The sequence below is a fragment of the Microbacterium sp. NPDC080005 genome, from assembly GCF_040702445.1.
In the GTDB taxonomy this organism is placed as follows: domain Bacteria; phylum Actinomycetota; class Actinomycetes; order Actinomycetales; family Microbacteriaceae; genus Microbacterium; species Microbacterium oleivorans_D.
In genome coordinates, this window is record NZ_JBFBLD010000002.1 from 112066 (window position 1) to 169101 (window position 57036).

At 71.3% G+C, this 57036-nt stretch carries 50 protein-coding genes and 1 tRNA gene (1 of these 51 only partly in view); 24 read left to right on the plus strand and 27 right to left on the minus strand.

Going from position 1 to position 57036, the window contains the following annotated elements; all coding sequences use genetic code 11:
- Positions 1-339 carry the 5' portion of an XRE family transcriptional regulator gene (locus AB0259_RS07450; protein WP_366222557.1) on the minus strand. Its footprint begins 213 nt before the window's first position, so the window shows 339 of its 552 coding nt (coding positions 1-339); the start codon lies at positions 337-339; its stop codon lies off the left edge, out of view.
- Between the two features lie 67 nt (positions 340-406).
- Between AB0259_RS07450 and AB0259_RS07455 the strand changes: the two genes are divergently transcribed.
- The gene (locus AB0259_RS07455) at positions 407-1342 is read left to right on the plus strand and encodes an NAD(P)/FAD-dependent oxidoreductase (protein WP_366222555.1); all 936 of its coding nucleotides are present in this window, start codon (positions 407-409) and stop codon (positions 1340-1342) included.
- Here the strand turns inward: AB0259_RS07455 and AB0259_RS07460 are convergent.
- Together AB0259_RS07460 and AB0259_RS07465 are read right to left on the minus strand one after the other, a co-directional pair.
- The gene (locus AB0259_RS07460; protein ID WP_366222554.1) at positions 1325-1966 is read right to left on the minus strand and encodes a YdeI/OmpD-associated family protein; all 642 of its coding nucleotides are present in this window, start codon (positions 1964-1966) and stop codon (positions 1325-1327) included. The genes AB0259_RS07455 and AB0259_RS07460 overlap by 18 nt on opposite strands.
- Before the next feature lie 33 nt (positions 1967-1999).
- Positions 2000-2701 carry an NRDE family protein gene (locus AB0259_RS07465; protein ID WP_366222552.1) on the minus strand — a complete coding sequence of 234 codons (702 nt, stop codon included), beginning with the start codon at positions 2699-2701 and terminating at the stop codon, positions 2000-2002.
- A gap of 42 nt (positions 2702-2743) precedes the next feature.
- Between AB0259_RS07465 and coaBC the strand changes: the two genes are divergently transcribed.
- Positions 2744-3961, plus strand: coding sequence for a bifunctional phosphopantothenoylcysteine decarboxylase/phosphopantothenate--cysteine ligase CoaBC (coaBC, locus tag AB0259_RS07470; RefSeq protein ID WP_366222551.1), 1218 nt, complete (start codon positions 2744-2746; stop codon positions 3959-3961).
- Between the two features lie 539 nt (positions 3962-4500).
- On the opposite strand, the gene AB0259_RS07475 is transcribed toward coaBC, so the two are convergent.
- The 3 genes from AB0259_RS07475 to AB0259_RS07485 are packed head-to-tail and all read right to left on the minus strand — an operon-like array spanning position 4501 to position 8072.
- Complete coding sequence (locus AB0259_RS07475) at positions 4501-6585, minus strand: alpha/beta fold hydrolase (RefSeq protein WP_366222549.1); 2085 nt, start codon at positions 6583-6585, stop codon at positions 4501-4503.
- A gap of 44 nt (positions 6586-6629) precedes the next feature.
- Positions 6630-7202 carry a cysteine hydrolase family protein gene (locus tag AB0259_RS07480; protein ID WP_366222547.1) on the minus strand — a complete coding sequence of 191 codons (573 nt, stop codon included), beginning with the start codon at positions 7200-7202 and terminating at the stop codon, positions 6630-6632.
- A gap of 36 nt (positions 7203-7238) precedes the next feature.
- Entirely contained in the window at positions 7239-8072 is an 834-nt protein-coding gene (locus AB0259_RS07485; RefSeq protein ID WP_366222545.1) for a DUF72 domain-containing protein, read from the minus strand.
- Between the two features lie 95 nt (positions 8073-8167).
- Between AB0259_RS07485 and AB0259_RS07490 the strand changes: the two genes are divergently transcribed.
- Complete coding sequence (locus AB0259_RS07490; RefSeq protein ID WP_366222543.1) at positions 8168-9817, plus strand: RecQ family ATP-dependent DNA helicase; 1650 nt, start codon at positions 8168-8170, stop codon at positions 9815-9817.
- Between the two features lie 4 nt (positions 9818-9821).
- Here the strand turns inward: AB0259_RS07490 and AB0259_RS07495 are convergent, their stop codons facing one another.
- Positions 9822-10709, minus strand: a complete 888-nt coding sequence (locus AB0259_RS07495) for an aldo/keto reductase (RefSeq protein ID WP_366222542.1) — start codon at positions 10707-10709, stop codon at positions 9822-9824.
- A gap of 79 nt (positions 10710-10788) precedes the next feature.
- On the minus strand, positions 10789-12498 hold the full coding sequence (locus tag AB0259_RS07500) for a long-chain-fatty-acid--CoA ligase (protein WP_251578404.1): 1710 nt from the start codon (positions 12496-12498) through the stop codon (positions 10789-10791).
- Positions 12499-12591: 93 nt separating this feature from the next.
- Here AB0259_RS07500 and AB0259_RS07505 point away from each other — a divergent pair, with 93 nt between their 5' ends.
- From AB0259_RS07505 to AB0259_RS07520, 4 genes are all read left to right on the plus strand, one after another.
- On the plus strand, positions 12592-13116 hold the full coding sequence (locus tag AB0259_RS07505) for a DUF2087 domain-containing protein (protein WP_366222540.1): 525 nt from the start codon (positions 12592-12594) through the stop codon (positions 13114-13116).
- Positions 13117-13162: 46 nt separating this feature from the next.
- Complete coding sequence (locus AB0259_RS07510) at positions 13163-14230, plus strand: sodium:calcium antiporter (protein WP_251578400.1); 1068 nt, start codon at positions 13163-13165, stop codon at positions 14228-14230.
- Positions 14231-14309: 79 nt separating this feature from the next.
- On the plus strand, positions 14310-16373 hold the full coding sequence (locus tag AB0259_RS07515) for a PhoX family phosphatase (protein ID WP_366222538.1): 2064 nt from the start codon (positions 14310-14312) through the stop codon (positions 16371-16373).
- Between the two features lie 101 nt (positions 16374-16474).
- Entirely contained in the window at positions 16475-17233 is a 759-nt protein-coding gene (locus AB0259_RS07520; RefSeq protein ID WP_366222536.1) for a GNAT family N-acetyltransferase, read from the plus strand.
- A gap of 22 nt (positions 17234-17255) precedes the next feature.
- Here AB0259_RS07520 and AB0259_RS07525 read toward each other — a convergent pair whose 3' ends face one another.
- From AB0259_RS07525 to AB0259_RS07535, 3 genes are all read right to left on the minus strand, one after another.
- Positions 17256-17840 carry a TetR/AcrR family transcriptional regulator C-terminal domain-containing protein gene (locus AB0259_RS07525; protein ID WP_251578394.1) on the minus strand — a complete coding sequence of 195 codons (585 nt, stop codon included), beginning with the start codon at positions 17838-17840 and terminating at the stop codon, positions 17256-17258.
- Positions 17837-18577 (minus strand): SDR family oxidoreductase, encoded by a 741-nt coding sequence (locus tag AB0259_RS07530; RefSeq protein WP_251578392.1) that lies wholly within the window; start codon positions 18575-18577, stop codon positions 17837-17839. The genes AB0259_RS07525 and AB0259_RS07530 overlap by 4 nt, the downstream gene beginning before the upstream one ends.
- Positions 18578-18842: 265 nt before the next feature.
- Positions 18843-20648 (minus strand): phosphatase PAP2 family protein, encoded by a 1806-nt coding sequence (locus AB0259_RS07535; protein WP_366222533.1) that lies wholly within the window; start codon positions 20646-20648, stop codon positions 18843-18845.
- 191 nt (positions 20649-20839) lie between these two features.
- Here AB0259_RS07535 and AB0259_RS07540 point away from each other — a divergent pair, with 191 nt between their 5' ends.
- Positions 20840-21268, plus strand: coding sequence for a MarR family winged helix-turn-helix transcriptional regulator (locus tag AB0259_RS07540; RefSeq protein ID WP_251578387.1), 429 nt, complete (start codon positions 20840-20842; stop codon positions 21266-21268).
- 74 nt (positions 21269-21342) lie between these two features.
- On the opposite strand, the gene AB0259_RS07545 is transcribed toward AB0259_RS07540, so the two are convergent.
- Positions 21343-21792 (minus strand): Hsp20/alpha crystallin family protein, encoded by a 450-nt coding sequence (locus AB0259_RS07545; RefSeq protein ID WP_251578385.1) that lies wholly within the window; start codon positions 21790-21792, stop codon positions 21343-21345.
- A 138-nt stretch (positions 21793-21930) separates the two neighbouring features.
- Between AB0259_RS07545 and AB0259_RS07550 the strand changes: the two genes are divergently transcribed.
- Together AB0259_RS07550 and AB0259_RS07555 are read left to right on the plus strand one after the other, a co-directional pair.
- Complete coding sequence (locus AB0259_RS07550; protein ID WP_366222531.1) at positions 21931-23982, plus strand: prolyl oligopeptidase family serine peptidase; 2052 nt, start codon at positions 21931-21933, stop codon at positions 23980-23982.
- 45 nt (positions 23983-24027) lie between these two features.
- On the plus strand, positions 24028-25464 hold the full coding sequence (locus tag AB0259_RS07555) for a hypothetical protein (protein WP_366222529.1): 1437 nt from the start codon (positions 24028-24030) through the stop codon (positions 25462-25464).
- Positions 25465-25476: 12 nt separating this feature from the next.
- Here the strand turns inward: AB0259_RS07555 and AB0259_RS07560 are convergent, their stop codons facing one another.
- From AB0259_RS07560 to AB0259_RS07590, 7 genes are all read right to left on the minus strand, one after another.
- Entirely contained in the window at positions 25477-25899 is a 423-nt protein-coding gene (locus AB0259_RS07560) for an organic hydroperoxide resistance protein (RefSeq protein WP_251578378.1), read from the minus strand.
- A gap of 13 nt (positions 25900-25912) precedes the next feature.
- Positions 25913-26353 carry a MarR family transcriptional regulator gene (locus AB0259_RS07565; RefSeq protein ID WP_366222527.1) on the minus strand — a complete coding sequence of 147 codons (441 nt, stop codon included), beginning with the start codon at positions 26351-26353 and terminating at the stop codon, positions 25913-25915.
- Between the two features lie 106 nt (positions 26354-26459).
- A tRNA-Arg gene (locus tag AB0259_RS07570) sits at positions 26460-26532 on the minus strand.
- A 62-nt stretch (positions 26533-26594) separates the two neighbouring features.
- Positions 26595-27239: an asparagine synthase gene (locus AB0259_RS07575; RefSeq protein WP_366222526.1), complete on the minus strand. Its 645-nt coding sequence runs from the start codon at positions 27237-27239 to the stop codon at positions 26595-26597.
- Positions 27240-27278: 39 nt separating this feature from the next.
- Entirely contained in the window at positions 27279-28754 is a 1476-nt protein-coding gene (locus AB0259_RS07580; protein ID WP_366222524.1) for a serine hydrolase domain-containing protein, read from the minus strand.
- Between the two features lie 29 nt (positions 28755-28783).
- Positions 28784-29737 carry an aldose 1-epimerase family protein gene (locus AB0259_RS07585; RefSeq protein ID WP_366222522.1) on the minus strand — a complete coding sequence of 318 codons (954 nt, stop codon included), beginning with the start codon at positions 29735-29737 and terminating at the stop codon, positions 28784-28786.
- Positions 29734-30768: an alcohol dehydrogenase catalytic domain-containing protein gene (locus tag AB0259_RS07590; RefSeq protein WP_366222520.1), complete on the minus strand. Its 1035-nt coding sequence runs from the start codon at positions 30766-30768 to the stop codon at positions 29734-29736. The genes AB0259_RS07585 and AB0259_RS07590 overlap by 4 nt, the downstream gene beginning before the upstream one ends.
- 52 nt (positions 30769-30820) lie before the next feature.
- Between AB0259_RS07590 and AB0259_RS07595 the strand changes: the two genes are divergently transcribed.
- On the plus strand, positions 30821-32065 hold the full coding sequence (locus AB0259_RS07595) for an NAD(P)/FAD-dependent oxidoreductase (RefSeq protein WP_366222518.1): 1245 nt from the start codon (positions 30821-30823) through the stop codon (positions 32063-32065).
- 3 nt (positions 32066-32068) lie between these two features.
- On the opposite strand, the gene AB0259_RS07600 is transcribed toward AB0259_RS07595, so the two are convergent.
- Positions 32069-32911, minus strand: a complete 843-nt coding sequence (locus tag AB0259_RS07600) for a sulfurtransferase (protein ID WP_366222517.1) — start codon at positions 32909-32911, stop codon at positions 32069-32071.
- 180 nt (positions 32912-33091) lie between these two features.
- Positions 33092-33700 (minus strand): hypothetical protein, encoded by a 609-nt coding sequence (locus tag AB0259_RS07605; RefSeq protein WP_366222516.1) that lies wholly within the window; start codon positions 33698-33700, stop codon positions 33092-33094.
- Positions 33701-34186: 486 nt separating this feature from the next.
- Between AB0259_RS07605 and AB0259_RS07610 the strand changes: the two genes are divergently transcribed.
- Genes AB0259_RS07610 through AB0259_RS07640 form a run of 7 tightly spaced genes read left to right on the plus strand, consistent with a single transcriptional unit; the run spans position 34187 to position 41768 of the window.
- Positions 34187-35338 carry an ABC transporter ATP-binding protein gene (locus AB0259_RS07610; protein ID WP_366222720.1) on the plus strand — a complete coding sequence of 384 codons (1152 nt, stop codon included), beginning with the start codon at positions 34187-34189 and terminating at the stop codon, positions 35336-35338.
- 37 nt (positions 35339-35375) lie between these two features.
- Positions 35376-36563 carry a spermidine/putrescine ABC transporter substrate-binding protein gene (locus tag AB0259_RS07615; protein ID WP_366222515.1) on the plus strand — a complete coding sequence of 396 codons (1188 nt, stop codon included), beginning with the start codon at positions 35376-35378 and terminating at the stop codon, positions 36561-36563.
- Positions 36556-37440 carry an ABC transporter permease gene (locus AB0259_RS07620; protein ID WP_251578356.1) on the plus strand — a complete coding sequence of 295 codons (885 nt, stop codon included), beginning with the start codon at positions 36556-36558 and terminating at the stop codon, positions 37438-37440. Before AB0259_RS07615 ends, AB0259_RS07620 begins: the two co-directional genes overlap by 8 nt.
- Positions 37437-38348 (plus strand): ABC transporter permease, encoded by a 912-nt coding sequence (locus AB0259_RS07625; RefSeq protein WP_366222514.1) that lies wholly within the window; start codon positions 37437-37439, stop codon positions 38346-38348. The genes AB0259_RS07620 and AB0259_RS07625 overlap by 4 nt, the downstream gene beginning before the upstream one ends.
- A complete protein-coding gene (locus AB0259_RS07630) occupies positions 38345-40003 on the plus strand; it encodes an amidohydrolase family protein (RefSeq protein WP_366222513.1) in 1659 nt (552 codons plus the stop codon). Before AB0259_RS07625 ends, AB0259_RS07630 begins: the two co-directional genes overlap by 4 nt.
- Positions 40000-41436 (plus strand): FAD-dependent oxidoreductase, encoded by a 1437-nt coding sequence (locus AB0259_RS07635; RefSeq protein WP_366222512.1) that lies wholly within the window; start codon positions 40000-40002, stop codon positions 41434-41436. The genes AB0259_RS07630 and AB0259_RS07635 overlap by 4 nt, the downstream gene beginning before the upstream one ends.
- Entirely contained in the window at positions 41433-41768 is a 336-nt protein-coding gene (locus AB0259_RS07640) for a cupin domain-containing protein (protein WP_366222510.1), read from the plus strand. Before AB0259_RS07635 ends, AB0259_RS07640 begins: the two co-directional genes overlap by 4 nt.
- 7 nt (positions 41769-41775) lie before the next feature.
- Here AB0259_RS07640 and AB0259_RS07645 read toward each other — a convergent pair whose 3' ends face one another.
- Positions 41776-43359: a PucR family transcriptional regulator gene (locus tag AB0259_RS07645; RefSeq protein WP_366222508.1), complete on the minus strand. Its 1584-nt coding sequence runs from the start codon at positions 43357-43359 to the stop codon at positions 41776-41778.
- Positions 43360-43496: 137 nt separating this feature from the next.
- On the opposite strand from AB0259_RS07645, the gene AB0259_RS07650 reads away from it, so the two are divergent.
- Complete coding sequence (locus tag AB0259_RS07650) at positions 43497-44843, plus strand: FAD-dependent oxidoreductase (RefSeq protein WP_366222507.1); 1347 nt, start codon at positions 43497-43499, stop codon at positions 44841-44843.
- A gap of 77 nt (positions 44844-44920) precedes the next feature.
- On the opposite strand, the gene AB0259_RS07655 is transcribed toward AB0259_RS07650, so the two are convergent.
- On the minus strand, positions 44921-45544 hold the full coding sequence (locus tag AB0259_RS07655) for a TetR family transcriptional regulator C-terminal domain-containing protein (protein WP_366222505.1): 624 nt from the start codon (positions 45542-45544) through the stop codon (positions 44921-44923).
- A gap of 67 nt (positions 45545-45611) precedes the next feature.
- Here AB0259_RS07655 and AB0259_RS07660 point away from each other — a divergent pair, with 67 nt between their 5' ends.
- The 4 genes from AB0259_RS07660 (at position 45612) to AB0259_RS07675 (ending at position 51171) form a co-directional block, all read left to right on the plus strand.
- Complete coding sequence (locus AB0259_RS07660; protein ID WP_366222504.1) at positions 45612-46646, plus strand: agmatine deiminase family protein; 1035 nt, start codon at positions 45612-45614, stop codon at positions 46644-46646.
- Complete coding sequence (locus AB0259_RS07665) at positions 46643-48355, plus strand: amidase (RefSeq protein WP_366222503.1); 1713 nt, start codon at positions 46643-46645, stop codon at positions 48353-48355. Before AB0259_RS07660 ends, AB0259_RS07665 begins: the two co-directional genes overlap by 4 nt.
- Positions 48352-49713 (plus strand): aminotransferase class V-fold PLP-dependent enzyme, encoded by a 1362-nt coding sequence (locus AB0259_RS07670; protein WP_366222501.1) that lies wholly within the window; start codon positions 48352-48354, stop codon positions 49711-49713. Before AB0259_RS07665 ends, AB0259_RS07670 begins: the two co-directional genes overlap by 4 nt.
- Before the next feature lie 75 nt (positions 49714-49788).
- Complete coding sequence (locus tag AB0259_RS07675) at positions 49789-51171, plus strand: aspartate aminotransferase family protein (protein WP_366222499.1); 1383 nt, start codon at positions 49789-49791, stop codon at positions 51169-51171.
- A gap of 15 nt (positions 51172-51186) precedes the next feature.
- Here the strand turns inward: AB0259_RS07675 and AB0259_RS07680 are convergent, their stop codons facing one another.
- The 3 genes from AB0259_RS07680 to AB0259_RS07690 are packed head-to-tail and all read right to left on the minus strand — an operon-like array spanning position 51187 to position 55366.
- Positions 51187-54036: an ABC transporter permease gene (locus AB0259_RS07680; RefSeq protein ID WP_366222498.1), complete on the minus strand. Its 2850-nt coding sequence runs from the start codon at positions 54034-54036 to the stop codon at positions 51187-51189.
- Positions 54033-54752 carry an ABC transporter ATP-binding protein gene (locus AB0259_RS07685; RefSeq protein WP_366222497.1) on the minus strand — a complete coding sequence of 240 codons (720 nt, stop codon included), beginning with the start codon at positions 54750-54752 and terminating at the stop codon, positions 54033-54035. Before AB0259_RS07685 ends, AB0259_RS07680 begins: the two co-directional genes overlap by 4 nt.
- Entirely contained in the window at positions 54749-55366 is a 618-nt protein-coding gene (locus AB0259_RS07690) for a PadR family transcriptional regulator (RefSeq protein WP_366222495.1), read from the minus strand. Before AB0259_RS07690 ends, AB0259_RS07685 begins: the two co-directional genes overlap by 4 nt.
- Positions 55367-55459: 93 nt before the next feature.
- Between AB0259_RS07690 and AB0259_RS07695 the strand changes: the two genes are divergently transcribed.
- The gene (locus AB0259_RS07695; protein WP_366222494.1) at positions 55460-56041 is read left to right on the plus strand and encodes a DUF1992 domain-containing protein; all 582 of its coding nucleotides are present in this window, start codon (positions 55460-55462) and stop codon (positions 56039-56041) included.
- 3 nt (positions 56042-56044) lie between these two features.
- On the opposite strand, the gene AB0259_RS07700 is transcribed toward AB0259_RS07695, so the two are convergent.
- The gene (locus AB0259_RS07700) at positions 56045-57028 is read right to left on the minus strand and encodes a Gfo/Idh/MocA family oxidoreductase (RefSeq protein ID WP_366222492.1); all 984 of its coding nucleotides are present in this window, start codon (positions 57026-57028) and stop codon (positions 56045-56047) included.
- Positions 57029-57036: the final 8 nt, after the last annotated feature.

The following is a 57036-nucleotide window of genomic DNA, read 5'->3' on the forward strand; positions in this document are numbered from 1 at the left end:
CGCGGGCGCCTCGCCGGAGGCGGGGAACCGGATCTTGTAGGTCTGCACCGGCGAGTGCTCGAGAGTGAGCGGAGCGACGACCATGCCGTGCCGCCGCTCGGTCGCCCGCCGCACCCGCGGGTCGGCGGGCTCACCCCGCACGAGGTCGTCGAGGCGCAGCCCCAGCACCGACACGAGCGGGAGCAGCAGCTCGAGGGACGCCTGGCGCTGCCCGGACTCCAGGCGCGACAGCGTGCTCGTCGACATCCCGGCCTTCGTCGCCAGGTCGGCCAGCGTCCAGCCGCGTTGCTGCCGGGCGGCGCGCAACCGGGGGCCGACACGGGTGAGATCCATCGCCATGGGGTCCAGTTTGCCATTTCGGCAAGATCATTTGCCCCACACGTTCGCCTCGCCGCAGGGTGGAGGAATGACTGACACCCTCTACGACGCCGTCATCGTCGGCGGCGGCGCCGCCGGCCTCAGCGCCGCTCAGATGCTCGGCCGCGCCCGCCGACGCACGCTCGTCATCGACGCGGGGGCACCCCGCAACCGCTTCGCCGCACACATGCACGGCGTGCTCGGGCACGACGGCCGATCCCCCGCGCAGCTCGTCGAGATGGGCCGAGCCGAGGCCCGGGCCTATGGCGTCGAGTTCCTCGACGCGAGCGTCCTCTCCGTCGCGGACAGCGGCGACCGTCTCACCGTCGAACACGAGCCCGGCTCGGTCTCCGCCCGCGGGATCGTGATCACGACCGGTGTCGTCGACGACCTCCCCGACGTCCCAGGACTGCGCGAGCAGTGGGGTCGCGGGGTCTTCCACTGCCCCTACTGCCATGGGTACGAGGTCGCTGGTCGCCGCCTCGGTGTGCTCACCACGTCGCCGGCGAGCCTGCATCAGATCGAACTCATCCGGCAATGGAGCGACGACGTCACGGCATTCACGGCAGCGATGGGTGAGCTCGACGCGACGATCGCGGGACGACTCACGGCGCGCGGCATCCGCCTCGTCACCGCCCCGGTCTCCCGCCTGCGGATCGAGGAAGACGACATCGTCGCCGCGATCACCGAGGACGGCGCCGAGCACCCGATCGACGCGCTGCTCACCGCGCCGACACCCCGGCTCCACCTCGGCTTCGCCGAGAACCTGTCACTGGCCGTCTCGGACAACCCGGGCGAGGGACTCCGCGTCGACATGCGAGGCGCCACGAGCCACCCGCGCGTGTTCGCCGCGGGCAACATCGTCAGCCCCTTCGGCAACGTCCCCCTCTCGATGGGTCAGGGATCGATGGCAGGCGCAAGCCTCAACGCCGCACTCGTCACCGAGGACGCGGACCGCGCGGCCCGGTCACTCGCGCGCAGCTGACGCGGCGGCGGCGGCCGCACGCGCGAGCCACGCGGGCGGCTCACCGTACCGCTGGAACGGCACGAGCCGCCCGGCCGCGGAGTCCTCGACGAGGGTGGCGAGCCGATCGGCGCGCGTCTGCTCGCGCTTCGCGCTCTGCACCCAGTTCGCGACCGCTCGTCGGTAGGACGGCGTCGCCGCATCCCAGAACGCCTGCGCCGCGGGGTTCGCGGCGAGGGATGCCGCCTGCTCGGCCGTCAGCTCGTTGCGCTGCTCGTGCGAATAGACGCCGGTGCGGTCGGCCGTGCGCTTCTCGTAGGCGGCCAGTCCGGCCGGATGCATCCGCCCCTCGGCCTGCAGGCGTTCGACGTGCGCGATGTTGACGGCGCTCCACACCGAGCGCGGCCCTCGCGGCGTCCAGCGCTGGATCCGCGCGCCGTCGCCGATGCTGCGGTTCGCCGAGTCGATCCACCCGAAGCGCAACGCCTCGGGGACCGCGTCGGCCCACGTCAGACCCTGACGCGGATCGCCCTTCCGGTAGAACACCGTCCACACCTCAGCGGCGGTCGTGTGATTCGCCTCGAGCCAGTCGCCGAACTCCGCCGACGACGCGAAGAAGATCGGATCGGATGCCGGTTCCGCCATGCCCGCGAAGCTACCACCGCCATCCGACACGGGTCAGCGCAGCTGCAGACTGTTCCAGGCGCCCGGCTCGTCGAGCTCGCCGTAGACGACCTCGGCAGCGGTCTCGGAGACGGATGCCGCGCACACGAGCAGTGACAGGGTCGGGTATCCGTGCGGCCGGTTGTCGCGGATGATCGCGCGGTCGTCCGTCGGGGGCAGCGCCGTCGTGCGCTCGAGGGCGGCGAGCCACTCCGTCACCCAGTCCTCTCCCGACGGCGCGGCGAAGGCGTCGTGCCACGCGGCGATGCGGGCCGTCTTCGGGTCGTCGACGTCGTCGTGCGCGATCATGTGCACGCCCGGCGCCAGGTCGACGGTGCGGACGGCGTCGCCGTCCCACATCGAGACGCGGGCGCGTCCGGGCGTCACCGTCAGGAGATTGAACCCGTGCGTCGCCGGCGAGTCCGGCAGGTCCCGCCCGGAAGCCGCGTCGAGCACGATGTGCCCTCGAGACCCGGTCGCCCGCGAATCGTCGATGAGATCGGCCCGGTTGAGCACGACCGCCAGCCGAGCGCCCGCGGGGTCGGCCGCGAGCCACGCCCCGCCGGCGCGGGTGTCGCGCACACCGATGACCCCGGGCAGCTCGGGCCACCACGGCCCCAGCGGGTCCCACGCCCGCAGCGGATCCTCGTCGCGGACCGCGAGCACACGGATCGCCGCCGCGGGATCCTCGGGGACGTGGACGATGACGGTGCACATCGTTCCGGCCTTTCGCGTCCGGCCCCGTGGGAGGATCGGACCATGTTCGTCGTCGTGGGCGTCTCGGGCGGCATCGCCGCGTACAAGACGGTGCAGGTGGTGCGTGCGCTGGTGACCAACGGGCACGAGGTGCACGTTGTTCCCACCGAGGACTCGCTCCGCTTCGTGGGGACCGCCACCTGGGAGGCGATCAGCCGCCATCCTGTCACGACGAGTGTGCACGACGACGTCGCCGAGGTGCGCCACGTCGCGCTCGGCACCCAGGCCGACCTCGTGATCGTCGCGCCCGCCACCGCGAACACGCTGGCCAAGATGGCTGCCGGGATCTCGGACAACCTCCTCGGCGTCACGCTCCTCGCCACGACCGCGCCGGTCGTCGTCGCCCCCGCGATGCACACCGCCATGTGGGACCACGCCGCGACGCAGGCGAACATCACCACCCTCCGCGACCGCGGCGTGCACGTCGTCGGTCCCGCCGACGGACCGTTGACCGGCGGAGACAGCGGACCCGGCCGGATGGCGGAGCCGGACGAGATCGTCGCCGAGGCCCTGGCCCTCGTCGAGCGCGAGCCGGAGGCACCGGCGGGCGACCTCGCCGGTCTGACGGTCGTCGTGTCGACCGGCGGCACGCGCGAGCCGATCGACCCGGTCCGCTACATCGGCAATCGCTCGAGCGGCAAGCAGGGCGTCGCCGTCGCGCTCGCGGCCGCCGACCGCGGCGCGTACGTGCACCTCGTCGCCGCCCACGTCGACGGCAGCGTGCTCGACACCGCCCTGCACCACCCCAGGATCGCCGTCGAACGGGCTCTCACGGCGGCGGAGATGGATACCGCGATGCGCGCCGCGGCCGGCGGATCCGACGTCGTCGTCATGGCCGCCGCCGTCGCCGATTTCTCCGTGCCCGAGGTCTCAGACGTCAAGATCCGCAAAGAGGACGGCACCGTCACGCTCGACCTGATCGAGAACCCCGACATCCTCATCGGACTGGTGCGGGAGCGTGGCGCGGGACAGACGATCGTCGGCTTCGCGGCCGAGACCGCGGCGGACGAAGCGGAGCTGCAGGAGCGCGGCATCCGCAAACGTGCCCGGAAAGGCGTCGACCTGCTCGCTGTGAACCGCGTCGGCTGGCAGCAGGGCTTCGAGTCGGCTCGCAACGCCGTGCTGTTCGTCGACACGTCCGACCAGGTCACCGCTCGCGCGGAGGGCTCGAAGCGCGCCGTCGCCGACGCCCTGTGGGACGCGGTCCTGCGCCTGCGCTGAACCGTGCCAGGGCGCGGAGCCCGAGGCATCCGATCCGCTGACCGCTCCGAACCATCTGCGTGCCGCAGATACACACTCCCCTTCTCGCGCCCGCGGACGGGTACCGCAACGTCACCGACCTGCTCGTCCGGCGGGCGCAGCACGCCCCCGACCACGCCGCGTTCGACGTCCCCGTGGGCGACGGCTCGTGGCAGCAGGTCTCGACGGAACAGTTCCTCGCCGACGTCCGCCGGCTCGTCTGCCGGGGCGGTCGTCGTCCCCGTCTACGAGACGTCGTCGCCTGTCCACGACGCGGGCGTCCCGCTGGGAGTCGGCGGGACCGAGGCGCAGACGAAGCTGCTCACGGACGGGTTCGCCGAGACCGGTACCGGCCGACTCGGCGCCTACCCGAGTCCGCGAAGGCCGCCGCACGCTGACGCGGGGCCGTGAACAGACGACCGGGGCTCGGGCGCCCCGGGGGACGCCGCGCACGGGTGTGTGCGCCGTCGTCCGGAGAGCGGGTACGTGGGGGCGTGCCCGCTCTTCCGAGTAAGCCCGGGTCAGCCGAGCCCGGCGACCTTCGGTGCGGGTTCGCCGTGCACGTGCTCGCCGAGGAAGCCGAACACGGTCTCGTACCAGACGACCGCGTGCTGGGGCTTGAGCACCCAGTGGTTCTCGTCGGGGAAGTACAGGAACCGGTGGACGGTCGACCCGTCGTCCTCGCCGAAGTGCTCGTTCAGCTCCGACCACAGCCGCAGGCTCTCGCCGATCGGCACGCGGTAGTCGCGGTCGCCGTGGATGACCAGGAGCGGCGTCGAGATGTCCTCGACGTACCGGTGGGGCGAGTTCTCGATCATCGCCTCGGGCGTGAAGATCTCCTGCCAGTACGACGAGCTGTCGGTCGTCCCGGCGAACTGATCGAGCGACCACAGGCTCGCGTGCGTCACGATCGCGCGGAACCGGTCGGTGTGCCCGGCGACCCAGTTCGCCATGTATCCGCCGAACGAGCCGCCCATCGCGGCGGTCTTGGTCTCGTCGACGTCGGCGCGCGCGACGACCTCGTCGGTGATCGACATGAGGTCGGTGTAGGGCTTGCCGCCCCAGCTGTTCCAGCCGCGCGCGATGAAGTCGAGCCCGTACCCGGTCGACAGGGCCGGGTCGGGCAGCAGCACGGCGTAACCGCGGGCGAGGGCGAGCTGCGGGTTCCACCGCCAGCTCCAGGCGTTCCAGCTGTTCAGCGGCCCGCCGTGGATCCACAGGAGCAGGGGTGCGGGGGATGCCGCATCCGCCCCCTCGGGCAGGAGCAGCCAGCCGCGCACCCGCGCGCCGTCCTCGGCCGTCGTCTCGACCTCGGTCATCGTGCCCGCAGGCGTCGGCAGCGGAGCCGGGGTCACGAGGGGCGTCACGGCGCCGTCCGGGTCGATGCGGACCGGATGCGGCGGCACCATCCACGACGAGCGCAGCGCGACGAGCGCACCCGTCGCACGGTCGACGGACACGTTCGAGTAGGCGTGCTCGTCCGTCGTCAGCTGCTCCGGAGCGTCGCCGTCCAGGGGGACGCGGAACACCGGACCGCGGCCGTCCTGGTCGGCCGTCACGATGAGCGCGGTGTCGTCGTGGGCGAACGCGAGGCCGGTCGCCCAGCGGTCCCAGCCCTCGGCGAGACGGCGGGGTGAGGTTCCGTCGATCCCGGCGACCCACAGTTCCTGGTCGGCAGGTCCCGTCGGGTCGGAGAATGCCGCCCGGATGTAGGCGATGAGCGTGCCGTCGTGGCTGACGACGGGTGATTCGAAGTACGTCGAGCGCTCCTCGAAAAGGGTCGTCCGCTCCCCGGACGCGACGTCGATCGAGACGATCGCGAACCGCTCGGCACGCCCCTGTGGGAACCGCATCGCGGCGATGAGCGTGCGCCCGTCGGGCGTGAGGGCGGCGCCGGCGGCGTCGGCCGTGCGACCCGGCGCGGGTGTCAGGTCGCGCGGGCGCGGGAGGGACGCGGGATACGGCGTCGTGGCATCCGGTTCGTCCTCCGCCGCGTCGGAGGCGGCGAACGACCGGACCGAGTCGGAGAGGTCGCCGAGCTCGAGGGCCATCAGGTGCGGCTCGGCGGGGCCGAGGTCGTGGTCCCAGAACCGCACCGGGTAGGTGGTGTGCAGGATCGCCGACAGCTTGCGCTTCTTGCGCTCGGCGCGCAGCTTCGCGTCGGCCTCGACCGAGTCGGCAGAGGGCAGCAGGTCCGCTGAGAGGACGGCGACGGATGCCGCTTCCGCGACGGCGGCGAGGCCCGAGACTCCCCCGGCCAGACGTGTGATCGCCCGCGCCTCCCCACCGGCGGCCGGCAGCAGCCACAGCTGCGCCGCCTCGTCCTCGCCGTCGCCTTCCGCGTCGGGGCGCGCGCTCACGAAGAGCAGGTCGCCGTCGGCGGTGAATGCGGCACCCTGCTCGCCCTTCGCCGACCGGGTGAGGCGGCGAGCCGTCCCACCGCCGGTCGCCGGGACCTCCCACAGCGCGCGGTCGTAGCCGGTCTTGTCCGCGGTCAGGGTCGCGACGGTGAGCACCGCGCGGGTGCCGTCCGGCGAGAGGGCGACGGCGTCGATGCGGGGCAGGGCGATGTAGTCCTCGAGCGAGGCGAAGGGAGTCTGGGGCATCCCTCCACGCTAACCGCGGGCCCCGCCGCGGCGACAGGATCGGTTCAGCGGAGCAGGTCGGCGGTGGAGACGATGGTCGCGAACTCGCCGTCGAGGTTGGTGGCCGTGACCGCCGCCAGCGTCTCGGCGGGGACGACGGAGCCGTCGGGCGCGGTGCGGTCGAACGAGTGGGTCGCGTCGAGGGCGACGTACACGTCGTACCCGAGGTTGCCGCCGACGCGCGCGGTGGTCTCGCAGCAGTGGTTGGTCGAGATGCCGGTCACGACGAACTGCCGGACACCGCTCTCTCGCAACCACGCGTCGAGATCCGGCGCGCCGTGGAACGACGAGTTCACGCTCTTGGTGACGAGCAGGTCGGGGATGCCGGTGATCTCGGGCTTGAGGTCGTTGCCGGGCTGTCCCGGTCGCAAGGGCGACACCTCGGACGTCGAGTCGTGCCGGACGAACACGACCGGCCAGCCGCGCCCCCGCCACCGCTCGATGAGCGCGGCGATGTTCGCTTCGCAGGCGGGGTTGTCGCGTCGTCCCCAGTACGCGACGTCGTCGAAGCCCCGCTGCACGTCGACGACGAGAAGGGCGGCACGGTCGAGCGTGACCTCACGCGGCGGGATCTGCACGGTCCGAGCCTGACACGTCGCACGTCCCGGCGGCTGTCACGGAACGGAGGGATCCTGCCGAACCCGCTTCCCCAACGCGACGGCGTCGTGCGGCGCGAAGCCGCGCGCATCGTTGTCGAAGTAGACGAACACGTCGCGGGCGGGTTCGCCTCCCGCCCACTCGCGGATACGTTCCGCCCACGCGTCCAGCTGCTCCGGCGTGTACCCGCTCGCGTACAGATCCTCGGCGCCGTGCAGCCGGACGTAGGTGAAGGATGCCGTCTGCTCCCCGAACGCCGGGAACCGCCCGGCGGTGTCGGCGACCACCAGGGCCACGTCGTGTTCCCGCAGGATCGCGGCGGCATCCGGAGCCTCGTACGACGGCGAGCGCGGCTCGAGGGCGTAGCGGATCGGACGGTCGACGTCGATCTCCAGCCAGGCACGGCCGTCGACACGGGCGTCGTGCTGGCGCGCGAGGGCGAGGGCCTCTCCCGTCGTGCGCGGAAGCCCGCGCAGGAAGGCGTCGAGGGCCTCGGGGTCGAACGCGAGCCGCTCCGGCAGCTGCCAGAGCACCGGCCCGAGCTTCGCTCCGAGGGCGAGGACGCCCGACGCGAAGAAGTTCGCGAGCGCCGTCTCGACTCCTCGCAGTCGCAGCATGTGCGAGACGTAGCGCGATCCCTTGACCGCGAAGACGAAGTCGTCGGGGGTCTCATCGCGCCAGCGCGTATAGCTGGTGGGACGCTGCAGGGAGTAGAACGAGCCGTTGAGTTCGACCGTCGGCATCCGCTCGGCGACGTAGGCGAGCTCGCGCCGCTGAACGAGGCCGCGCGGGTAGAAGTCGCCGCGCCAGCGCGGGTAGCGCCACCCCGAGATCCCGACCCTCACCGTCATCGTCATCGCTCCTTCCCGTCCGCCCGACCCTGTGCCGCCGCGGGGTCGGTGTCAAGGGTGTCCGCGGATGCCGCTTCGTCGGCGACCGTGGAAGCATGCCAGGCCGCTCCACCTCTGCACCGTCCACCCCCGATCGCGCCGAGGTCGAGCGCGTCGCCGCCGAACGGTTCGGGCTGACGCAGCTGCGTCCCGCGCAGCTCGACGCGATCGAGGCGGCCGCCGCGGGGCGCGACGTGCTGGTGGTGTGGGCGACGGGATCCGGCAAATCGGCTGTCTACCAGGTCGCCGCGGCGCTGCGCCCGGGGGTCACCGTCGTGGTGTCGCCGCTCATCGCCCTGCAGGAGGACCAGCTCGCCGGTCTCGAGCACGCCCCCGACGCCCCGGTCGCGGTCGCACTGAACTCCGGCCGCGGCGAGCGCGCGCGGGACGAGGCGTGGCGCCGGCTTCGGGACGGCGAGGCGACCTACGTCCTGCTCGCACCGGAACAGCTCGCGAACGACGAGGTGGTGGCCGAGCTCGCGGAGCTCGACATCGCTCTTCTCGCTGTCGACGAGGCGCATTGCATCGCCTCGTGGGGGCACGACTTCCGCCCCGACTATCTGGGGCTCGGTGAGGTCGCTGCGCGGCTCGGGCGGCCCCCGATCCTCGCACTGACCGCGACGGCATCCACTCCCGTGCGCGAGGAGATCTCCGCCCGCCTCGGCCTCGACGACCCGTCCGTGCACATCGGCGATGTCGACCGTCCGTCGATCAGCCTCGGTGTACGTCGACACGGCGACGACCGCGAGAAGCGCGCCGCTGTCATCGACGAGGTCGCCTCCCTCCCCGTGCCGGGGCTGCTCTACACGTCCACGCGACGGTCGGCGGAGCTGTACGCGGAGGAGCTGATCGAACGCGGCCGACGGGCGCGGGCGTACCACGCGGGCCTCCCGGCGAAGGAGCGCGCCGAGGTGCACCGGCAGTTCCTCTGCGACGAGCTCGACGTTGTCGTGGCGACGAGCGCCTTCGGGATGGGGATCGACAAGGAGAACGTGCGGTTCGTCATCCACGCCGACGTCCCCGAGTCGATCGACGCCTACTTCCAAGAGCTCGGCCGGGCCGGCCGCGACGGCGAGGAGGCGCACGGCACCCTGCACTACCGCTCCGAGGACCTCGCCCTGCGGCGCTACTTCGCGACGAAGGACCCGGATGCCGCCGAGCTGCGCACCCTTATGCGCGCCATGTCGACACGGGCGCGCACGAAGTCCGCCCTCGCGAAGGATTCGGGGCTCTCACCTCGGCGCGTCACCGGCCTGCTCACCCTGCTCGTCGACACGGGGTCCGCCCGCACGTCGAAGTCGGGAGTCTCGCTGCGCCGGAACCTCGATGAGCGCGCCGCGGTGAAGGCCGCGCTCGAACGGGTCGAGGAACGCGAGCGCATCGAGCGCTCGCGCATCGAGACGATGCGCGAGTATGCCGAGACGCGGCGCTGCCGCCGTCAGGTGCTGCTCGGCTACTTCGGGCAGGAGCTCGACGAGCCGTGCGGCAACTGCGACACGTGCGCGAGCGGTTCGGCCGAGGCGGGCGCGCGAGCCGCGGCGTCGGCCCCCTTCGACGTCGACGAGAAGGTCTCGCACCGCGAGTGGGGCGCAGGCACGGTCGTCTCGATCGATGACGACCGCATGCGGGTGTTCTTCGAGAGCGAGGGTTACAAGGTGCTCTCGCTCGAGATCGTCGAGCGAGAGCACCTGCTGAAGGCGGGCTGACGCGTCAGATGTCGATGCCGACGGCGGCCGAGCAGCGGGCCAGCTCGTCGGCGGAGAGCTCGAGGTTCCGCGCCTGGAACGAGTCGGTGATGGATGCCGGGCGGCTCGCCCCCGGAATGGGGATGACGGTCTCGCCGAGCGACAGCTCCCACGCGAGGACGACCTGCTGCGGGCTGACGCCGTGGGCCTCGCCGATCTCGGCGAACGCCGTGAAGCGTTCCCCGACGGACCCGGCGCCGCCGATGCCGCCGAGCGGGCTCCACGGCAGGAAGGCGATGCCGTGCTCGACGCAGTGCTTCAGCTCGCCGTAGCTGCCGGGATGCCGCGGCGAGAACTCGTTCTGCACGCTCGTCAGGCCGCCCTCGCCGAGGACCTCCTGCGCGATCTGGATCTCCTCCACGCTCGCGTTCGAGATGCCGACGGTGCGCACGAGGCCCTCGTCCTGCAGGGTCTTCAGGTTCTGCATGATCTCGCCGTAGACCATCCAGCGGTCCGGGCGGTGGTACTGGTACAGGTCGATGACGTCGACCTTCAGGTTCTGCAGCGACTTCTGCACGGCGCTGCGGAGGTAGGCGAGCGACCCGTCGCGGCCGAAGTCCTTCTCCTCGCTGCGCGTGATGCCGCCCTTGGTCGCGACGACGATCGACGAGCGGTCGCCGTCCCACCCGCCGAGCGCGTCGGCGACGATCCGCTCGTTGTGGCCCATGGTGTCCCAGCTGGGTGCGTAGATGTCGGCGGTGTCGATGAGGGTGACGCCGGCGTCGAGCGCCGCGCGGACGGTCGCGACCGCGTCCTCGTGCGACGGGATGCCGTTGCTGTTCATGGACACCGGCATGGCGCCGAGTCCGATGGCCGAGACGGTGAACGGTCCGAGGGTGCGCTGCGACGACATGGGTCTCCTTCGACGGGGTGGTGGGGTCCGGCATCCACCCTGCCACCGGTCCAGCCCCGCGGCGACGACCCTTGACAGATCAGCGGGCGGTCAGCTGCTCCCGGACCTGTCGCCGCAGCACCTTGCCGATCTGCGAGCGCGGCAGGTCGTTGAGCTGCACGACCTTGCGCGGCACCTTGTACGGGGCGAGGTGCGAGCGGGCGAAGTCCTTGAGGGCGGATGCCTCGAACGCGGTCCCCGCCTTCATCACGACGGCCGCGACAACGTCCTCCCCGCCGGTCGGCCGCGGCACGCCCACGACCGCGGCGGACTCGACGTCGGGGTGCAGAGTCAGCACCTGCTCGACCTCGCTGGGACTGACGTTGAAGCCGCCCGTGATGATGAGCTCCTTCACGCGGTCGACCACCGTCACGAACCCGTCGTCCGAGACCGTCACGATGTCGCCGGTGCGCAGCCACCCGCCGTCGAGGAGGACGGCGGCGGTCTCCTCCGGCCGGCGCCAGTACCCCTGGAACACCTGCGGCCCGCGGATCAGCAGCTCGCCGGCCTCGCCGGCAGGTCGGTCGACGCTCGGGTCGTCGGGATCGACCACGCGGATCTCGGTGCTGGGGAACGGCACGCCGACCGTGCCAGGTCGTCGCGTCGGCCCGATGGGGTTGCCGAGCGCGACGGGCGAGGTCTCGGTCATGCCGTAGCCCTCGACGAGCAGGCCGCCGGTGGCCTCCTCCCAGCGCGTCACGGTCGGCACCGGCAGGCTCATGGCGCCGGAGATCGCGAACCGGATGGTCGAGAGGTCGACGCCCTTGCGGGTGCTCGCTCGCGACAGGGCGTCGTAGATCGGCGGGACACCCGGCAGGAACGTGGGCGGCGACTTCTTCAGCGCGCCGACGACGAGGTCGACGTCGAACTTCGGGAACAGCACGATCCGCGCGCCGATCGACACCGCGAACGTGAGGCAGAGGGTCAGCCCATAGGCATGGAACATCGGCAGGACGGCGTAGAAGGTCTCCTCGCCCTCGCGCAGCCCCGGCACCCACGCGCGCCCCTGCGCCGCGTTCGAGCGCAGATTGCGATGGGACAGGATGGCGGCCTTCGGCATCCCGGTCGTCCCGCTCGTCAGCTGCAGGAGCGCCGTGTCGTCGAGGCCGGGTGCGGGGTACTTGGCGCGCAGCCGCCGCGCTTTCACGAACTGGGACCAGCGGATGACGCCTCGGGCGGTCGGCTTCGAGGTCATCGCCTCGCGGCGTTCGCGCAGCGCGGGGACGGGCAGCCGCAGGGCGGCGCGCATCGCCCACGGCAGCGCGTCGGACATGTCGACCGCGACGATCGCGGCAGGGGCGACGTCGCTCGGGAACTCCGCGACGATGTCGGCGACCTTGTCCCAGACGATGGCCACGACCGCCTCGTGCACCTCGAACTGGTGGCGCAGCTCGCGCGCGGTGTAGGTGGGGTTGTGCTCGACGACGATCGCGCCGATCCGCAGCGCGGCGTAGAACGCGACGATGTGCTGGGGGCAGTTGGGCAGCACGAGCGCGACCCGGTCCCCCGCGCTCACGCCCAGCCTGCGCAGCGCGTTCGCCGCCCGGGAGACCTGCTCGCCGAGCTCGGCGTACGTCGTCTCGGAACCGAAGAACTCCGTCGCGACCTTGCTGCCATAGCGCTCGACGGCGTGATCGAGGAGGTCGACGAGCGTCTCGTCGACGGGATCGATGTCGGTCGGGACGCCGGGCGCGTAGGCGGCCAGCCAGGGGCGGTCGTGCAGGGCGGATGCCGGGGGTGTCGGGCTCATGGTGGGGGGTCCTCCTCGGTGTCCCGTCAGCGTAAGCGGGGTGGGTGATGCGTCCGCTGTGGGTTGACGTGGGCGACGAGTAGCGTTTCGGGGATGACGATCCGCACGAGCGAGCACTGGCGGCCGGTCATCGCCGCTCTGGCGAACGACCGGGCTCGCGAGGTCTTCGCGCGACTGACCGTCGGCGAGACGGTCGACGCCGCTCTGGAAGGGCTCTCGCCGTCGCGGCGGCGGCACGTCGTCGAGACCCTGCGCGCAGCGGGCCTGGTGACCGGCGACGTCGATGACCTGCGGGCGGACGGCGGCGTGTTCGCGCGCATCCTGGCCGCGGCGCCGGCTGCCCCGCGGCCGACCGGCCCCGAGCGGTTCCTCTCCCCCGACGGGCGCCTGCAGCGGTACCCGGCACAAGCCGGTGAGCGTCGGGCCCTGCTCGCACTCATCGCCGGCCGCATCCTCCAGCCCGGCGAGGTCGTCGACGAGCGTGCGATCAACGAACGCCTCGCCGCGGTGACCGACGACGTCGCGGTCCTGCGTCGCTACCTCGTCGACCACGGGCTCCTCGAGCGCACCCGCTCGGGCGGGGAGTACGCGCTCGTCCCCGACGCGCCGACGGCCTGACACGCACCTCCTTCCGCATCGGCCCGACAGGGTGTGCACTGGGGCGGTGACCTCTCTCCCGTTCTGGCTCGTCGTGGTGATCTTCGTCGCGGCCGCCGCCGTCGTCTGGATCGCCGGCATCCAGCTGTCGAAGACCACCGATGTGCTGGATGCGCGCTGGCACATCGGCAGCGCGTTCGGCGGGCTCATCATCCTCGCGGTCGCGACGAACCTCCCCGAGATCGCGATCACCGTCAGTGCCGCGGCCGCCGGCAACCTCGGCGTGGCCGTCGGCAACATCCTCGGCGGTATCGCGCTGCAGACCGTCGTGCTCGTCGTCCTCGATGCGTTCGGGCGACGCGGGCGCGGAGTGAAGCCGTTGACCTATCGGGCGGCATCCCTCGTCCTCGTGCTCGAGGGCATCGTGGTCGTCGCGGTGCTCGCCGCCGTCGTCGCCGGCAGCCAGTTGCCCGAGGGACTCGTGTTCGCCCGACTGACACCCGACGTCGTGCTGATCACGGCGCTCTGGATCGTGGGCCTGCTCCTGGTGCAGCGCGCCGGTCGCCACCTCCCCTGGCACCGCAACGGGTCGGCGGAGGACGCGTCGCCGCACACCCCCGGCCACCGCCGCGCGAAACCGCAGCATCCGCACAAGGCACGGCCGACGTGGGCGGTCGTGACGATCTTCCTGATCGCCGCCGGTGCGACGCTCGGCTCCGGCGTCGTGCTGGAACGCGCCGGAGACGCCATCGCCGAGGACATCGGACTGTCGGGTGTGCTCTTCGGCGCGACCTTCCTGGCACTCGCGACCGCGCTGCCCGAGATCTCGACCGGACTGCAGGCCATCCGACAGGGAGACGACAATCTCGCGATGAGCGACATCTTCGGGGGGAACGCCTTCCTTCCGGTGCTGTTCCTGATCGCGACAGTGATCTCGGGACAGGCGGTGCTGCCGCGGGCGGGCGCGACGGACGTCTACCTGACCGCCCTGGCGGCGCTCCTGACCCTCGTCTACGTCGTCGGGCTCGTGTTCCGCCCGTCGCGGCGTGTGCTCGGGATGGGTCTCGATTCGCTGACCGTGCTCGTGCTCTACGGCGTCGGGATCGCGGGCCTCTTCGCCGTCGCCTCGGGCTGACCTCGGGCACCCGTCGACGGTCACCCGGAGTTCATGCGCGGTTCACCCCGCCGCAGGAACGGCGACGGATGCTGGATCGGTGACGACCTTGGAACCCCCCACCACCCGTACGCCCCTCCCCCTCGCCGCGCACGCGGTCGGCAAGCGGTCGGCCGTGACCTGCCGGTTCAAGTGTGCGAACGCGTGCCTCGGCCCGGAGTGCAACGGATCCGACAACCCGACGTTCCGCAGCATCGCCGAACTCGCCCTCTCGCGCCGCACGCTGATCGGCGCAGCGGCGGCCGGTGCCGTCGTGGCGGCGACCGATGCGTTCGGTCTCGCGAACCCCGCATCAGCGTCCGCCACCCCGGGTGGACTGCTCGAGGCGACGCGCGGGCACGGCGGACACGGCCTGCCGTTCCAGCCGATCGCACCGGTCCCGGCATCCGTCGACGCGCTCACCGTGCCGAAGGGGTACACCTGGTCGCCGATCATCCGCTGGGGCGACCCGCTGTTCTCGGACGCGCCGACGTTCTCGCTCGAGGGGCAGAGCCGCGCCGCGCAGGAGCGGCAGTTCGGCTACAACAGCGACTACCTCGACATCCTCGCCGATCGCTCCGGCAAGACCGGCGTCCTCGTCAACAACCACGAATACGTGAACCCGAACATCATGTTTCCGCCGTCGACGGATGCCGCCGAACTCCGCCGTCGCGGTGAGGTGTTCAAGGCGGCCCAGGGCATGTCCGTCGTCGAGATCACGCGCCGCCGGCGCGGCACGCCGTGGCGCTACGTCGTCGACGGACGCCGCAACCGCCGCATCACCGTCGAGACGGTGTTCGAGCTGACCGGCCCCGCGGCCGGATCGGACCTCGTGACCACCGCCGCCGACCCCGAGGGCCGCTGGGTCAAAGGCACGCTCGGCAACTGCGCCGGCGGCACGACGCCGTGGGGCACCATCCTCTCGGGCGAGGAGAACTTCAACGGGTACTTCGCGTGGGCGGCCGACACGCCGGGGCAGAAGCGCTACCAGGCGAGCGCCTCGCGGACCACGTCGACCGGGTGGGAGAAGTACGACCCGCGGTTCGACGCCTTCGACGCCGGCTACGTCAACGAGCCCAACCGGTTCGGCTACATCGTCGAGATCGACCCGGAGGACCCGACCTCGACTCCCAAGAAGCACACCGCCATGGGACGCTTCAAGCACGAGGGGGCGAACGTCATCGTCGCCGAGGACCGCCGGGTCGTGGCCTACATGGGCGACGACGAGCGCAACGACTACCTCTACAAGTTCGTCTCGAAGAACCGCATCAGCGGGTCGCGCAAGAAGAACATGACGCTGCTTTCGGAGGGCGACCTGTTCGTCGCCCGGTTCCGCGGGGACTCCCCCGCCGGGCAGATCGACGGCTCGGGCGCACTGCCGGCGGACGGCACGTTCGACGGCACGGGTGAGTGGGTCGCGCTCACGCGGAACGGGAAGAGCGTCGTGCCGGGGATGACGACGGAAGAGGTGCTCGTCTACACGCGACTGGCCGCCGACAAGATGGGCGCGACGAAGATGGACCGCCCCGAGGACGTGCAGCCGAGCCCGCGCACCGGCAAGGTCTACGTCGCACTGACGAACAACTCCGACCGCGGCAAGACCTCGATGGTGGATGAGGCGAACCCCCGCACCGGCAACCGCTATGGTCACGTGATCGAGCTCACCGAGCGCCGTGGGCAGGCCGGGACGAGCTTCGGTTGGAACATCCTGCTCCAGTGCGGTGACCCGTCCGACCCGAGCACCTACTTCGCCGGGTACCCGAAGGAGAAGGTGTCGCCGATCTCCTGCCCCGACAACCTCGCGTTCGACGAGGACGGCACGCTGTGGATCTCCACCGACGGCGCTCCCAGCACGATCGGGTTCAACGACGGCCTGTTCCGGGTCCCTCTCACGGGCCGGGAGCGCGGGCACGTGCAGCAATTCCTCTCGGTGCCCCGCGAGGCCGAGACGTGCGGTCCCGTCATCCACGCCCGCGAGAAGCTCGTGTTCGTCGCGGTGCAGCACCCCGGTGAGAACGGCACGGTGGCCTCCCCGACCTCGCTGTTCCCTGATTACGGGTCGACGCGGCCGGGCGACGTCCCGAACGCTCCGCGACCGTCGGTCGTGCAGGTGTACCCGGCCTGAGCCGTCTCGTTCCTCGTCGAGGGTCCGCTCCCGCGGGACGGGCCCTCGACGACGTCGGGGGACGCTCGTAGGCTCCCGGTGACGTACACCGAGGAGGAACGATGTGGATCGAGTGCTTCACGGGCGACGAGCGCGTCGAGGGGGCGGATGCCGACGCCCTGGTCGAGGCGATGTTCGGGCACATCCGGGCCGCGCACGATGTCGAGCTGCCCGATGACGAGATCCGGCTGTGGGCCCGGAACTTCGCGGATGCCTCGGCGCGCGAGGACGGTCCGGTCGAACGGCTCGACACGATCGGGGCGATCGACGTCGTGCCGGTGACCGAGGATCGCATCGACGACTGGCTGACGTTCTTCGACCGTGATGCGTTCCCCGACAACCCCGACTGGGGATCCTGCTATTGCCTGCACCCTCACACCGGTGACGGACCCGAGCGCCCCTGGCGCGATCTGCGCGCCGACATGGTGGAGCGGCTCCGGGCGGGTGCCACCGTCGGGTACCTCGCCTACATCGACGGTCGCGTCGGCGGCTGGGTCAACGCGTCGCTGCGATCGACGTACCGCAAGTACGACGGGCTCGATCCGGAGGGTCCGGCACCCGACACCGTGGTGGGGGTGTCGTGCTTCGTCGTGGCACCGCCCTACCGCCGGCACGGGGTCTCGAACGCGCTCCTCGGGCGGGTCGTCGCCGACAGCGCCGGCCGCGGCGCTCGCTTCGTCGAGGGCTACCCGCGCAACGCCGCCGACGGCGGGGATGCGGACGCCTTCTGCGGCCCGCGGTCCCCCTTCGACGCGCACCGCTTCACCCCAGCCCGCGATGAAGGACGCTTCACCGTCATGCGTCGGGACGCGCGAGCCTGATCCGCGGTCGCCCCCTCGTCGCTCAGTGGACGCCGGGCCACCATTCCGGCATGAGGCGGAAGATGCGGGCCTCCGCGGCAGCGGCATCCGTGTCATCCTCGCGGATCCAGACGTCCATGACGCCGACGAGACCGCCGGCGATGAACGCGGCGGCCTCCTCGCGGTCACGCGCGGATCGCGGCGCGCCCGAGATGCCCGCCTCGGCGAGCTGCTGCAGAGCGATGTGGGCGCGTCGGCGCAGCACATCGCCCAGCGCGGAACGGAGCGCGCCCCGGGCCGAAGAGTCCAAGAGCGCGCGATACAGGTCGCGCTGACCGGCCAGCCACTCCAGCAGGCGTCGCGTCACGGCATGGTAGACGCGCGCCGCATCCGCCTCCGAGATCACGTCCGTGTCGATCGCGGCGATGGTGTCGATCTCCTCCGTCAACATGGCGACGGCGAACTCGTCCACGCCGGCGGCGTGTTTGTAGAAGGTGGTGCGGTGCACGCCCGCCTCGCGGCAGAGTTCCGCAACCGAGACCGCCGCGAGGGGACGATCAGCCAGCAGGCGCACCAGCGCCGCGCGCAGGGCGGCGCTGGTGCGAGCCTGCCGAGGGTCGATCGTCACGCCCCGTAGTGTGCCAGACCGGCCGTCTCGCCACCGTCGGCGACGAACTCGGCCCCGGTCGAGAAGCTCGATTCGTCGCTGGCCAGGAACAGCACGAGCCGCGACAACTCGACGGCTTCACCCATGCGGTGCAGGGCGACGTGGTTCTGCGAGGCGTCCAGGCCCTCGGTCATCGGGGTGCGGATCGCGCCCGGGTGCACCGAGTTGACACGGATGTTGTAGCGCCCGAGGTCGAGGGCGGCGTTCTTCGTGAGGCCGCGCACCCCGAACTTCGACGCGTTGTAGCCCGGGAGCGCCTCGTACCCCTGCAGTCCCGCCGTCGACGACACGTTGATGATGGAGCCGGCACCGCTGCGCTTGAGCGGCTCGATCGCCGCCTTGATGCCGTAGAAGACGCCCGTCAGGTTGATTGCGATGATCTGATCCCACTGCTCGAGGGAGTACTCCTCGATCGTCGCGAAGTTCGCGATCCCGGCGTTGTTCACGACGATGTCGAGCCGGCCGAACTCCTGCTCGGCCACGGCGACGGCCTTCTCCCAGTCCGCATATGCCGTCACATCCAGGTGCACATAACGGGCGGCGTCGCCCAGCTCGGCGGCGAGCGCTTCGCCCGCCTCGTCCAGAAGATCGCCGATGACGACCTTCGCGCCCTCCTGCACGAACAGCTTCGCGTGCTCGGCGCCCATGCCGCGCGCGCCTCCGCTGATGAGTGCGACCTTCCCGGTGATTCGTCCCATGGTGGAACTCCTTTCGATCCGCCTCTAATCTACACCTGTCGATTAGCGCCGGATCGGGTTCGCGTCGGCCTCAGCGCACCCCTCGATGGCGCATCACAAATTGATAACAAGAAACCCTTGCCACCGTTACCTCGCCGTTATACATTCATTGCACGGTAGATGTTTTGCTGTGGCAGCTACCGACATGTGATTGCAGGACACTCTTGGTGCAAAGGGACAAGGGCCGGCTGGATGCCTCTCCAGCCGGCCCTTACTGCGTGACGCGTCAGACGGTCGCGCTCAGGCGACGACGCACGATCAGCACCACGCCGAGACCGAGCAGCGCCGCCCCGGCACCGCCCGCGACCCACAGCGGGGCGGACTGACCACCCGTCGACGCGAGCTCGTCGTCGACAGCTGCGGGCTCACTGTTCCCGATCGTCACGGCGGCCCAGCCGACGAGTTCACCCGACTCGTCGACGACGGCGACACGGTGCGCACCCTCGTCGAGGTCGGCCGGCAGCGCGAAGCTCGCCGAGCCGGCGGCATCCGCGGTCGTCCCACCCAGCGCCGTCGGCGTCGAATAGATGAACCCGTAGTAGCGGTCACCGGCGGTCAGACCCGAGACCACGACACGGTCGCCGCGGACGGATGCCTGGATGCGGCCCTCCGCCGCCGCCGGCAGGTCGTCGCCGTTCGCGACGGGAGCGCTCGGCGAGCCGCCGGTCGAGGGCAGCGAGGGCTGCGGCGCCGGGGTCGCCTCGGGGCTGGGGGTCGGCTCCGGGGCCGGGGTGGGCTCAGGGGTGGGGGTCGGCTCGGGAGCCGGGGTCGGCTCGGGGGTCGGCGTCGGCTCCGGGGTGGGCTCGCCACCGGCATCCCCGATGACGATCGAGCCGTCGTCCTTCACGGTGACCTCCGCGGCCATCGCCGCAGCGAGGTTCATGCGCTGCCAGCTCTCCTGCTCACCCACGTCGAGCGGATGACCGGAATCCGCTGCCGTCAGGGCGAGCAGCTGCCGACGCTGTTCGGGCGTCAGGTCGGGCTGGGTCGAGACCAGCAGCTCCTCCGCACCCTCGGGCACGACGACGGGGGCACCCTTGGGTCCGACGTCGGGGAAGCCGTACCCGAGGCGCTCCTCGTAGTAGGCCAGGGCGTCTTCCGTGGACATGTAGGGGGCGTCCTCGGCGATGCAATTCTCGAGCGTGTCACCGCACCCGGCTTCGAGGACGTCGCGGATCTCCTGACCCGCCTCCTCGACGAGAGCGCGCATCTCGGGGTCGGCGAGGCGCAGCGCGATGATCTTCTGGCCCATCATCCGACCGCTGATGACGTCGAGCGCGTAGTGCGCCGCCATGACGATGCGGTTGTCGGACGCCTCGGCCGTGCGAGCGAGGATCTGCGGCGCGAGCTCGGGCAGCATCTCGGCCAGCGCCGTGCCCTGCCAGTAGGCCTGCGACGTGTGTCCCGACGGATACGATCCGCTCGTCGAGCCCCACGCGTCGCCGCCCTCCTTGTCGCGGTACTCGAGCTGTGTCGTCGTGTCGAGTCGCAGGTACGGGCGGTCGTAGTCGAAGTAGTTCTTCGGTGGGTTGCTCGACGAGGTCGAACCGAGCTTCCCGCTCTCCTTGCTCAGCAGCCACGTGGTCTTCGGCAGCTCTCCTGCCACAGCAGCCTCGGTGTAGATCGCGCCGAGCTTCTGGCCGAACGCGTCGGCCATGCTGATCGACATGTCCTCGTACTGGTCGACGATCGCCCGCTGCACCTGCTCGTCGGACGCGGTGAGGTTGATCCGGCTGGTGATCTCGTCGTTGTAGTCCATGACGGCGGCGTTGCCGCCCTCGCCGCGGTCGGTGCGCAGGTCGTCGAAGACGTCCATCATCCGCACCGACCAGTTGTCGGCACTGGGTGAGCTCGAGTCTCCCGTCGAGGCGGTCGCGTCCGACGTATACGTCGCGTTCTTCTGCTCCTCGGTGAAGCCGGTGGCGGCGAAGGCCGGTCCGGCGGTCAGGGTGCAGGCGACGAGGACACCGAGTCCGCTGATCGCCGCGCCGACGCGGACGCCGGTTCTGCCTGTGTGTTTCTTCACGCTCACGGGCGCGCCTCACTTCCGTTGGTTGCGGGGTTGGTCGCAGACTACCGAGGCACGCACGACTTGTCAGGACATAGCAACAAGGGCCTTCATGAGAATCCTCTCTTCGACGGGAGAACGGAGCGTGGCGGCGTGGTTGCCAGGGGGTGTCGAGCCGTCGGGGCGGCGTCGACGGCGACGCTACAGTTGACGCCATGACAGACCGCCGCCTCGCCATCGCCGCCTGGGAGAGTCTCTTCCGCGCGCAGCACGAGGTGCTGGCGGAGATCGGGCAGGACTTCGAAGGGCACGAGCTGTCGAGCGGCGAGTACGACGTGCTGCTCACGGTCACCCGCGGCGAGGACCACACCGCCCGACTGCGCGACGTGACGGCGAACATGCTCATCAGTCAGCCGAGCGTCTCGCGGCTGGTGGACCGGATGGTGACGCGCGGCCTGGTGTCCAAGTGTCCCGACCCTCAGGACGGGCGCGGCGCCCTCATCCGAGCCACGGAGAAGGGTGCGACGATGTTCCGCCGCCTCGCGACGACGCACGGGCGCACGATCGCCGAGCGGATGTCGGTGCTCACCGACGACGAACTGGCTCAGCTCGAGAAGCTGACCGCACGCCTGCGCGGCGTCTGACGAGACGAGAATCGCCCCGCACCCGAGACGGGGTGCGGGGCGATCGTCATCTCATCGCCCTGACGGCGGGTCGATCACTGGTCGATCGGCTGCGGCTCGCTCTCGCGCGCCGAGATGGTCGGAGCCGAACCGTCGGCGACCACCTCGACCTTGCGCGGCTTGGCCTTCTCGCTCACCGGGATGGTGACGGTCAGGACGCCGTTGTTGTAGGTCGCGGTGATGGCGTCGGTGTCGATGCCCTGCCCGAGGTTGAGCTGGCGGAGGAAGCTCGCGGTCTCACGCTCGCGCGTGATCCACTTGACCCCCTCGCCGGACGACAGCGTGCGCTCGGCGCGGATGGTCAGCAGCTGACCGTCGACGTCGATGTCGACCGAGCCCGGGTCGATGCCGGGAAGGTCGGCGTTCAGGACGTAGTGGTCGCCGTCGCGGTACAGGTCCATCGGCATCCGTCGCGGGCCGCGGCGCGTGTCGAAGAGCGTCGACGCCAGGCGGTCGATCTCACGGAACGGGTCGTAGGTCGCCATGATTCTCTCCTTTGTCGTGTGGTCTCAAAGTTGAGCCCCAGCGGCTCAAGTAGGTCTAGATTAGCACTCTCCCTACACGAGTGCCAATGGTTCTCCGACGGCGAACGAGCCTCGTCGAGGTCCCCGTAGGCTGACGTCATGAGCGCCGCCGAGACCGCCCCCGAGCCCGCCGACCCCTTCCTCTGGCTGGAGGAGATCGACGGCCCCGCGGCCCTCGCGTGGGCCTCGGCACGCACTGCGGAGACCGAGGCCGTCTATGCCGGCGCGGCGAGGGACGCGCTCGAGAGCCGGCTGACCGGCATCCTGCAGGACCCCGATCGACTCGTCGTGCCGAGCCGGCACGGCGATCTCATGTACGACCTGTGGCGGGATGCCGACAACCCGCGCGGCCTCTGGCGCCGGACATCCCTCGCCGACTTCGCGGCGGGCTCCCCCACGTGGGATGTGCTGCTCGACATCGACGCGCTCGGCCGCGAGGAGGGCGCGTCCTGGGCCTTCGCCGGCGCGACCCACGGCCCCGCCGGCAGCGGACGTGCGCTGGTCCGGCTCAGCCCCGACGGCGGTGACGCGGCCGTCGTCCGGGAGTTCGACCTCGAGTCCCGGCGATTCGTCGACGACGCCCCCTTCATCCTCGGCGCCGACAAGCACCGCGTCTCGTGGATCGATCGGGACACCCTGCTCGTCGCGACGGCGCTGCACGGCGGCGACACCACCGACTCGGGCTACCCGATCAGCGCACGCGCGTGGCGGCGCGGCGAAGGGCTCGATGACGCTCCCCCGATCGTCACCGGCGAGCCGTCGGACGTCGGCGTCTTCGTGCACGTCGACCGCACGGCGGGCACGGCGACACCGATGGTCGTCGTCGCGCACGACTTTTTCCACTCCGAGGCGTGGGTCTGGGACGGCGGCGAGCCGCGCCTGATCGCCGTGCCGCAGGATGCCCACGCCGATGTGCACGGCGACCTCGTCGCCGTGCGGACGACGACCCCGTGGCGCATCGGAGATACGACGCATCCGTCGGGCACCCTCCTCATCGGTCCCCTGGAGACCGTGACGAGCGGCGACGGATCCGACCTGCGCGTCGCCTTCATCCCGACGGACACCGCGGTGCTGGAGTCCTGGACCTGGACGAAGACCCGCCTCGTCCTGTCGGTCCTGGATCGGGTGCAGAGCAGGCTGGTGTCGCTCGACCCCGTGACGCTGACCGGTGACGACCTCGATCTGGGCCTCGGCGACGACGACCTCTTCAGCGCCAACGTCGCGACGGCGGACGCCGACGAGGACGACCAGCTCTGGATCGTGGCACGCGGATTCCTGACGCCGCCGACCCTGCTCGTACTCGACCCGGGAGCGGCGCCGCGAGTGGTCGACCGGAGTCGGGCGACCTTCGACACGACCGGGCTCGTCGCCGAGCAGCACTGGGCGACGTCGGCCGACGGCACCCGCGTGCCGTACTTCGAAGTCGGCCCGCGCGAGCGCCGCGGCGCCCTGCCCGTGCTGATGAACGGGTACGGCGGCTTCGAGCACGCCCTCACGCCCGAGTATCCGACGATCGTGGGACCGGCGTGGCTCGAACGGGGCCGCGTCTACGTCGTCGCGAACATCCGCGGCGGAGGCGAGTTCGGTCCGGAGTGGCATCTCGCCGCGCTTCGCGAGAACCGGCACCGCGCCTACGAGGACTTCGCCGCCGTCTCCCGTGACCTCGTCGCGCGCGGCGTGTCGACACCGGACCGCATCGCCTGCCACGGGCGCAGCAACGGCGGGCTGCTCGTCGGCAACATGCTGACGCAGTACCCCGACGATTTCGGCGCGATCGTCTGCGGGGTCCCCCTCCTCGACATGCGCCGGTACACGCGCCTCTCCGCCGGCGCCAGTTGGATCGCCGAGTACGGCGACCCCGACGATCCAAGCGACTGGGAGTTCGTGAAGACCTTCTCGCCGTACCACCTGATCGAGCCCGGGCGGCGGTACCCGGCATCCCTCATCTACGCCGCGGCCAGCGACGACCGGGTAGGGCCCGTGCAGGCGCGCAAGATGGCGGCCCGGTTGGCGGGCGAGACGGATGCCGAGGTGCACTACCTCGAGCCCGTCGAAGGCGGGCACGCGGGGACGATCGATGCCGCGGCGACGGCCGCCCTGCACGCGACGATCCACGCCTTCCTCGACAGCACGGTGGGCCGCGCCGACTGAGGGGCGGCGCGGCGCCCTCTACGCTGGGGGCGGGAGGTCCACCGCATGAGCACCCTGGGGGACGTCGAGGACGAACTCGCGGCCACGCTGGCCGCCGTCGCGCACCGCACGCGCGTCGACGATGCCGCAGCTGACCGCATCCGCCGGCATCTTCCCGATCTCCAGGCCGCCCTCACGCGCCGGTCCGAGGCGGCATCGACGCTGCTCACCGACCTCGCTACGGCGGCGGTCATCGCCGCCAACAGTCGCTCCCTCGACCTGAAGGTCCACGGCGAGCAGCGCGCAGCGCACGCGGCGAGCGCGCGGTCGCGCTTCGCGCTCGGAGCGGCGTGCTACGCCGACCGCTACGCGGGCAACCTCGCCGGGCTGCGCGAAGAGATCCCCCGGCTGCGCGATCTCGGCGTCAGCGTGCTCCACGTCCAGTCGCCGTTCGCGCGCCGCGAGGACGGCACGGTGGACCTGCGTCGCGGCGACCCCGGGCTCGGCTCCATCGACAGGCTGACGGATCTCGCCGCAGACCTGCGCCTGTCGGGAATCTCCCTCGCCGTCGATGTCGCCCCCGATGGCTCCGTGAGCACCTTCGTCGATGATCTGCTCTTCCTCGCCGGCCGCGGCGTCGAGGTCTTCCTCGTCGCCGACCGCGAGATCGCGGAGATCGCCGCCCCGGTCCTGGCGATCGGCGCGCCCGGCGTCGAGGTGCTGGCCGCCGCACCGGAATCGTCTGCCCTCTGGCAGGCGTTCGCCACCGGAGACGCCGCCCCGCTGCAGCGGGCGGTGGAGCAGCGCGACGGCAGGGGCGACGTCGTCGCCGTCCGCGACGCCGATGCGGTGAGATGGGAGACGGATGCCGCCGAGCTCACCGAACGCTACACCGACGGCCGCTCCTTCGCCCGGGGCCTCGAGACGGACAGCGGCGTCGCCGGGACGACCGCCTCGCTGGCCGGTGTCGAAGCGGGCGACCCGCTCGGCGAGGCCCGCGTTGCTCTCGCACACGCGATCCTCTTCAGCGTGCCGGGCCTGCCGATGCTGTGGCTCGGCGACGAGGTCGGCCAACTCAACGACCCGACGTTCCGCGACGATCCGGAGCGACGGGACGACCCGCGGTGGGCGCACCGGGGACAGAAGCCGCGGGATCGCTACGCGCAGATGACGGATGCCGCCACCTCGGCCGGCCGCATCCATCGCGACATCACGAAACTCATAGCCGTGCGTCACACGACGCCGGAGCTCGACGGCTCCCGGCTGATCGGCTTCGATGTGCCGGTGCCGTCCGTCGCGGGATATCAGCGACCGGGCGACCACGCCGTCGTGCTGGTGCTGGCGAACACCGCCACCGAGCCGGCGCACGTGCCCGCCGTCACCCTGTCGGGCTTCGCCGCGACGGCGCTCGACCTGATCGAAGGGATCGAGGTCGGAATCGACGAAGGGCTCACGCTGCCCGCCTGCGGTTTCCGCTGGCTGCGCGTGAGCCCTGTCGCCTGAGTCCGGCGGAGGTCAGTCCTCGACGACCGTGACGGTGACCTCGATGTTGCCCCGGGTGGCGTTCGAGTAGGGGCACACCTGGTGCGCGGCATCCGCGAGCGCCTGCGCCTCGTCGTGCGGCAGGTTCGGGATGACGACCTCGAGCTCGACGGCGAGCTGGAACCCGCCCTCGCCGTTGGAGCCGATGTGGACGCGCGAGCCGACGCTCGTGTCCTCGAGCGTCACCTTCTGGCTGCGCGCGACGGCCTGCAGCGCGCCGTGGAAGCACGCGGCGTAACCGGCCGCGAAGAGGAGCTCGGGGTTGGGGGCTCCGCCGGATCCGCCCATCTCCTTCGGCACGCGGACGTCGGTGTCGAGGATCCCGTCCACGGTGCGGACGTGGCCGTTGCGGCCGCCTCCGGTCGCGAGGGCCTCTGCGGTGTAGATGGCTTCCATGGGGGTCCTTTCGTCAGGAGGCGATCGCCTCGTCGGTGGTGCGCATGACGCGGTTCAGGTCGTGGACCACGTCGAGCAGCATCCGCGCCTTCTCCTCGGTCAGTCCGGTGCAGCGCGCGATCTCCGCACCGACGACGGACAGCTCCGAGCGAAGCGTGCGGCCGTCGTCCGTCAGCGCGACCTCGACGACGCGTTCGTCGTGCAGGTTGCGTGTGCGGGAGACGATGCCGCGCGCCTCGAGGCGGCGGATGAGCGGCGACAGCGTGCCCGAGTCGAGGAACAGTTCTTCACCCAGCTCCTTGACCGACCGGGGATCGTGGTCGCCGAGAGCGACGATGACGAGGTACTGCGGGTACGTCAGCTTCCACGGTGCGAGCACACGCCGATACGCCTGCCCGAACGCATGGCTGGCCGAGTACACCCCGAAGCACACCATCTGATCGATCGCTCTCATGTGATCATGGTTGCACGCAACTGAATTGTGCACAACTTATTCAGTCGACCGAAACACGAAAGGCCCCGCCGAAGCGGGGCCTTTCCTGGACTGTCTCAACACAGTGTGCGCCCGAAGGGACTCGAACCCCTAACCTTCTGATCCGTAGTCAGATGCTCTATCCATTGAGCTACGGGCGCATGGCCTGTTTCCGGGCCGAGGAACAGCATACGTCACGGCGGCCCGCATCCGAAATCGGGGCCTACTCGAGCTCGCCCGGATCGACGCCGGCGGGACCGGACTCGAGGATCGGTTCCGGTTCGGCGCCCTCTTCGCGCAGCGCCTGCTGCTTGGCGACGCTGCGGCGGTGGGCGCGGAGCTTGGGCAGATCGACCAGGCGCAGCGCCTGCATGCGAGCCACCCTCATCCGGTCGTAATCGGCGTCGAGGTCGGGGCGTGCCGCCGTGATGCGCAGCGACCGGTCGATGTTCTTCGACACCTCTGCCCAGGCCGCGTCCCGCGCGTCGGTGATCAATTTGCGGAGCTCTTCCTGGTCCTCCGCCCGCGCCCTCAGCTCCTTCGCGACGTGCAGCGACTGCTTGCGGCGACGATGGAGGTTGCGGACGTCGCGACTGCGGTAGTCGTGCGTGCCGCTCGAGTCGGAGTAGCGGGTGCGCGCCGCCTTGCGCTCGCGATCGGTGCGGGCGGCATCCGCTTCGGCCTCTTCAGCGAGCGAGACGAGGATGTCGCGGGCGTCGGCGACGAACCGCTCCGGATCGAAGTCGTCGCCGTCGACGAGGATGTCGACGAGGATGCGATTCTTCAACGCCAAACGCGTCGCCGCGGACGCGATGTAGAGCCCCTCGGCGACGACATCCCGGGTCCTGACCCGTTCCTTGTCCGTCACGCTCACCCCTCGCGACCAGTCTACCGAGGGGGATGCCGCTCAGCCGAGCGACGGCAGGGCGTGACCGGCAGGCCCGTCGCCGCGCAGCGGCGGGAACCGCCACGCGATCGATGCGGCACCGCCCGGCGCGATGTCGACTCGCAGAAGGTGCGGCGTCTGGATCATGCGCAGCTGCGCGTGCCACGTTCCGTCGGCGCCGACGCCCGCAGCCGCACGGAACGGAACCGCGTCGAGGCCGGCGGCCGGCGCAGGCCACTCCCCCGCCGCCCAGGCGCCGCGACCGACGGGGAGCGACACCTCCAGCCCGTCCCCGACGAACCGGATGGTCCAGCCTTCGTCCGTCTCCGCCACCTCCACGCGCTGAACGCCGGGCACGGCCTCGCCGAACGAGAACGGACCGACGATCGGGGTGCTCACGTCGGCGTCGAACGTGCCTGAGAATCCCGCACCGCTGTCGTCCGGCAACGGCAGCGCCAGCGCGGTCAGCCGCGCACCGAGCGACGCGTCGGCCTCCGCCGTGCCCGCGCCGGTCATGGCGGGGCGCAGGTGCTCCGTGATGAGGCTCAGCAGCTCCTGCATGTCGATCGTCTCGCCGGTGGTCACGATGACCGCGTCCTCCTCCGGCCATACGATGATGAACTGCCCGTACGCCCCGTCGCCGCGGAAACCGTGCCGGTTCATCCAGTACTGGAAGCCGTAGCCCTGCTGCCAGTCAATGGGCTCGGGGGCGCCGGGACCGCGGTGTGCCGTGTCGTTCGCGACCTGCGGCGAGGTGGCCGTCGCGACCCACTCGGGGTCGAGGACCTGCTCGCCCCTCCAGCGCCCGCCGTCGAGGACGAGCTGCCCCGTCTTGGCGAGCGACTCGGTGAAGACGTGGATGCCGCTGAAACCCATCTCGACGTCGCCGAGCATCATCCACTGCGCTTCGTGGATGCCGAGCGGCTCGAGCAGACGCGGTCGCAGATAATCGAGGATCGTGCCGCCGGTGGTCTTCGCGACGAGGCGTCCGACGCCGTAGATGGTCGGCTGGTTGTACGCGAACACGGTGCCCGGCTCACGCTCCGGCGGAACACGGAAGAAGCCGCCGAGGACGTCGCCGCCGACCTCTCCTGCGGCGGCCGCAGCGCGGTCGAGCGCCTCGTGCTCATGCCCGCTCGACATCGTGAGCGCGTGGCGCACGAGGTAGCGACGGTACTTCTCGTCGACGTCCTCCGGCACGAGCTCGGGGAAGTGGTCGATCATGACGTCGTCGAGTCCGAACCGCCCCTCGGCGACCGCGAGACCGGCAGCAGCGGAGGTGAACGTCTTCGACAACGAGTAGACGAGGTGCTTCAGGTCCGGCGCGAACGGCTCCCACCAGCCCTCGGCGATGACGGCGCCGTGGCGGAGCACCATGATGCTGTGCATCTCGGCCTCGGTCTGCGCGACCGCGTCGACCAGTCGCTCGACACCGGCGGCGTCCACCCCCTGCGCGGACGGAGTGGACCGGGGCAGGGAAGAGGACGTCGACGTCATGTCGCCATCCTAGGGATGCCGGCGGGTGCTCAGATCGCGGCGATACGCCACGACGCCGAGAACTCGGCGCCGGGCTCGAGAACCAGCAGCCCCGCGTCGTAGTCGTACGCCGACGCGTTGAACGCATCGGGCGCGCAGGTCATCGGCTCGACCGCGACGCCGTTGCGGTGCGCGGGGTTCGCCGGCCCGTCGGGCTTGTCGCCCGTGTAGACCTGCACCCACGGGCACTCGGCTCCCCACGTGACCTCGACGCCGACTCCCGAGGGATCGGTCAGACGCAGGACGGCGGTGCCGTCGGCATCCGTCTCGAGGTCGGTGAAGGCGTGGTCCAGCTGCACGTCGCCAAGAGGCCGCGGCGCGCGTCGGTCGAATCGATCGGGATCATGCTCGGCGACGGGGTGGAGCGCCACGGGGCTGAGCCGGTCGGGGGTGACCTCGAGGACGGATGCCGCGGGCAGTGCGAGCGTCCATTCGTCGAGCGGCGCCGGGCCCGCCGTCAGGTACGGATGGGGGCCGGTGCCGAACGGTGCGGGACGGTCGCTGAGGTTCCGCGCACGGACCGTCTGCGTGAGACCGTCCACCCCGAGCGCGTACGTCGTCTCGACGCGGATGCGCCAGGGGTACCCCGACTGGGGGACGACGGTGGCGCCGAGGGTGACGGTGCTGTCGCTGCCGGCGACCTTCTCGAAGTCCGTCCACGACAGCAGGCCGTGCAGCGCCTGCGAGCGTTCGGGTTCGGTCAGGGCCGTCACGAGCTCCTGCCCGTCGAACGTGTACGTGCCGTCCACGATGCGGTTCGGCCACGGGGCAAGAGTGGTGCCGCGGTAGTCGGGGCGCACCTCGTCGGCGTCGAACGCGACGATGAGGTCGCGGTCGTCGTGGCGCAGGACGCGCAACGATGCGCCGGTCGAGGCGATCACGGCCTCGTAGGAGCCGAGGCGCAGGGTGTGCTGGGTGCCGGAGAGCGGCGGAGCGGAGGTCACGGGCGGAGCATCACTTTCAGGGCGGCGCGGTCATCCATCAGGCGGTAGCCGTCGGCGGCTTCGCCGAGGCTCAGTTCGCGATCGAAGACGGCCCCGGGGTCGACTGTACCGTCGAGGACGCCCGGCAGGAGGTCGTCGATGTACGCCCGCACCGGAGCGACCCCGCCGGTGACGGTGATGTTGCGTTCGAACTGCCGCCGCTGCAGCGGAGCGTCGGCGTACTGCGGTACACCGACGCGGGTGACGGTGCCACCGGCGCGCACGGCGCCGAGCGCCTGCTCGTACGCCGGCAGGTGGCCGACCGCGTCGATGACGACGTGCGCACCGAGACCATCGGTGAGTTCGCGGACGTTCGCGACGCCCTCCTCGCCGCGCTCGGCGACGACCTCGGTCGCGCCGTACCGGCGGCCCAGATCCGTGCGCGCCTCGTGCCGGCCCATGAGGATGATCCGCTCGGCACCGAGCTGCCGCGCTGAGAGGACGGCGAGCAGGCCGACCGCGCCGTCGCCGATGACGACGACGTCCGCCCCGGGTGCGACACCGCCGGTCACGGCGGCATGCCAACCCGTGCCGTACACATCGCTCAGCGTCAGCAGGCCCGGCATCCGCTCGTCGCCCTCGGCGACGTCGACGCGGTAGAGCGTGCCGTCGGCGAACGGAGCGCGCCGGCGCTCGGCCTGCGCGCCGCCCGCGCCGGTCGGGACGGAGATGCCGGCGAAGCGGCAGGAGGTCTGCAGTCCTGCCCGGCAGAACTCGCATTCGCCGCACGAGAAGACGAACGGCACGATGACGACGTCGCCGGGCGACACGGTGCGGACCTCGGCGCCGACCTCCTCCACGACCCCGATCATCTCGTGACCCATCGACCGCCCGCTCTCGCTCGGGGTCATCGAGTGGTACGGATGCAGGTCGCTGCCGCACACGCAGGCGACGACCGTGCGGAGGACGGCGTCGGTGGGCTGTTCGATCCGAGGCTCGGGGACGTCGATCACGCGGACGTCGCCGGGGCCGTACATATACGCAGCTCGCATCCCTGAATTCAACTACGGATGCGGGGAGGTGTGGCTGTGCGAGGCTGTCGCCATGGCCGCTCTCCACGATGTCGTCGTCATCGGCGCGGGCCTCGCCGGGCTGCGCTGCGCGACGCTGCTCGCGCGGGAAGGACGCGACGTCGTCCTCCTGGACGCAGCCGATGAGGTCGGCGGCCGGCAACGCACCGACCGCGTCGACGGATTCCTGCTCGATCGGGGGTTCCAGGTCGTCAACCCGCGCTACGACGCGCTCGCCCGGGCGATCGACCCGGGCGACCTCGACCTGCGGGCATTCCCGGTCGGCGTGCGGGTCGTGCGCCGCGGCAGGTCCCACGTCCTCGCGCACCCGCTGCGTCACCCCGAGCTGTTGCCCGCGACCGTCGCGGGCGCGCTGTCGGGACTCGCCCCGATGCGCGACCTCGCGGCCGCCGCCCGGTGGCTGCGGCCCGCGCTCATGGATCCCTCGTCGGCCGCGGCCGGATCCGACGAGACGTTGCATGAGGCGTGGGAGCGCACCGGCTTGACCGGGCCGCTGCGTCGCTCGGTGCTCGAGCCGTTCCTGACGGGTGTGCTCGCCGATGACGGTGGCGCGACGTCCGCGAACTACGCGACGCTGCTCGCGCGCCTGTTCGCACTGGGGCGGCCGGGCGTGCCCGCAGCGGGCGTCGCGGCGCTTCCCCGGCGTCTCGCCGAACTCGCTCGGGAGGCCGGTGCGCAGGTCCGCCTCTCGCATGCCGTCACCGGCGTGGACGAGAGGGACGACCGCGTCGAGGTGGCGGTCAGCGACGCGGAGACGATCGCGGCACGCGACGTGGTCGTCGCCATGGGCGGCGAGGCGGTCTCGAGGCTCACCGACCTTCCCACGCCGCCGATGCGCGGGCTGCAGACGTGGTGGTTCGGCACGGATGGCGGGGCACCGGCATCCGCTCTGCTGACCGTCGACGGCGACCGGTCGGGGCCGATCGTCAACAGCGTGGTGATATCGCGCACGGCACCGGCCTACGCCCCGCCGGGGCGCCACCTCGTCTCCGCGAGCTGCCTGCTGGGCAGCGATGCCGACGAGCAGGACGTGCGCCGGCAGCTGGAGCGGATGTGGGGCGGCGAGGCGCGCGGCTGGGAGCTGCTGCGGCGGGACGACATCCCGCACGCGCTGCCCGCGCTGCACCCACCGATGCGCCACCCCTCGCCCGCACGTCTGTCGGAGCGAGTGGTCGTCGCCGGGGACCACCGGGAGACCCCGTCGATCGCCGGCGCGCTCGTCTCGGGAGAGCGCGCGGCACGGGCCGTCCTGCGCTGAGGACTACGGGCGGTCGCCCGTGGCGACGGGCCGCTCCGGGTGGTTCGACCACTGGCTCCACGACCCGCCGTAGAGCGCCGCGTCGATGCCGGCGAGGCTCAGCGCGAACGCGGCCTGGGCGGCCGAGACCCCCGAGCCGCAGCTCACGCCGACCGCCGTGCCGGCCGTGACGCCGAGCGCCTCGTAACGCTCGCGCAGTTCGTCGGGCGATCGGAAGCGGCCGCGCTCGTCGACGTTCCCACCCGTCGGAGCGTTGACCGCACCGGGGATGTGACCGGCGCGCGGATCCATCGGCTCGACGTCTCCGCGGTACCGCTCGGGCGCGCGCACGTCGAAGAGGATCCCGGATCCCGGGAGCGCCGCGGCCTCGTCGATGTCGAGACGCGGAAGGTGTCCCGGTGTCAGCGCGACGTCACCGCGGGCAGCGTGCACGGCGCCGGATTCGAGCGCCAGCCCGGCGTCGCGCCAGGCCTGCAGCCCGCCGTCGAGGACCCGGACGTCGGACACCCCGGCATCCGTCAACACCCACCAGGCTCGGGCGGCACCGAAGGTCTGCCAGTCGTCGTAGACGACGACGGTGTCGCCGGTGTCGACGCCCCACCGTCGCGCTGCCGCCTGCAGGTCGGCGACCTCCGGCAGCGGATGCCGGCCGTCCTCCGGCGCGCCGTGGGCGGCGAGCTCGTCGTCGAGGCTCACGTACACCGCGCCGGGCACGTGACCGGCCTCGTAGTCGGCCCGGCCGTCGGGCCGGTCGAGGCGCCACCGGACGTCGAGAACCGTCAGTGGCGCGGCATCCCGGATCAGTCGGTCGAGTTCCTGGGGAGCGATCAGTCGCGCGCGTGCCATGGCTCGACCCTACGACCGCGCGCCGCGCTGCGCCGAGCCGACGCGATGTGTCGGCATCCGCTCGCGACGGCGGCAGTTCGCGTCGGCTCGACGGGCCTCGCGACGCAACGGGGCCCCGAGCCGGAAAGCTCGGGGCCCCGTTGACGCGGGTGCGGGGCGGTGCGCCCTGCCCGCGGGCGGTCAGTCGCCCAGGATGCCGTCGACGAGGTCGTTCACGTCGGACGACACGTCGCCGACGGTGCTGTCGACGTCGCCCGTGATGCCGTCGACGAGGTCACCGGTCGTGTTGGTGACGTCGCTCGTGATGTCGCCGGTCTCGGTGGTGACATCGTTCGTGACGTCGCCCACCTCACCGCTCACGTCAGGCGAGACGTCCGTGTCGGTCTCGGGCGAGATGTCGGTGTTCGGCGAGACATCCGTGTCGTTGCCCGAACCCACCTCGTTGCCGCTGCCGACCTCGTTGCCCGAACCGATCGGAGCATCGATCGACGTCTCATTGCCCGAGCCGAGCGGTGCGTCGACGCTGTTGCCGGAGCCGACGGGTGCGTCATTGCCGGAGCCGATGTCGCCCGTCGAGATGTCGCCGACGGACACGAGGTCGCCGCCGCCGATCGATCCGCCCAGCAGGTCGTTGATGTTGAGGACGTCGGTGAAAGCCTCCGTCGCCGTCGTGGTGGTGGTGTCCTCGCTCTCGGCCGCGTTGGCGGGCAGAGCGAATCCGGCGGTCAGGGCGACCGCGGCGAGTCCGGTGGAACCGAGGACGAGGGTCCGCTTCAGGTTGGTACGCATGTGTCTGTTTTCCTTCCTTCAGTGCGGCTTTCGCACGATCGGTCATCCGGGGGCCACCGTGGATCGGATTGGCACAGAACGACCGGATCGGCGTCGGCGCCATCGCGAGCGCTCGTGAGAGCCGCGTGTTTCCGGGGCTGTCGTCGAAACCTGAAAACTCCTTATGCGACGTGATGATCCGTCGTGGGCGGCCGGCCGCGCGATCGCGATGAGCCGTCGCAGATGGTCGCTTTCCGAGACCGTCGAAGACCATCCGGGGCGGGTCACGGCGGAGCGCGGGGACCGGATGCCGAGACAGCGGATCGACCGCTGCGAGAAGAGTCTGTTACCGACGGGTGAACGACTCCCGGACAATCTGTCAGCCCGCGTGCTCGACCGTCCGGATCCGTCCGATTCCCTCCGGAGACGATTGCACGGGGTCGATCCGGACGTATTGAATGACGCGAAATGCGCCCCACCCGGCGCAGGAGCGGAGAACCCGTGACGATGGCACCCGAAGCCTCCCTGCAGGACGCGACCCGGACGAGCGTCCGAGAAGGCTCCGTCGTGCTGACCGATGTCACCAAGCGATACGGCGATCAGACGGCCGTCGATCGACTCTCGCTCACCATCGAGCCCGGCGAGTTCATCTCGCTGCTCGGCCCGTCGGGCTGCGGCAAGACGACCACCCTGCGCATGATCGCCGGTTTCGAACACCCGGATGCCGGGCTCATCTCCATCTCCGGGGCCGATGTGCGGGGCACGCCGCCCAACAGGCGCGACGTCAACACGGTCTTCCAGGCCTACGCGCTCTTCCCCCACATGTCCGTCGCCGAGAACGTCGCCTACGGGCTGACGCAGCGGCGGACCCCGAAGTCCGAGGTGCAGGAGCGTGTGACGGCCGCTCTCGACATGGTGCAGATGCGCCGCTTCGCCGCTCGACGTCCCACCCAGCTCTCCGGCGGTCAGCAGCAGCGCATCGCCCTCGCCCGAGCGCTCGTCAACCGGCCGTCCGTCCTTCTCCTGGACGAACCGCTCGGCGCCCTCGACCGGCAACTACGCGAGGAGATGCAGCTGGAGCTCAAGCTGCTGCAGTCACGCCTGGGCATCACCTTCGTCTTCGTCACGCACGACCAGGGTGAAGCCCTGTCGATGAGCGATCGCATCGCGATCATGCGCGACGGGCGGATCGAACAGCTCGCCGACGCCGACACGGTCTATTCGCGGCCGGCGACGGCCTACGTCGCCGCGTTCGTCGGGCAGCAGAACTTCTTCCGCGGCACGGTGACCGACGGCGGCGCGGGCATCGACACGGCCCACGTGCGCGTCCGGTCGTCCGCCGGCGCGCTCCCGTCCGGCACCGGCAGCGCCGCGGTACGCCCCGAGAACGTCACGATCGAGGGCGACACGGATGCCGCGGCGCAGCCGAACGAGGTGCGCGGGGAGCTCCTCGGCGTCTCGCACCTCGGCGAGACCATGCAGTACCTCGTCCGGCTCGGCGACGATCAGAGCCTGATCGTCCGCCGCCCGACGCCGCAGGCTCCGCGGCTCGCTCTCGGCGACGCCGTGGTCTGCCGCTGGCGGCCGCAGGACGTGCTGCTGTTCCCCTCGGACGACGCCGCCGTCGAGGCGGGTTACGTCGCCCCTCCCACCGAATGACCCCTGCACCGCACCACCACCGACCCGGAGGCACCCGATGACCGAGCCGAACCCGATCCGCGTCCTCGCCCACGCCGATGCAATCCCCTTCATCCGTCGCGAGATCTCACGTCGTCAGGTCCTCAGCCTCGCGGCGCTCGGCGGGGCGGCTGCCCTCCTGGCCGCGTGCGCGCCCGGTGGCGGCTCGAGCACCGGACCGCAGGCGCAGGCGAGCGGCGGCGCTCTGGAAGACGCGCTCTCGGTGTACACGTGGGGCGACTACGACTCCCCCGACGTCGTCTCCGGCTTCACGTCGTCGCTCGGTCCGAAGGTCTCGCTCGACTCGTACAGCTCGAACGAGGAGCTCATCGCGAAGCTCGTCGCGGCGAAGGGCACCAGCGGTTACGACATCGTGGTCCCCACCGGTGTCTTCATCCCGCAGATGATCGAGAACGGGCTGCTCACGAAGCTGAACAAGGACCTCCTTCCCAACCTGTCGAACCTCGACCCGTCCTCGCTCGGCCGCGCCTGGGACCCCGAGAACGAGTACTCGGTCTGCAAGGCGTGGGGCACGACCGGCTTCGTCTACGACAAGACCGTCATCACCCGCGAACTGACCACCTGGTCGGACTTCTTCGACGCCGCGCAGAACGAGGCCAGCGGCCGCACGAGCATGTCGGATGACCCTGCGGGCATCATCGGTGCCTACTTCTGGGCGAACGACCTGGACTGGAACACCCAGGACGCCGACCAGCTCGAGGCGTGCCGGGCGTTCCTCGTGAACGAGATCGCGCCCCACATCTCTGCCTTCGACTCCTACCCCGGAACGAACGCGATCCCGCAGGGCACGCAGGTGCTGATGCAGGCGTGGAACGGCGATGCTCGACTCGGCCTGCTCGAATCCAGCGAGCCCGACCGCTGGCAGTGGGTCCTCCCCGGCCCCGTCACCGAGCTGTGGATGGACAACTGGGCGATCGCAGCGGGTGCCCCGCACCCCGAAGCCGCGCACGCGTTCATCAACTACTCGCTCACACCCGAATCGCTCATGCTGTCGCTCGACTACATCGGCTACAACGTCGGCGGCAAGGACATGCAGTCCGAGGCGGAGGGCGCCGGCATGGAGCTGACCGACCTCATCTTCTTCACCGAGTCCCAGCTCGCGACGATGCACGAGCAGCAGCTCAACGACTCGCAGACGACGCGTGTCGAGATCTGGAACGAGATGAAGGCCGCTGCGGGTGCGTAGACGCTCGCTCGGCGGCCTGCTCGCCCTGCCCGCCTGGGCGTGGCTGGTGGCCTTCTTCGTCGCCCCGGTGCTGCTGGTCGTGTGGTTCAGCTTCGGTTACAAACCGGGGATCTTCGGGACGCACGCGAACGACGTGCTCTCGTTCGACCGCTATGTCGAGGCCCTGTCGCCGACGTTCTTCACGACCTTCCAGAACACCCTCTGGGTCGGCGTGCTCGGCACCGTACTGTGCTTCCTCATCGGCGCACCCGTGGCGTACTGGATGGCGTTCAAGGTGCGACCGCAGCGCCGCGGCATCCTGCTGGCCCTCATCCTCATCCCGTTCTGGACGAACTTCCTCGTCCGCACCATCGGGTGGCAGGTCATCATCGCGCCGGAGGGATGGCTGTCGTCCACCTTGCAGCAACTCGGCCTGCTGGACGGGCCGCTCGACCTGCTCTACACACGCGGCGCGGTCCTGCTGGGCGTCGTCTACAACTACCTGCCGCTCATGATCCTGCCGCTGTTCGTGGCCTTCGACCGTGTCGGCCCGCTGGTGCGAGAGGCATCGAAGGACCTCGGCGCCGGCAAGCTCGCCACGTTCGCCCGGGTGACGCTGCCGCTCTCGCGACCCGGCATCGTGGCGGGCGTCCTGCTCGTGTACATCCCGCTCATGGGCGACTACATCACCGCCACCGTCCTCGGCGGCGCCCAGGGGAACATGGTCGGCCAGCTCGTCGCGAGTCAGTTCCAGACCGCCCAGAACTGGGCGCTCGGCTCGGCGATGGCCGTCGTCCTCATGCTCGTCATCGCGCTGAGCATCGGCGTCGCCGCCGCCCTCGTGTGGCTCGTCCTGCTGCCGATGCGGCTGCGGAACCGTCTGGAGATCCCGGCATGAGCGTGACCACCAAGACCGAGGCGATCCTGCGCCGCAGCGAGGGCACGCTGCCCGGCAGCGACCGCCGGGCCCACCGCTCCTGGAGCGATCTCGCCCTCAACGTGTGGGGCATCCTCGTCGTGCTCTTCCTGTTCGCCCCGATCATCGTGATCGTCGTCTACTCGTTCAACACCGGACGGCTGCTCGTGTCCTGGGACGGATTCGGACTCGATGCCTTCGCGACGATCCTCGAGAAGCCCGCGGTGCAGAACGCCGTGCGGGTGTCGATCGTGACGGCGGCCTTCTCCGCCGCGATCGCGACGGTCCTCGGAACCCTCGCGGGCATCGCGATGGCGCGCCACCCCGGCAGATGGGTGTGGTGGTTCCTGGGGCTGCTGCTGTTCGTCTCGGTCACACCCGAGATCGTCGACGCCGTCGCCCTGCTCCCCTGGTTCGTCATGCTCGGGCAGGATGCCGGTATGGCCGTCTTCAACGACGGCATCGTACGCCTGTCGATCGGCGCCTCGCTCTTCTCGACCGCCGTCGTCTCGTACCTCGTCCGCGCCCGTCTCGTCGGGCAGGAGGCGAACCTCGAGGAGGCCTCGAGCGACCTCTACGCCTCGCCGCTGACGACCTTCCGTCGCGTGACCCTGCCGTTGGCCGCACCCGCGGTCTTCGCCGGCTTCCTGCTCTCGTTCACGCTCGGCCTCGACAACACGGTCATCGCCGCCTTCGTGCAGGTGTCGGGATCGACGCCCTGGCCGGTCTACGTCCTCAGCGCCGTGCGGTCGGGGCTGCGCCCCGAGATCGCGGCGGTGTCGACCGTCATGCTGCTGCTGACCCTCGTCGCCCTCGCCGTCGTCGCGATCGTCCTGCGTCGGGCGGGCGACTCGGCCACCGACATCGCCCGCACCATGGGAGGAGGATGACCGTGGCATCCGCTGACCTCGTCTTCACGGGCGGTCCCGTGTTCACCGCCGACACCGTCCGATCACGCGCGTCCGCCGTCGCCGTGTCCGGCGGTCGCATCGTCGCCGTCGGACACGACCTGACCGACCTCATCGGACCGCGCACCGAGGTGGTCGATCTCGCCGGTCGCCTGCTCGTGCCGGGCTTCCAGGACGCCCACGTGCACCCCGTGTCGGGCGGACTGGAGCTGCTCCGCTGCGACCTCGGCGAGGGCACGACCGAGGCGGACTACCTCGCGACGATCGCGGAGTACGCGGCCTCCCATCCCGACGAGGAGTGGATCCTCGGCGGAGGGTGGGCGATGTCGGCCTTCCCTGGCGGGACACCTACCGCGGCGGTGCTCGACCGGGTGCTGCCGGACCGCCCCGCCTTCCTCCCGAACCGCGACGGGCACGGCGCCTGGGTGAACTCGGCCGCGCTCCGCCTCGCCGGCATCGACCGAGACACCCCCGACCCGGACGACGGACGGATCGAGCGGGATGCCGACGGCCACCCGACCGGCACGCTCCACGAGGGGGCGATGTCGCTCGTGAACCGGCTGATCGACGACCCCTCGCCCATCTTCCTGCGCGAGGCGCTGCTCGCCGGCCAGCGGTATCTGCACTCGTTCGGGATCACGGCGTGGCAGGACGCGATCGTCGGCACCTACAGCGACCTCGTCGACCAGGGCGAGACGTACCGGGAAGCTGCCCGCGACGGTTCGCTCACGGGCAAGGTGGTGGGCGCGCTCTGGTGGGACCGGACGGCGGGGCTCGAGCAGATCCCCTCGCTCGTCGACCGCCGGGACCGCTTCAGCCACGGCCGCTTCCAGGCGACGAGCATCAAGATCATGCAGGACGGCGTCGCCGAGAACTTCACCGCCTCGATGCTCGCGCCGTACCACGACGGTCACGGCCATCCCACCGACAACTCGGGGATCTCGTTCGTCGACCCCGAGATCCTCGACGAGGCAGTCCCGCAGCTGGACGCGCTCGGCTTCCAAGTGCACTTCCACGCGATCGGCGACCGTGCCGTGCGTCAGTGCCTCGACGCCGTCGAGCACGCGATCGCCCGCAACGGTCGCACCGACGGCAGGCACCACATCGCGCACCTGCAGGTGATCCACCCCGACGACGTCGCACGATTCCGGGAGCTCGGCGTCGCCGCCAACATGCAGTCGCTCTGGGCGACCTACGAGCCGCAGATGATCGACCTCACGCTGCCTTTCCTCGGCGAGCCGCGGATCGCCTGGCAGTATCCCTTCGGCGACCTCCTCCGCGCCGGGGCGGTCCTCGCGGCGGGCAGCGACTGGTCGGTGTCGACACCCGACCCGCTCGCGGCCATCCACACGGCGGTGAACCGCAAGGCCGCACCAGGACACGAGGAGGGCGAGTACGAGGCGTTCCTGCCCGAGCAGGCCATCGACCTCGCCACCTCGCTCACGGCCTACACGGCGGGGTCGGCCTGGGTGAACCACCTCGACGAGACGACCGGGACGATCGAGGTCGGCAAAGCCGCCGACCTCGCCGTCCTCGACCGTGATCCGTTCGCCGGCCCCGCCGACCGGATCGGGGCCACGCGCGTGCTGCAGACCTTCGTCGACGGGTCCCGGGTCTACGCGTCGGAGGACGCGTGAGCGCCCATACGACGGTCTTCGAGCGGCAGCCACCGGCGGCATCCGTCATCGACCACGGCCTCGACGGCAGCCGTCATGCGGTGTTCTGGACGGAGGACGTGCCCCGCGCCCTGCGCCCCGACCGGCCGCGGCTGCACGGCACGCACCGCGCCGACCTCGTGGTGGTCGGTGCGGGGTACACCGGCCTGTGGACGGCGTTGCTCGCCGTCACCCGGGATCCTGGCCTGCGCGTGCTCGTTCTGGAGGCGAACCGCGTCGGGTGGGCGGCGTCGGGGCGCAACGGCGGGTTCTGCGAGGCGAGTCTCACCCATGGCCCCGAGAACGGACAGGCGCGCTGGCCCGATGAGATGCCGATGCTCGACCGACTCGGCCGCGAGAACCTCGACGCGATCGCGGCCGCCGAAGGCGACTACGGCATCGACATCCAGTTCGAGCGGACGGGGCAACTCGCCCCCGCCGTCGAGGAGCACCAACTCGCCTGGCTCGAGGAGTGGGCCGCCGACGACCCGCACGTGACACTGCTGGACGAGGCGGCCGCCCGACGCGAGGTCGGCTCGCCGACGTATCTCGGCGCCGTCTGGGAGAAGGACACGACGGCGCTCGTGCACCCCGGCCTGATGGCGGCCGAGCTCGCCCGCGCCTGCGAGGAGCGCGGGGTCGTGATCGCCGAGCGGACCCACGTCCGGTCTGTTGAGACCCCGCCCGCGGGAGGCGTCTCGGTCGTCACCGACGACGGCCGGGTGGATGCCGCGCACGCCGCCCTTGCGACGAACGTGTTCCCCTCGCTGCTGCGCCGCAACCGCCTCATGACCGTGCCGGTCTACGACTACGTCCTGATGACGGAGCCGCTCAGCGAGGCTCAGTGGGACGCGATCGGATGGCGGAACCGCCAAGGCATCGGCGACATGGCGAACCAGTTCCACTACTACCGGCCGACCCGGGACGGACGGATCCTCTTCGGCGGCTACGACGCCGTCTATCACTACGGCCGGCGGGTCGACCCGCGCTACGAGGATCGTCCGGAGTCGTGGCGCCGGCTCGCGAGTCACTTCTTCACGACGTTCCCGCAGCTCGAGGGGCTGCGCTTCTCGCACCGCTGGGCCGGCGCGATCGACACCTCGACCCAGTTCACGGCGTTCTTCGGCACCGCCCGACGCGGACGGGTCGCCTACGCCGCCGGGTTCACCGGCCTGGGTGTGGGGTCGACTCGATTCGCCGCCGAGGTGATGCTCGACCTGCTCGACGGCCGGGATACCGAACGCACCGCACTCGAGATGGTGCGCAAGCGCCCCCTCCCGTTCCCGCCCGAGCCTGTGGCCGCGATCGGGATCGAAGCGACCCGGTGGTCGCTCGACCGCGCCGACCACCGCCGCGGTCGGCGCAACGCCCTCCTGCGGGCCCTGGACGCGCTCGGTCTCGGGTTCGACTCGTGAGCGTCCTCGAGCCGCAGACGGAGCAGGATGCCGCATCCCTCGTCATCCCGCTCACACCCGTGCCCGCGGACCAGGTCGTCGACGGCGCACCCGAGGCGGGCTTCGTCGAGCTGACCGCCGTGGTCGGCGTGTGGGAGCACACCCCCGGCACGTCGACCGACGTCGAGGACGACGAGGTGTTCGTCGTCCTCTCGGGTCGCGCGACGGTGCGGTGGGCAGGCGGCGAGCTGACGCTCCGCCCCGGCACCGTCGGCCGTCTCAGCGCCGGCACCGAGACGATCTGGACGGTCACCGAGACACTGCGCAAGGTCTACGTGACGGGCGGCGCGTGACGTGCCCTCAGCCCACCGTCGCACGACGCACGAGCAGCGCGAGGTGCAGCGCGGTCTGCACCTCGCCGTCGTCCAGATCGGCGCCCAGCAGTTCCTGGATGAGCGCGATCCGCTGGTAGAACACCGAGCGCGACAGGTGCGACGCGGATGCCGCGGCGGTGCGGTTGCCGGGATGGGCGAGCATCGCCTCGAGCACATCCAACAGGTCCCCCGACCGGGCGAGGTCGTAGTCGATGAGGGGCGCGAGCATCCGCTCGCCGTGCTCGATGACGCGATGGTCGTCCCGCAGAGCGGTGATGAGCCGCGCGAGGGGACGGTCCTCCGCTCGCCGCACATGCGGACCGCCGGCGTACGGCGCCGATGCTCCGCGGGCGAGGTCGATCGCCTCCTGCAACGACGCGAGACCGGCGTCCAGCCCGGTCGCGGCGGAGCCGACGGACAGGACGATCCGATCCGGATCCCCGCCGAGACCGGCGGCGAACGCGCGGGCGGTGTCGTCGTCGAACCCGTCACGGGTCGGCAACGAGAGGAGCATCGCGACGCCGCTGCCGGCCGGCGATCCGGCGAGCGCTCGGCCGCCGAGACGGCGCGCCGCTTCGTCGGCGACCTGCGGGTCGGGTGCGACACCGGTCGCGACCACCCCGCGAAGCTGGGCTCCCTCGACGGGCAGCCCCGCCGCCTCGACCCGCGCGGTCACGGGCCCGCGGGCGCCGAAGCGACCTCGGACCAGTCGGTCGAGGAGCTGACTGCGGCCGATGCGACCCCACTCCGCCGCGCCGCCCTCCGTGAGCCGACCGAACGAGAGCGCCAGCGCTCCCTGTTCGACGACGTTGACACGTCCCGCAGCGTGGGGCGGACCGGGCAGGGCGATGAGGTGCCCCCACCGCGTTCCACGTGCTTCCACCGGCACGATGAGCCAATCCTGCTCGCCCGCTCCGCGGTGTGCGAGCCGGGAGCGCACCTCCCACCGGCTGAGCGTCTCCTCCTCGATCGCGGCCGGCACCTCGGCGACGACGACGTCGTGCGCGAGTGTCTCGAGGACGACGGGCGCCGACAGGACGTGCGCGACCTGCGCGACGATGTCGTCGGCGGGCGCGCCGCGCAAGGCGAGCGCCGTGAACCGCGACCGCACCTCCTCCCGCACCCGCAGGGCCGCGGACTGATCGTCGATGATCCGGCGATGCACCGCCTCGGTGATCGCGACGAACTTCACCTCGCGGTGCAGGGCGATCACCGCCAGACCGGCGTCCCGACCGGCCTCGACGACCGCATCCGGCACCTGCGCATGATGGGTGCCGAGTTCGAGGACGAGGCACGAGAGCCCCGCGCGCGCGAGCTCCCCGACGAACTCGCTCAAGCGGCCGGGGTCGTCGGGCCACGCCGAGCCCGTCGACAGCAGCAGCTCGCCGCCGTTCAGCAGCCGAGCGACACCGGGACTGTCGGAGACGTGCACCCACCGCACGAGCGCGTCGAGGGGCGGTCCCCCGACCAGCACCTCCGGGCGGCCGGACTGCACGGCGCTCAGCGCGAGCACCTCCCGCACCCGGGGCAGGCTGACGGCGCCGTCCGGACGTTCGGTCCGCTGCGGCATCCGATCATCGTCGGGGTGGGGCATCGACACTCGCCGTTCGGGTCCAGGGAGCACAGGTGGGCTCAGCCTAACCGTTCCGGACGATCCGTCCGGAGGACTGCCGCAGCGTCCCGCGGCACCGCAGAGAAGGAGCATCTGTGACCACCGTCTCGCACTGGTGGCGTGACCACGGATCGATTCCGGCGCGCGCGCCTCTCCCCGGTGATCTCGACGTCGACGTCGCGATCGTCGGTGCCGGGTACACGGGGCTGTGGACCGCTTACTACCTCGCCGAGCGCCGGCCCGAGCTGCGCATCGCCGTGCTCGAGCGCCGCTTCGCCGGGTTCGGAGCCTCCGGCCGCAACGGCGGATGGCTGACGAACTCGGTCACCGGTGGTCGCGAGCGGTACGGACGGGACGGCGGCATCCGCCAGCAGCGCGCCATGAACGACACCGTCGACGAGGTGATCCGCGTCGCGACGGCCGAGGGCATCGACGCGGACATCCGCAAGGGCGGCGAGCTGACGGTCGCGCGCAGCGCCGCGCAGCTCGCACGCCTCGACACGCTGTTCACGGCCGAGTCGGCGTGGCCCGGCACCGACGTGGAGCGGTGGGATGCCGCGCGCACCGCGGAGCACGTGCGGGTCGCGGGCACGCTCGGCGCCGTGTGGCATCCGCACTGCGCCCGCATCCATCCGGTGAAGCTCCTGGCCGGACTGGCTGCCGCCGTCGAGCGACGCGGTGTCACGATCTTCGAGGACACCGCGGTCGCCGAGATCCTGCCGGGACGGGCCGTGACCGACCGGGGCGTCGTGCGCGCGAGCGCCGTGATCCGCGCCACGGAGGGCTTCACGACCGACCTGCGCGGCGAGCATCGCACCTGGCTGCCGATGAACTCGTCGATGATCGTGACGGCGCCGCTGCCGGAGGCGGCGTGGGAGCGGATCGGATGGACGGATGCCGCGACCCTCGGCGACGCGGCGCACGTCTACATGTACGCGCAGCGCACCGCCGACGGCCGCATCGCGTTCGGCGGACGCGGTGTGCCGTACCGGTACGGCTCTCGCATCGACACCGACGGGGCGACGCCGGGCAGGACCGTGGCGTCGCTGACCGAACTGCTGCGCCGATTCTTCCCCGCGGCATCCGATGTCCCCGTCGAGGACGCCTGGTCGGGGGTCCTCGGCGTGCCGCGGGACTGGGCGGCGACGGTGGGCTTCGACCGCGCGGCGGGCGTGGGATGGGCGGGGGGCTACGTCGGGACCGGTGTGGCGACCACCAACCTCGCCGGTCGCACGCTCGCCGACCTCGTGCTCGGCGAGGACTCCGACCTCGTATCGCTGCCCTGGGTCGGGCACCGCGCCCGGCGATGGGAGCCCGAGCCGCTGCGCTGGCTCGCCGTCCACGGGATCTACGGCGCGTACCGGTTCGCCGACGCGCGCGAGGACCGCGGCGGCGGCACCTCGCCCGTCGCCCGCATCGCCGACCTCATCGCCGGCCGATGACGCGCCGACCCGACGCGAACGGCATCGGTTCCGGCGGGATGACCGCAGTTCGCATCGGCTCGAGAGGTCGGCGACGGTCAGGCGCGCAGCGCGTCGGCGGAGACGCCGAGGAGCGCCGCGAGCGCGCGGCGCGTGAGGTCGGTGCGAGACGGGTCGGCGCGCCAGCGGACGAGCCCCTGGGCGCCGAGGCCGTCGATGATCGCAAGCAGGTGCCAGGCGATCGCGTCGGCGTCGACAGCGCCGAACTCGCCGCGTTCGCGACCGCGCTCGATCTCAGCGGCGAGCGCCCGTTGCCACGCGTCCATCTCGGCCCGCACGCGCACGGCGAGCTCCTCGTTGCGGGTGGCCAGCGCCCACCCCTGGACCCACACGAGCGTGACGGCGCTCGGCTCGTCCCCGAGGACCGTGTCGAGCAGGATGCCGAGACGCGCGGTCGCGGCATCCGTCGCCCGCATGGCGGCACGCACCGCCCGCAGCTCCTCCGCGACGACGGCGCCGAAGGCCTCGGCCACGAGCACGTCCATCCCGTCGGCGTGGTGGGCGACGAGTCCGGGCGCCACGCCGACACGGGCGGCCACCGCGCGCAGGGTGACGGCGTCCAGGCCGTCCTCCAGCGCGATCCGGCGTGCCGCGGCGGCGATCTCGTCGCGGCGCTCGGCCGGGCTCTTCCGCATCCGGCGGACGGTTGACGTCTGTGTCATGGACTCGGTAGCCTCCCCCTTGTTGATCAAACGATCAATAAGGTACCCGACACCTGAGGGAGACGCCATGGCCTGGCGGATGCCGAGCGAGACCGCCCCGCACGAGCGCACCTGGATGGCGTTCCCCCGCGAAGGTCTCACCCTCGGTGAGACCGACGCCGAGCGCGCGGAGGGGTACGCCACGTGGGCAGCCGTCGCCACGGCCATCGCCCGGTTCGAGCCCGTCACGATGGTCGTCGACCCGACCGAGACGGCCCGCGCACGCAGCATGCTGCCGGGCGAGGTCACGCTGCTCGAGGCTCCCGTCGACGAGTACTGGATGCGGGACCACGGCCCCACCTTCGTCGTCGACGACGAGCGACCCGGCGTCCTGGGCGCCGTGGACTGGATCTTCAACGGCTGGGGCGCCCCCGAGTGGGCGCAGTGGCGGGACTCCGCCGCGCACGCCCGCCTCGTCGCGGGCGAGGTCGGCGCCGAGCTGGTCTCGTCGATGCTGGTGAACGAGGGCGGCGGCATCCACGTCGACGGCGAGGGCACGGTGCTGCTCACCGAGACCGTTCAGCTCGACCCGCGCCGCAACCCGTTCGCCGACCGCGCGCGCGTCGAGGCCGAGATGGCCCGCACCCTCGGCGCCACGAACGCCGTGTGGCTGAGCCGCGGCCTGACCCGCGACTACGACGACTTCGGTACGAACGGGCACGTCGACATCGTCGCGACGATCCCCTCGCCCGGCCGCATCCTGCTCCACGACCAGCACGACCCCGCGCATCCCGACCACGCCGTCACCGCGCAACTCCGCACCGAGCTCGAGGGTCAGACGGATGCCGCCGGTCGCCGTTTCGAGATCGTCGGCCTCCCCGCACCCGAGGCCCTGACCGACGCCCACGGCCCGGTGGACTGGAGCTACGTCAACCACCTCGTCGTCAACGGCGGGGTCATCGCCTGCGGCTTCGGTGAGGAGAAGGCTGATGCGCGGGCCCGGGCGATCCTGGCGGAGGCCTACCCCGGCCGCGAGGTCGTGACGGTGGACGCACGCCCCCTGTTCGCCCGCGGCGGCGGCATCCACTGCATCACGCAGCAGCAGCCGGCGGTGAGCCGATGATCGACGTCGTCGAGGCGACCATCGCCGAGCTGCGCGCTGCGCTGGAGTCGGGCGAGGCGACGGCCGTCGAGCTCGTCGACGCGTACCTCGCCCGGATCGACGCGTACGACGGCCCCGGCACCACGACCGCGCTGAACGCCGTCGTCGTGCGCAACCCCGATGCGCGGGCGGAGGCCGCGGCATCCGATGAGCGTCGCGCTCGCGGTGAGACCCTCGGCCCGCTCGACGGCATCCCGTACACGGCCAAGGACAGCTACCTCGTGCGGGGGCTGACGGCCGCCGCCGGGTCGCCGGCCTTCGCGGACCTCGTCGCACAGCGCGACGCGTTCACGATCGAGCGCCTGCGCGCCGGCGGGGCGATCTGCCTCGGCCTCACGAACATGCCCCCGATGGCCAACGGCGGCATGCAGCGCGGCGTGTACGGCCGCGCCGAGAGCCCGTACAACGCCGAGTGGCTCACTGCGCCGTTCGCCAGCGGATCCTCGAACGGATCCGGCACCGCGACCGCCGCGAGCTTCGCCGCGTTCGGCCTCGGCGAGGAGACCTGGTCCTCGGGTCGGGGTCCCGCCTCGAACAACGCGCTCTGCGCCTACACGCCGTCGCGCGGCGTCATCTCGGTGCGCGGCAACTGGCCGCTGGTCCCGACGATGGACGTCGTCGTCCCGCACACCCGCACCATGGCCGACCTCCTGGAGGTCCTCGAGGTCATCGTCGCCGACGACACCGAGACCCGTGGGGACTTCTGGCGCGCGCAGCCGTGGGTGGAACTGCCCGCGGCGTCGGCGGTGCGCCCGAGGTCCTATGCCGCCCTCGCGGACGGCGCGACGCTCGCGGGCGTGCGTCTGGGCATCCCGCGCATGTACATCAACGCCGACCCGGATGCCGGGACCGGCACCGGCATCGGCGGCCCGACCGGCCGGCGCATCGAGACCCGCGAGTCGGTGCTCGAGCTGTGGCGCGCGGCACGGGCGGACCTCGAGGCGGCGGGAGCCACCGTCGTCGACGTCGACTTCCCGGTCGTGAGCGACTACGAGGGCGACCGGACGGGCGCATCGACCATCCACCAGCGCGTTCCCGAGGGCTACCTGCAGCGCGAGATCGTCGACCTGTCGGCGTGGGCGTGGGACGACTTCCTCGCCGCCAACGGCGACCCCGCCCTCTCGACGCTCGCCGGTGTCGACGGCGCCGCGATCTTCCCGCACCCGCCGAGCGCCCTCCCCGACCGCTACACCGGCTTCGACGACGACATCGCCGAGTACCCGGAGTGGGTGCGCGCCCATCCCGGCGCGGGCATGGACGACATGCCCGAACTCGAGGGGGGTCTGCGCGCGCTCGAGCGCATCCGCCGCACCGACCTCGAAGAGTGGATGGATGCCGCTGGTCTCGACGCGGTCGTCTTCCCCGCCGTCGCCGATGTCGGCCCGGCCGACATGGACGTGAATCCCGCCTCGGCGGACCTCGGATGGCGCAACGGCGTCTGGATCGCCAACGGCAACCTCGCGATCCGGCACCTCGGCATCCCGACCCTCACCGTGCCGATGGGCACGATGACCGACACCGGGATGCCGGTGGGCCTCACGATCGCCGGGCGCGCGTACGACGACGCCGTGCTGCTGCGCCTCGGCGTAGCCTTCGAACGTCTGGGCGCCCGCCGGACCCGACCGCCGCGCACCCCCGCACTCCCCCGCACCACCCCGGAGAACCGATGACCCAGCCCGCCCGCATGCACGACGTGACCGACGAGACCCGTCAGATCGTCGACCTCGTCCTCGACTACTCGCGCCAGCGTCTGCTCACCGACGACAACCCGCTCGACAAGCCGCTGCCGCCGGCCGAGCTCGCCCGCCTCGCGGGTGTCACCATCAGCGAGCAGGGCATCGGGGCGCGCAAGGCGCTCGGGGTCTTCGAGCACGTGCTCGCGCCGGCCTGCATCACGACCGACGATCCGCGCTACCTGTCGTTCATCCCGAGCGCACCGTCGAAGGCGGCCGCAGCGTTCGACCTCGTCGTCTCGGCGAGCGCGCTCTACGGCGGGTCCTGGCTCGAGGGCGCCGGAGCCGTCCACGCCGAGAACGAGGTGCTGCGCTGGCTCGCCGGCGAGTTCGGGCTGCCCGCGACCGCCGGCGGCGTCTTCGTTCAGGGCGGCACCCTCGGCAACCTGTCGGCGCTCGTGGCCGCACGCGAGACAGCCCGGGACCGCGGCATCCGTCCGGACCGCTGGCGCGTCGTGTGCTCCGCCGAGGCGCACTCCTCGATCGCGTCCGCAGCGCGGGTCATGGATGTCGAGGTCGTTCCCGTGGCGCCGGATGCCGGTGGGGTCCTTCACGGAGATGCGGTGCGCGCGGCGCTCGACGCGCACGGAGACAGCGTCTTCGCCGTCGTCGCGACGGCCGGATCGACGAACTTCGGGATCGTCGACGACATCGCCTCCGTCGCCGAGGTCACCCGTGAGCACGGCGTGTGGCTGCACGTCGACGGCGCCTACGGTCTCGCCGCCGCGCTGTCCCCCGACGCGCGGCACTACTTCGCGGGGTTGGAGCACGCCGACTCGCTCATCGTCGACCCGCACAAGTGGCTGTTCGCCCCGTTCGACGCCTGCGCCCTGCTGTACCGCGACCCCGAGCTCGGCCGCAGGGCGCACACGCAGCACGCGGAGTACCTCGACACCCTCACGGAGACGAGCGACTGGAGCCCGTCGGACTTCGCCGCCCACCTGACCCGGCGGGCCCGCGGACTGCCGCTGTGGTTCTCGCTCGCGACGTACGGCGCCGAGGTCTACCGCGAAGCCATCACGTGCTCGATCTCGCTCGCCGAGCGCATCGGCGCCGAGATCGAGTCGCGCGAGGAGCTCGAGCTCGTGCGGCGTCCGCAGTTGAGCGTCGTGGTGTTCGAGCGCCGCGGGTGGTCCAAGGACGACTACACCGCCTGGTCGAACCGCCTGCTCGACGACCAGCACGCCTTCGTCACGCCGTCCAGCCACGCCGGGCGCACGAACGCGCGCTTCGCGATCTTGAACCCCCGCACGACGTTCGAGGACCTCGTCGGAATCCTGGACACGATGCGCTGACACCATGCGCTGACTCGATTCGCTGACTCCCGGCATCCGCTCCACCCACCCACCCACGACGCACCGGAGGAACCCATGGCACCGTCCGAGACCGACCTGCAGGCGAAGGCCCGTGATCACCTGTGGCTGCACTTCGCACGGCAGTCGTCGATGACCGAGGGGTCCGGCGTGCCGATCATCGTGAAGGGCGACGGTCACCACATCTGGGATGCGAGCGGCAAGAAGTACATCGACGGGCTCTCGGGCCTGTTCGTCGTCGCCGCCGGACACGGCAGAGCCCGCCTCGCGCAGGCGGCGGCCCGGCAGGCCGAGGAGCTCGCGTTCTTCCCGATCTGGTCGTACGCGCACCCGTCCGCGATCGAGCTCGCGGACCGGCTCGCCCACCTGGCCCCCGGCGACCTCAACCGGGTCTTCTTCTCGACCGGCGGCGGCGAGGCGGTCGAGACCGCGTTCAAGCTCGCCAAGCAGTACTGGCGGCTGCAGGGCAAGCCGACGAAGCACAAAGTGATCTCGCGCTTCATCGCGTATCACGGCACACCGCAGGGCGCGCTCGCGATCACCGGACTGCCGGGCATGAAGTCGATGTTCGAGCCGGTGACGCCGGGCGGCTTCCGCGTGCCGAACACGAACTGGTACCGCGCGGCCGAGCAGGGCTTCACCGGTGCGACCCCCGAGGAGTACGGGAAGTGGGCGGCCGACCGCATCGAGGAGGCGATCCTCTTCGAGGGCGCCGACACGGTCGCAGCGGTCTTCCTCGAGCCGGTGCAGAACTCGGGCGGATGCTTCCCGCCGCCTCCCGGCTACTTCCAGCGCGTCCGCGAGATCTGCGACCGTCACGACGTGCTGCTGGTCTCGGACGAGGTCATCTGCGCCTTCGGCCGTCTCGGCGAGTGGTTCGGCGCGGACCGCTACGGCTACCAGCCCGACATGATCACCTTCGCCAAGGCGGTCACGAGCGGGTACTCGCCGCTGGGTGGCACGATCATCAGCGACCGCATCCACGAGCCCTTCGCCCACGGGACGACGTCGTTCCCGCACGGGTACACGTTCGGCGGGCACCCGGTGTCGACGGCGGTGGCGATGGAGAACCTCGACATCTTCGAGGAGGAGGGTCTGCTGCAGAACGTGCGGGACAACTCACCGGCGTTCCGGGCGTCGCTCGAGCGCCTCCTCGATCTGCCGATCGTCGGCGACGTGCGCGGCGACGGCTATTTCTTCGGCATCGAGCTCGTGAAGGACAAGGCGACGAAGGAGACGTTCGACGACGCCGAGTCCGAGCGTCTGCTGCGCGGCTTCCTCTCGAAGGCGCTGTTCGACGCCGGCCTCTACTGCCGCGCCGACGACCGCGGCGACCCCGTGATCCAGCTCGCGCCGCCGCTGACGATCGGCCCCGCCGAGTTCGACGAGATCGAGGGCATCCTGCGGAGCGTCCTCACCGAGGCATCCGCTCGCCTGTGACACGGCCTCCCGCGCTCACGCGATGACGTTCCGTCGCGTGAGCTCGGGCTCGCGCGGCGGCACGAGCCAGTTCACGAGCGCGATGCCGAGTGGCAACGCGAGCGCGAGCGCGCCGAGCAGCCACCACGGGATGTCGGCGAGGCTCAACGGCTCCCAGGAGGTCTGCGACTGCAGCCAGAATCCGATCGGCGGCAAGATGCCGGCGACCGCGCCCGCGAAGGTCCCAAACCCGGCGATCACGAGTCCCTGCCAGAGGCCGATGCGCCGCCGCAGCCCGGGCGTACCGCCGACGGCCGCGAGCGTCGCGTCGTCGGGTCGACGCTCGAAGCGCGCGAGGCCGAGAGCGACGGCGCTCGCGCCGAGGACGAGGACCGCGACGGCAGCGAGGAGGGGGACGAGCCACGAGGACGGATCCGCGGGGCCGTTCTCCCGATAGATCCAGACGCCGTACGACTCGGTTGTCAGCGACTCCGACAGTGCGTGGAGCCGATCACCCGTTGCCACCTCTGCACCCTCGGGGAACTCGGCGTACATGGCGGTGCCGACCACCTGCAGCCCCCACGAGGCCGCGGTCGCGGGAGCGATCGCGACGGCGATCCCCTGCTCGCGCGCGTCGACCCCGATGGCCTGAGCCTGCCGCTCCCACGACGGCTCGTCGATGTCCTGCCAGGCCGCGGGTCGGTAGGAGTTGTCGGGCGCAACGCCTGACTGCCAGGCCCGCTCCGGCCACGCGGCGATGTCGATCGCGCCGTCGACGATGAGTCGATCGTCCGCGACGACGGCCGCGCCGTCCTCGTAGGCCGCACGGTCGGATGCCGAGAGGGTGACGCCCATGACGATTGCGAGATCGTCGGGAGCGATGACGAGGATGTTGTTCGTCGAGTCGCCGAAGTGCGACCAGCCGCCCTGAGGGTCGTTCTGGCCCATGAGGAAGGCATCCGGCGTGAGAGCGATGGCCCGCTCGGCATCGGCCGGGATTTCCGCCGCGTCCTCCGCCCACGTCGGCTGCTGCCGCTGCACGACGGCGGTCGTCGTCGCCCCTGCCGTGCGCAATGCCTCGGCGATCTCTGCGGTCGCCGCGGCCGTGGTCTCGGGGGTCAGCGGGTCCGCCCCGTTCGAGTAGACGTCGACGTAGGCGGTTCCCACCGGAGCGCTGTAGGAGTACGTGCGCTCCGATTGCCCGGTCGTCATCATGCCGAGGCCCACCGCGAAGATACCGACGAACACGGTGGCACCGATGGCCGCGAACGCGGGAACCGTGCGCGCGCCGTTGGCGACGGCATCCCGCGCCGCGATGCGCGCCGCGATGCCGAAGCGGGACAGCAGCCGGGAAGCTAGCCACAGCAGCCACCGGCCGGAGATGAGGATGCCGATCTGCGCCAGCACGGGCCCGCCGATGATGCCCACCGTCGGAAGCCATCGGACCGGCGAGTCGTAGGGGATCGCGATGTCGGTCGCCACCGCCGCAGCCGCGAGACCGCACACCACCGTGATGACGGTTCCGACGATGAGTAGGAGCGAGCCCCACAGGGGCCGAGACGCGTTCACTCGCTGCGGACGACGCGCGCCTCGGAGGGCGCTGATCGTGTCGGAACGTCCGACCGAGCGGGCCGGGACGAAAGCGGACGCCGTACCCACAAGCGTCGCGAAGACGAGGACGGCGACCAGGATGACCCACGGGACGTGGAAACCCCAGAACTGGGTCGCCGAACCGTTGTGGGTGAGGGCGATGACCAGTGCCGCGAGCCCGATTCCGGCGAAGAGCCCCACGGCACCTCCGACGAGGCCGAGGAAGGTGCCCTGGAACAGGACCACGCGCTGCAGATCACGCGGCTCGGCTCCGACGCTGGCGGCGATCGCGAGCGCTCGTTGCTGACGTCGCGCGCTCACGGCGAAAGCTGCCCCGGCAAGCATGACGACCATGTACGCGGCGGCGAGTCCGCCGGCTCCGAGCGCTGCGGTCAGTGAGAGATACTGCTGCGCCTCGGCGGTCGCAGCGGTGTACGGCTCGGTCCCATCGGGGTAGGTGAACGACGGCGGGTCGAGCACGACCTCGCGCGAGTAGGCGGCGATGCCGTCCTCGTTGAGCTCTTGGACCTGAGGCCACGACAGGGGCGTCTCCGGCAGGTACCACTTCGCCTCGTCGTACCGGTCGGGGTCCGCGAAAGCGAGGGCGCTGTCGACGTCGGGAAGCGTGTTGTCGTCGAACGTCCCCACGATGGTGACCGCATCGCCACCGTCCACGAGCGTGAGCGTGCCGCCGACCCGTGCGCCGACGCGGTCCAACGTCGCGGGGGTGACCATCACCTCTTCGGCACCGGTCGGCGCCCGCCCGGAGAGCATCTCGAAGCGCGGCGAGAACCGAGGATCGCCGACCGCGCCTCCCCAGGCCGACACGGCAGCGATGCCCGCCGTCGTCTCGATGCGCTCGCGACCGTTCGAGACCTTGAGGATCTCGGTGCCCGCGGGCAGCACGGAAACGGGGTCGACGGCTGTGACCTCTTCGTTCCCGCTCCCCCATCCGTCGCCGTAGCCTGACGTGTAGGGGTCGGTCGGGACCTGCCAGAACCCGGCGTCCGCGGCTCCCAGGGGCGCGACCCACGCCTCCATCTGTCCGAGGTCGGCCGAGAGTCGCTCGTCGACCGTCGGCATCATGCTCGCGACGAACACCGCCACCCCCGCCATCCCAGCGATCGGCAGGGCGATGAGCGACATGATCAACAGCGACGACACCCACGTCCGGCGCACCTGACGCCGGGCGATGCGCACCGAGACCCGCAGGCGCGCCGTGCGCGAGGGCTTCGGGCGCTCCGTGCGGCGGCGGGCACCGGCACCCGCTCGGGGCCGGTCCTGCACGGCGGTCATCGCGCGTCCGACAGGAGGGCGTCGGCGCCGCGGCGCTGCGACTCGTCGACGATGCGGCCGTCGCGGAGGAAGACGATGCGGTCCGCCCACGCCGCGTGCCGCGGCTCATGGGTGACGAGGATGCCGGCGGCCCCTTGATCGACGCGGTGGCGGATCATCTTCATGACCGCCTCCCCCGTGACGGAGTCCAGCGCACCCGTCGGCTCGTCGGCGAGGATCAACCGGCGGCCGCCGACGACCGCGCGGGCGATCGCGACGCGCTGCTGCTGCCCTCCCGACAGGTCGTCGGGGTAGGAATCGAGCTTGTCCTCGAGACCGACCGAGGCAAGGGCATCGCGACCCGCACGGCGCGCCACCCGGGCCCGGAAGCCGTCGAGCTCCAGCGGCAGCGTCACGTTCTCGACCGCCGTGAGGGTCGGGATGAGATTGAAGTCCTGGAAGACGAAACCCAGGGAGCGCCGCCGGAGCTGCGCGAGATCGCGACGTGTCGCCGTCGAGAGGTACGTCCCCTCGACGACGACTTCGCCGCTGGTGGGCTTCTGCAACCCGCCTGCGATCGACAGAAGCGTGGATTTGCCCGAACCGGACGCTCCCATGATCGCGACGAGCTCCCCCTTGTCGACCGTCAGATCGACGCCCGACAATGCCGAGACGCTCGTCTCGCCCTCGCCGTACTGCTGCGTGACCCCCACCAGCTGCAGGACGGCGGCGCTCATCGAATGACCGCCTCGGCTGTGCCCGCCTCGGATTTGGCAGGCCTTCCCCGCTTGGGTGTCTCGGTGGACAGCTCCAGCCCCATCGTGCGGTGAGGATGCCGCGCGAGCCGCTGCTCGGTGTGGTCGAGCCATCGCACCTCGGCCTCGGCGGAGAAGATCATCGAATCGACGACGAGGGACCACGCGAGCTCCTCGGGTCCGTCGGGGTTCGCGCCCGCGTACTTGGCGCGATTCAGCTCCTGCAGCTGCCGGAGCGACGCAGACCGTTGACGCTGGATCACGGTGGAGAGATCGACGCCCGGCAGCGTCGCGGCGACGGCGAGCTTGATCGCCAGTTCGTCGCGCGTCCCCTGGGATCGCTCCACGGGAGCGTCGAGCCACTCCCGGACCTCGGCGGATCCGGCGTCCGTGATCTGCCAGTAGACGTGACCCTGCTCGTCGACGTCGCCCTTCTCGACCAGCCCGTCGCGCTCGAGGCGGTCGAGGGTGTTGTAGATCTGGCCGACATTGAGGGGCCAGGTCGACCCGGTGCGGCGATCGAACTCCGCACGCAGCTGGTAGCCGTAACAGGGACCCTGATCCAGGATCGCCAAGAGGCTCGAACGTACCGACATCGGAACTCCTCGCTGCATACCGGGTATGTGTTTTCTGAGTATATGCATACCCGGCAACGCCGACGCAAGAGCAGCGCGCCGTACCCTGGTTGAATGGCCGATGACCACGGCATGGATGAGGACCCCCGCCTTCGTGCGGCGCAATACCGGGTCGATCGGGCCGCGCGCGAGCACGGCGACGAGGTGCCCGCCGAACCGGAACGGCACGCCGGCACACCCACGGGGACCGAACGGGCGATGTACGTCGAGACCGCCATCCAGCAGGCGATCCGCCGCGGCGACTTCGACGATCTGCCCGGCGCCGGCAAGCCGCTCGAGGGGCTCGGCGGGTCTCACGACCCCGACTGGTGGATCAAGCGCAAGATCCAGACCGAACAGCTGTCCGGCCTCGGCCCGCCCGCCCTCCGTCTGCGCATCGAGCACGCCGAGTTCGAGGATCGCGTCGACGCCTTCCACCGCGAGGAGGATGTCCGCGAGTACACCGAGGACTTCTCCCGACGCGTCGTCGAGGCGCGCCGGCAGCTGCTCGGCGGGCCGCCGGTCGTCACCCCGACGCGCGACCCCGACGAGGAGGTCGCCGCATGGCGCGCCCGGCGCGAGGCTCGCGCCGCGGCATCCGCTCCCCCGGCGGGATCCGAGCGGCCCGCGCGCCGGTGGTGGCGGCGCGGGGGCTGAGGGTCACTCGATGCCGTCGCGCCACTGCGCGAGCAGGCGCGCGATCGCCTGGGTCTCGGCCCAGGGGATCTCGGGCGCCTCGACCCGCCCCTCGCGGAGGGCGCGGATCGTGGCATCCGCCTCGGCAGCCATCGGCTGCACGGTCGGCACCTCGATCTCCTCGCGGGTGCCGTCGGTCCGGATGAGGGTGGCCGCCGCGGTGCTGTCGGTCCGGCTTCCCCACACGTTGGGGATCTCCAGGCTCGCCTCGCGCCCGACGATGCGCGTCAACCGCGGCAGGTCGTGCACGATCGCGGTGCGGATGTTCGCCGAGGCGCCGCCGAGGTCGACGGATGCCGCAGCGCTCTCGTCGACGCCGGTCTCGCCGATCGTGCCGGCCACCGCCTGCACGGCCAGTCCGTCCAGGTCGTGCCCCGCCCAGGCGGCCACGCCGACGACGAGCGACATCGGATAGCAGCCGACGTCGAGGATCGCGCCCCCCGCGGTCGCAGGATCGAACAGGCGCCCCGTCCGATTCCCGGCGGCGAAGCCGAGGGAGGACTCGATCTCAACCAGGTCACCGAGGGCGCCCCCCGCGACGAGCTCGCGCAGCCGGTCGGCGAACGGACCGAAGCGGTACTTGAAGGCCTCGACGACGGGCAGTCCGGCGCGGCGAGCTGCGGCGACGGCGGCATCCGTCTCGGCCGGATCCACCCCGAGCGGCTTCTCGCACAGGACCGCCTTGCCGGTGTCCAGCGCCCGCTCCACGAGCTCCGTGTGCGTGGTGTGCACTGTGCCGATGTACACCGCGTCGATGTCGTCGCGGTCGAGGATCTCGTCGTACGTCCCCACGACGGTCGCGCCGTGCGCGGCGGCGAACTCCTCCGCCCGCGAGACGTCTCGCGCGCCGACCGCGTACAGTCTGCCGAGATCGGAGTCGGGCAGGGCGTGGGCGAAGTCGCCGCTTATCGCGCCGGCACCGAGGATGGCCCATCGTGCGTGTGTCATCCGGCCAC

Coding starts and splice junctions, on each gene's coding strand:
- AB0259_RS07455 (WP_366222555.1), top strand. CDS start 407: ATGACTGACACCCTCTACGACGCCGTCATCGTCGGCGGCGGCGCCGCC.
- AB0259_RS07460 (WP_366222554.1), bottom strand. CDS start 1,966: ATGGCGGAACCGGCATCCGATCCGATCTTCTTCGCGTCGTCGGCGGAG.
- AB0259_RS07465 (WP_366222552.1), bottom strand. CDS start 2,701: ATGTGCACCGTCATCGTCCACGTCCCCGAGGATCCCGCGGCGGCGATC.
- coaBC (WP_366222551.1), top strand. CDS start 2,744: ATGTTCGTCGTCGTGGGCGTCTCGGGCGGCATCGCCGCGTACAAGACG.
- AB0259_RS07475 (WP_366222549.1), bottom strand. CDS start 6,585: ATGCCCCAGACTCCCTTCGCCTCGCTCGAGGACTACATCGCCCTGCCC.
- AB0259_RS07485 (WP_366222545.1), bottom strand. CDS start 8,072: ATGACGGTGAGGGTCGGGATCTCGGGGTGGCGCTACCCGCGCTGGCGC.
- AB0259_RS07490 (WP_366222543.1), top strand. CDS start 8,168: ATGCCAGGCCGCTCCACCTCTGCACCGTCCACCCCCGATCGCGCCGAG.
- AB0259_RS07495 (WP_366222542.1), bottom strand. CDS start 10,709: ATGTCGTCGCAGCGCACCCTCGGACCGTTCACCGTCTCGGCCATCGGA.
- AB0259_RS07500 (WP_251578404.1), bottom strand. CDS start 12,498: ATGAGCCCGACACCCCCGGCATCCGCCCTGCACGACCGCCCCTGGCTG.
- AB0259_RS07505 (WP_366222540.1), top strand. CDS start 12,592: ATGACGATCCGCACGAGCGAGCACTGGCGGCCGGTCATCGCCGCTCTG.
- AB0259_RS07520 (WP_366222536.1), top strand. CDS start 16,475: ATGTGGATCGAGTGCTTCACGGGCGACGAGCGCGTCGAGGGGGCGGAT.
- AB0259_RS07530 (WP_251578392.1), bottom strand. CDS start 18,577: ATGGGACGAATCACCGGGAAGGTCGCACTCATCAGCGGAGGCGCGCGC.
- AB0259_RS07540 (WP_251578387.1), top strand. CDS start 20,840: ATGACAGACCGCCGCCTCGCCATCGCCGCCTGGGAGAGTCTCTTCCGC.
- AB0259_RS07545 (WP_251578385.1), bottom strand. CDS start 21,792: ATGGCGACCTACGACCCGTTCCGTGAGATCGACCGCCTGGCGTCGACG.
- AB0259_RS07550 (WP_366222531.1), top strand. CDS start 21,931: ATGAGCGCCGCCGAGACCGCCCCCGAGCCCGCCGACCCCTTCCTCTGG.
- AB0259_RS07555 (WP_366222529.1), top strand. CDS start 24,028: ATGAGCACCCTGGGGGACGTCGAGGACGAACTCGCGGCCACGCTGGCC.
- AB0259_RS07560 (WP_251578378.1), bottom strand. CDS start 25,899: ATGGAAGCCATCTACACCGCAGAGGCCCTCGCGACCGGAGGCGGCCGC.
- AB0259_RS07565 (WP_366222527.1), bottom strand. CDS start 26,353: ATGAGAGCGATCGATCAGATGGTGTGCTTCGGGGTGTACTCGGCCAGC.
- AB0259_RS07580 (WP_366222524.1), bottom strand. CDS start 28,754: ATGACGTCGACGTCCTCTTCCCTGCCCCGGTCCACTCCGTCCGCGCAG.
- AB0259_RS07590 (WP_366222520.1), bottom strand. CDS start 30,768: ATGCGAGCTGCGTATATGTACGGCCCCGGCGACGTCCGCGTGATCGAC.
- AB0259_RS07595 (WP_366222518.1), top strand. CDS start 30,821: ATGGCCGCTCTCCACGATGTCGTCGTCATCGGCGCGGGCCTCGCCGGG.
- AB0259_RS07600 (WP_366222517.1), bottom strand. CDS start 32,911: ATGGCACGCGCGCGACTGATCGCTCCCCAGGAACTCGACCGACTGATC.
- AB0259_RS07605 (WP_366222516.1), bottom strand. CDS start 33,700: ATGCGTACCAACCTGAAGCGGACCCTCGTCCTCGGTTCCACCGGACTC.
- AB0259_RS07610 (WP_366222720.1), top strand. CDS start 34,187: ATGGCACCCGAAGCCTCCCTGCAGGACGCGACCCGGACGAGCGTCCGA.
- AB0259_RS07615 (WP_366222515.1), top strand. CDS start 35,376: ATGACCGAGCCGAACCCGATCCGCGTCCTCGCCCACGCCGATGCAATC.
- AB0259_RS07625 (WP_366222514.1), top strand. CDS start 37,437: ATGAGCGTGACCACCAAGACCGAGGCGATCCTGCGCCGCAGCGAGGGC.
- AB0259_RS07630 (WP_366222513.1), top strand. CDS start 38,345: ATGACCGTGGCATCCGCTGACCTCGTCTTCACGGGCGGTCCCGTGTTC.
- AB0259_RS07645 (WP_366222508.1), bottom strand. CDS start 43,359: ATGCCGCAGCGGACCGAACGTCCGGACGGCGCCGTCAGCCTGCCCCGG.
- AB0259_RS07655 (WP_366222505.1), bottom strand. CDS start 45,544: ATGACACAGACGTCAACCGTCCGCCGGATGCGGAAGAGCCCGGCCGAG.
- AB0259_RS07660 (WP_366222504.1), top strand. CDS start 45,612: ATGGCCTGGCGGATGCCGAGCGAGACCGCCCCGCACGAGCGCACCTGG.
- AB0259_RS07665 (WP_366222503.1), top strand. CDS start 46,643: ATGATCGACGTCGTCGAGGCGACCATCGCCGAGCTGCGCGCTGCGCTG.
- AB0259_RS07670 (WP_366222501.1), top strand. CDS start 48,352: ATGACCCAGCCCGCCCGCATGCACGACGTGACCGACGAGACCCGTCAG.
- AB0259_RS07675 (WP_366222499.1), top strand. CDS start 49,789: ATGGCACCGTCCGAGACCGACCTGCAGGCGAAGGCCCGTGATCACCTG.
- AB0259_RS07680 (WP_366222498.1), bottom strand. CDS start 54,036: ATGACCGCCGTGCAGGACCGGCCCCGAGCGGGTGCCGGTGCCCGCCGC.
- AB0259_RS07685 (WP_366222497.1), bottom strand. CDS start 54,752: ATGAGCGCCGCCGTCCTGCAGCTGGTGGGGGTCACGCAGCAGTACGGC.
- AB0259_RS07690 (WP_366222495.1), bottom strand. CDS start 55,366: ATGTCGGTACGTTCGAGCCTCTTGGCGATCCTGGATCAGGGTCCCTGT.
- AB0259_RS07695 (WP_366222494.1), top strand. CDS start 55,460: ATGGCCGATGACCACGGCATGGATGAGGACCCCCGCCTTCGTGCGGCG.
- AB0259_RS07700 (WP_366222492.1), bottom strand. CDS start 57,028: ATGACACACGCACGATGGGCCATCCTCGGTGCCGGCGCGATAAGCGGC.